Origin of the sequence: Moraxella sp. CTOTU46934 (assembly GCF_031979465.1) — a bacterium.
Lineage (GTDB): Bacteria > Pseudomonadota > Gammaproteobacteria > Pseudomonadales > Moraxellaceae > Faucicola > Faucicola tetraodonis.
On record NZ_DALZEG010000008.1, the window covers coordinates 57672 to 115342 of the forward strand.

Annotated in this window: 46 protein-coding genes and 1 pseudogene (2 of these 47 cut by a window edge); 30 read left to right on the plus strand and 17 right to left on the minus strand. The window is 44.9% G+C overall.

What is annotated here, in order from left to right:
- Positions 1-894 carry the 5' portion of a replication-associated recombination protein A gene (locus tag RTN07_RS07680; RefSeq protein WP_312177132.1) on the minus strand. It extends 390 nt beyond the left edge of the window, so the window shows 894 of its 1284 coding nt (coding positions 1-894); it begins with the start codon at positions 892-894; the stop codon falls past the left edge of the window.
- A 580-nt stretch (positions 895-1474) separates the two neighbouring features.
- Here RTN07_RS07680 and RTN07_RS07685 point away from each other — a divergent pair.
- The 5 genes from RTN07_RS07685 (at position 1475) to RTN07_RS07705 (ending at position 9009) form a co-directional block, all read left to right on the plus strand.
- Positions 1475-3469, plus strand: coding sequence for a TolC family protein (locus tag RTN07_RS07685; protein ID WP_312177134.1), 1995 nt, complete (start codon positions 1475-1477; stop codon positions 3467-3469).
- Positions 3470-3515: 46 nt separating this feature from the next.
- A complete protein-coding gene (locus RTN07_RS07690; RefSeq protein ID WP_312177137.1) occupies positions 3516-4739 on the plus strand; it encodes an HlyD family secretion protein in 1224 nt (407 codons plus the stop codon).
- 8 nt (positions 4740-4747) lie between these two features.
- On the plus strand, positions 4748-6196 hold the full coding sequence (locus RTN07_RS07695; protein WP_312177139.1) for an ABC transporter permease: 1449 nt from the start codon (positions 4748-4750) through the stop codon (positions 6194-6196).
- Positions 6196-7383 carry an ABC transporter permease gene (locus RTN07_RS07700; protein WP_312177141.1) on the plus strand — a complete coding sequence of 396 codons (1188 nt, stop codon included), beginning with the start codon at positions 6196-6198 and terminating at the stop codon, positions 7381-7383. Before RTN07_RS07695 ends, RTN07_RS07700 begins: the two co-directional genes overlap by 1 nt.
- Positions 7384-7563: 180 nt before the next feature.
- Positions 7564-9009 (plus strand): L-serine ammonia-lyase, encoded by a 1446-nt coding sequence (locus RTN07_RS07705; RefSeq protein ID WP_312177142.1) that lies wholly within the window; start codon positions 7564-7566, stop codon positions 9007-9009.
- Between the two features lie 50 nt (positions 9010-9059).
- Here the strand turns inward: RTN07_RS07705 and RTN07_RS07710 are convergent, their stop codons facing one another.
- The 3 genes from RTN07_RS07710 to RTN07_RS07720 form a co-directional block, all read right to left on the minus strand.
- Positions 9060-10619: a pyridoxal phosphate-dependent decarboxylase family protein gene (locus RTN07_RS07710; protein ID WP_312177144.1), complete on the minus strand. Its 1560-nt coding sequence runs from the start codon at positions 10617-10619 to the stop codon at positions 9060-9062.
- A gap of 77 nt (positions 10620-10696) precedes the next feature.
- Positions 10697-11266 (minus strand): nucleotidyltransferase family protein, encoded by a 570-nt coding sequence (locus RTN07_RS07715; RefSeq protein WP_312177146.1) that lies wholly within the window; start codon positions 11264-11266, stop codon positions 10697-10699.
- A gap of 92 nt (positions 11267-11358) precedes the next feature.
- A complete protein-coding gene (locus RTN07_RS07720) occupies positions 11359-12723 on the minus strand; it encodes a diaminobutyrate--2-oxoglutarate transaminase (RefSeq protein ID WP_312177149.1) in 1365 nt (454 codons plus the stop codon).
- 841 nt (positions 12724-13564) lie between these two features.
- On the opposite strand from RTN07_RS07720, the gene RTN07_RS07725 reads away from it, so the two are divergent.
- The 12 genes from RTN07_RS07725 to pgsA all read left to right on the plus strand — a co-directional run bounded on the left by RTN07_RS07725 (position 13565) and on the right by pgsA (position 25156).
- Positions 13565-14170: a 2Fe-2S iron-sulfur cluster-binding protein gene (locus tag RTN07_RS07725; RefSeq protein WP_312177151.1), complete on the plus strand. Its 606-nt coding sequence runs from the start codon at positions 13565-13567 to the stop codon at positions 14168-14170.
- Positions 14167-15210, plus strand: a complete 1044-nt coding sequence (locus tag RTN07_RS07730) for an FAD binding domain-containing protein (protein WP_312177152.1) — start codon at positions 14167-14169, stop codon at positions 15208-15210. Before RTN07_RS07725 ends, RTN07_RS07730 begins: the two co-directional genes overlap by 4 nt.
- Positions 15207-17630, plus strand: coding sequence for a xanthine dehydrogenase family protein molybdopterin-binding subunit (locus RTN07_RS07735; protein WP_312177154.1), 2424 nt, complete (start codon positions 15207-15209; stop codon positions 17628-17630). Before RTN07_RS07730 ends, RTN07_RS07735 begins: the two co-directional genes overlap by 4 nt.
- Positions 17631-17651: 21 nt before the next feature.
- Positions 17652-18746 (plus strand): XdhC family protein, encoded by a 1095-nt coding sequence (locus RTN07_RS07740; protein ID WP_312177156.1) that lies wholly within the window; start codon positions 17652-17654, stop codon positions 18744-18746.
- Positions 18730-19419 carry a nucleotidyltransferase family protein gene (locus tag RTN07_RS07745; protein ID WP_007117368.1) on the plus strand — a complete coding sequence of 230 codons (690 nt, stop codon included), beginning with the start codon at positions 18730-18732 and terminating at the stop codon, positions 19417-19419. The genes RTN07_RS07740 and RTN07_RS07745 overlap by 17 nt, the downstream gene beginning before the upstream one ends.
- A 7-nt stretch (positions 19420-19426) precedes the next feature.
- Positions 19427-20713, plus strand: coding sequence for a molybdopterin molybdotransferase MoeA (locus tag RTN07_RS07750; protein WP_312177224.1), 1287 nt, complete (start codon positions 19427-19429; stop codon positions 20711-20713).
- Between the two features lie 2 nt (positions 20714-20715).
- On the plus strand, positions 20716-21720 hold the full coding sequence (gene moaA, locus RTN07_RS07755) for a GTP 3',8-cyclase MoaA (RefSeq protein WP_312177160.1): 1005 nt from the start codon (positions 20716-20718) through the stop codon (positions 21718-21720).
- A gap of 118 nt (positions 21721-21838) precedes the next feature.
- On the plus strand, positions 21839-22336 hold the full coding sequence (moaC, locus tag RTN07_RS07760; RefSeq protein ID WP_040404340.1) for a cyclic pyranopterin monophosphate synthase MoaC: 498 nt from the start codon (positions 21839-21841) through the stop codon (positions 22334-22336).
- Complete coding sequence (moaD, locus tag RTN07_RS07765) at positions 22323-22586, plus strand: molybdopterin converting factor subunit 1 (RefSeq protein ID WP_007117364.1); 264 nt, start codon at positions 22323-22325, stop codon at positions 22584-22586. Before moaC ends, moaD begins: the two co-directional genes overlap by 14 nt.
- 39 nt (positions 22587-22625) lie before the next feature.
- Positions 22626-23117, plus strand: a complete 492-nt coding sequence (locus RTN07_RS07770; protein WP_312177165.1) for a molybdenum cofactor biosynthesis protein MoaE — start codon at positions 22626-22628, stop codon at positions 23115-23117.
- 24 nt (positions 23118-23141) lie between these two features.
- Complete coding sequence (locus tag RTN07_RS07775) at positions 23142-23879, plus strand: sulfite exporter TauE/SafE family protein (protein WP_076775362.1); 738 nt, start codon at positions 23142-23144, stop codon at positions 23877-23879.
- A 602-nt stretch (positions 23880-24481) separates the two neighbouring features.
- Positions 24482-25156: a CDP-diacylglycerol--glycerol-3-phosphate 3-phosphatidyltransferase gene (pgsA, locus tag RTN07_RS07780; RefSeq protein WP_312177169.1), complete on the plus strand. Its 675-nt coding sequence runs from the start codon at positions 24482-24484 to the stop codon at positions 25154-25156.
- A 141-nt stretch (positions 25157-25297) separates the two neighbouring features.
- On the opposite strand, the gene RTN07_RS07785 is transcribed toward pgsA, so the two are convergent.
- Positions 25298-25804 (minus strand): pyridoxamine 5'-phosphate oxidase family protein, encoded by a 507-nt coding sequence (locus tag RTN07_RS07785; RefSeq protein WP_050325211.1) that lies wholly within the window; start codon positions 25802-25804, stop codon positions 25298-25300.
- A 349-nt stretch (positions 25805-26153) separates the two neighbouring features.
- On the opposite strand from RTN07_RS07785, the gene purL reads away from it, so the two are divergent.
- The 8 genes from purL (at position 26154) to RTN07_RS07825 (ending at position 38883) form a co-directional block, all read left to right on the plus strand.
- Entirely contained in the window at positions 26154-30137 is a 3984-nt protein-coding gene (gene purL, locus RTN07_RS07790; RefSeq protein WP_312177170.1) for a phosphoribosylformylglycinamidine synthase, read from the plus strand.
- A 263-nt stretch (positions 30138-30400) separates the two neighbouring features.
- On the plus strand, positions 30401-31096 hold the full coding sequence (locus tag RTN07_RS07795) for a YceI family protein (protein ID WP_312177171.1): 696 nt from the start codon (positions 30401-30403) through the stop codon (positions 31094-31096).
- Between the two features lie 176 nt (positions 31097-31272).
- Positions 31273-31923 (plus strand): YceI family protein, encoded by a 651-nt coding sequence (locus tag RTN07_RS07800; RefSeq protein WP_312177172.1) that lies wholly within the window; start codon positions 31273-31275, stop codon positions 31921-31923.
- A 281-nt stretch (positions 31924-32204) separates the two neighbouring features.
- Positions 32205-32930, plus strand: a complete 726-nt coding sequence (locus RTN07_RS07805) for a LemA family protein (protein ID WP_312177173.1) — start codon at positions 32205-32207, stop codon at positions 32928-32930.
- A gap of 197 nt (positions 32931-33127) precedes the next feature.
- Positions 33128-34399, plus strand: a complete 1272-nt coding sequence (locus tag RTN07_RS07810) for a TPM domain-containing protein (protein ID WP_312177175.1) — start codon at positions 33128-33130, stop codon at positions 34397-34399.
- Positions 34400-34497: 98 nt separating this feature from the next.
- Positions 34498-35091 carry a TPM domain-containing protein gene (locus RTN07_RS07815; RefSeq protein ID WP_312177177.1) on the plus strand — a complete coding sequence of 198 codons (594 nt, stop codon included), beginning with the start codon at positions 34498-34500 and terminating at the stop codon, positions 35089-35091.
- 353 nt (positions 35092-35444) lie between these two features.
- Entirely contained in the window at positions 35445-37838 is a 2394-nt protein-coding gene (locus tag RTN07_RS07820; protein WP_312177179.1) for an ATP-binding protein, read from the plus strand.
- Positions 37839-38265: 427 nt separating this feature from the next.
- Positions 38266-38883, plus strand: a complete 618-nt coding sequence (locus RTN07_RS07825) for an LOG family protein (RefSeq protein WP_409455552.1) — start codon at positions 38266-38268, stop codon at positions 38881-38883.
- Positions 38884-38967: 84 nt separating this feature from the next.
- Here the strand turns inward: RTN07_RS07825 and RTN07_RS07830 are convergent, their stop codons facing one another.
- On the minus strand, positions 38968-40377 hold the full coding sequence (locus RTN07_RS07830; protein ID WP_282850652.1) for an FAD-binding oxidoreductase: 1410 nt from the start codon (positions 40375-40377) through the stop codon (positions 38968-38970).
- Between the two features lie 219 nt (positions 40378-40596).
- Here RTN07_RS07830 and serA point away from each other — a divergent pair, with 219 nt between their 5' ends.
- Positions 40597-41829, plus strand: coding sequence for a phosphoglycerate dehydrogenase (serA, locus tag RTN07_RS07835; protein WP_050325217.1), 1233 nt, complete (start codon positions 40597-40599; stop codon positions 41827-41829).
- A 63-nt stretch (positions 41830-41892) separates the two neighbouring features.
- Here serA and RTN07_RS07840 read toward each other — a convergent pair whose 3' ends face one another.
- The 3 genes from RTN07_RS07840 to ettA form a co-directional block, all read right to left on the minus strand.
- The gene (locus RTN07_RS07840) at positions 41893-42468 is read right to left on the minus strand and encodes a retron system putative HNH endonuclease (RefSeq protein WP_159675732.1); all 576 of its coding nucleotides are present in this window, start codon (positions 42466-42468) and stop codon (positions 41893-41895) included.
- 30 nt (positions 42469-42498) lie between these two features.
- On the minus strand, positions 42499-43974 hold the full coding sequence (locus RTN07_RS07845; RefSeq protein ID WP_312177188.1) for an AAA family ATPase: 1476 nt from the start codon (positions 43972-43974) through the stop codon (positions 42499-42501).
- 93 nt (positions 43975-44067) lie between these two features.
- Complete coding sequence (gene ettA, locus RTN07_RS07850; protein ID WP_007117348.1) at positions 44068-45729, minus strand: energy-dependent translational throttle protein EttA; 1662 nt, start codon at positions 45727-45729, stop codon at positions 44068-44070.
- Positions 45730-46014: 285 nt separating this feature from the next.
- On the opposite strand from ettA, the gene RTN07_RS07855 reads away from it, so the two are divergent.
- On the plus strand, positions 46015-46299 hold the full coding sequence (locus RTN07_RS07855) for a GNAT family N-acetyltransferase (RefSeq protein WP_312177191.1): 285 nt from the start codon (positions 46015-46017) through the stop codon (positions 46297-46299).
- An 80-nt stretch (positions 46300-46379) separates the two neighbouring features.
- Here RTN07_RS07855 and infC read toward each other — a convergent pair whose 3' ends face one another.
- Both infC and thrS read right to left on the minus strand, forming a co-directional pair.
- On the minus strand, positions 46380-46877 hold the full coding sequence (infC, locus tag RTN07_RS07860; RefSeq protein WP_312177226.1) for a translation initiation factor IF-3: 498 nt from the start codon (positions 46875-46877) through the stop codon (positions 46380-46382).
- A gap of 35 nt (positions 46878-46912) precedes the next feature.
- Positions 46913-48841 carry a threonine--tRNA ligase gene (gene thrS / locus RTN07_RS07865; RefSeq protein ID WP_312177193.1) on the minus strand — a complete coding sequence of 643 codons (1929 nt, stop codon included), beginning with the start codon at positions 48839-48841 and terminating at the stop codon, positions 46913-46915.
- A gap of 425 nt (positions 48842-49266) precedes the next feature.
- On the opposite strand from thrS, the gene RTN07_RS07870 reads away from it, so the two are divergent.
- Positions 49267-50286, plus strand: a complete 1020-nt coding sequence (locus tag RTN07_RS07870) for a 5'-nucleotidase (protein ID WP_065253996.1) — start codon at positions 49267-49269, stop codon at positions 50284-50286.
- 77 nt (positions 50287-50363) lie between these two features.
- Here RTN07_RS07870 and RTN07_RS07875 read toward each other — a convergent pair.
- From RTN07_RS07875 to RTN07_RS07895, 5 genes and pseudogenes are all read right to left on the minus strand, one after another.
- A pseudogene (locus RTN07_RS07875) lies at positions 50364-52003 on the minus strand (cation acetate symporter).
- 193 nt (positions 52004-52196) lie between these two features.
- A complete protein-coding gene (locus tag RTN07_RS07880; RefSeq protein ID WP_312177195.1) occupies positions 52197-52517 on the minus strand; it encodes a DUF485 domain-containing protein in 321 nt (106 codons plus the stop codon).
- Between the two features lie 496 nt (positions 52518-53013).
- Entirely contained in the window at positions 53014-53418 is a 405-nt protein-coding gene (locus RTN07_RS07885; protein WP_312177197.1) for a thiol-disulfide oxidoreductase DCC family protein, read from the minus strand.
- Positions 53419-53436: 18 nt separating this feature from the next.
- The gene (locus tag RTN07_RS07890) at positions 53437-54384 is read right to left on the minus strand and encodes a TIGR01777 family oxidoreductase (RefSeq protein ID WP_312177200.1); all 948 of its coding nucleotides are present in this window, start codon (positions 54382-54384) and stop codon (positions 53437-53439) included.
- A 164-nt stretch (positions 54385-54548) separates the two neighbouring features.
- Complete coding sequence (locus RTN07_RS07895; protein ID WP_036595635.1) at positions 54549-55067, minus strand: GbsR/MarR family transcriptional regulator; 519 nt, start codon at positions 55065-55067, stop codon at positions 54549-54551.
- A gap of 253 nt (positions 55068-55320) precedes the next feature.
- Here RTN07_RS07895 and RTN07_RS07900 point away from each other — a divergent pair, with 253 nt between their 5' ends.
- Positions 55321-56142, plus strand: a complete 822-nt coding sequence (locus RTN07_RS07900; RefSeq protein ID WP_007117335.1) for an enoyl-CoA hydratase/isomerase family protein — start codon at positions 55321-55323, stop codon at positions 56140-56142.
- Between the two features lie 52 nt (positions 56143-56194).
- Here RTN07_RS07900 and RTN07_RS07905 read toward each other — a convergent pair whose 3' ends face one another.
- Positions 56195-56929, minus strand: a complete 735-nt coding sequence (locus tag RTN07_RS07905; protein ID WP_312177207.1) for a glycosyltransferase — start codon at positions 56927-56929, stop codon at positions 56195-56197.
- 185 nt (positions 56930-57114) lie between these two features.
- On the opposite strand from RTN07_RS07905, the gene RTN07_RS07910 reads away from it, so the two are divergent.
- Positions 57115-57671: the 5' portion of an NRDE family protein gene (locus RTN07_RS07910; RefSeq protein WP_312177209.1), read on the plus strand. It continues 256 nt past the right edge of the window; 557 of the gene's 813 nt are visible here — the first part of the coding sequence; its start codon is at positions 57115-57117; its stop codon lies beyond the right edge, outside the window.

Genomic DNA, 57671 nt, shown 5'->3' on the forward strand with positions numbered 1-57671 from the left:
ATTGGCAAGTCCGATATCTTCACTTGCCAAAATCACCAACCGCCGCGCAATAAAGGCAGGGTCTTCGCCCGCTGTCAGCATCCGCGCCATCCAATACAATGCCGCATCAGCGTCACTGCCGCGGACTGATTTAATCATCGCTGATACTAGGTCATAATGGCCATCACCTGATTTGTCGTAGCGTACCAGGCTTGCACCTGCGACCGCGATGACACTGTCATCAGTCACCACAATCGGTGATTGGCTGCCTTGCTTAAAATTGGGGCTTGATTGAATGGCAAGTTCAAGTAAATTCAACGCCTTACGCGCATCGCCTTGCGATAGCGCAAAAATCGCTTGGCTTGATTGTATTTCAATCTTAAATTGTTTAAAAACTGCATCATCTTCAATGGCACGTTGTAGTACTTGGCTGATTTCATCTTCGCTCAAGGGGTTGAGCCGATACACTTGGCAACGAGACAATAGCGCATTGTTGACACTAAACGAGGGGTTTTCGGTGGTCGCACCAATTAAAGTAATGTCCCCTGACTCAACCGCGCCGAGGAGTGCATCTTGCTGGGCTTTGTTAAACCGATGAATCTCATCGACAAATACCACCGGCGGCTCGCCAAACAAGCCGTCATCTTTTGTCAGTACTTCACGCAGCTCTTTGACCCCTGCATTGATAGCCGAGAGCGGGCGAAAAGGACGACCTACTGCATCGGCTAATAGCATGGCTAGGGTGGTTTTGCCGATGCCTGCTTCCCCATGCAAAATAATCGATGGCAAGTAACCTTGCTCAACGATACGACGAATCGGTGCGTTGGCGCCGAGCAAATGGGTTTGTCCGATCACCTCGTCAAGCGACTTTGGGCGGACACGTTGGGCAAGGGGGATTTGAGCGAGTTGATTCATCATTAGGGTATAAGTTTAACTGGATTACTTAGTCGAAGGTCTTCAGCGATTTCACTATTTTTTAAATTGGGATTGTAGCTAAGTGCGGTACTTATTTGGTAAAAGTAATTTAGTGAAAGTAGCTTGGCAAAAATAACTTGGTAAAAGTAACTGCATTAAAAACAACGAGGGTTTTTTAAGAATTTTAGCATGCCTAAACGATAGCGGTAGGCTAACTTGTTTGATTTGTGTGACTACTTGGATTGAGAAATATTTTTACTTTGTTAAATAAAAATAAACAGTAATGATGTGAGGCTTAATGAGCCATATTATTAAAAAAACTACAATATTGTTAATATGACAAGTGTAGATTGACGGGTCATTTTTTTCTTTTTACAATCTTATACTTTAGTTAATATACAAAATGACAGTTAGTGCTCACTTTGGTATTTCATTATTATTTAATTAGGCATTATTTAATAAGACAGTTTTTTGGTAATACGGGCATCATAACGACGACCGCATCAATTACTAGGGTAATTGACGGCTTGCGGGGTTGTTATGTTGCGGCAAAGCCATAGGCAAGTTATTAGCGAGTCGTATGAAATTACATCAATCCATCAAACCATCGACTTACCCAGTAAGCCATCCTCTGCAGCCACTATCACGCGTGCTTACCCTGTCTGCGTTTACGGTGGCAATGGTTTCGTTGAATTTGTCCTTGTCTTTGGCCGCCGATGCTGCGACTGCCGCGACCACGGTCAACAAACCCAGCACTACCAAAACGACCCCGACAAAAACTACAACAAAAACCACGACCACGACAAAAACCACCAAAACGACCAGTAGTCCCACTAAAAATGCTAACAAGCCGCCTGTTAAAACATCAGCTAAAACATCGGCTAAAAATTCTGTTAAAACATCGGCTAAAACCACACCAGCAGCGGCAACTATAAAGCCCACTAGCAGATTGCAGCCCAGTACCAGTGGCGACATCGCAGAGTTTACGCCGGTAATCAATACCCCGCCCAATCCTGAGCCTGTACTCAATGCTAGCCCTGTCACGGACGCACCATCAGCAGACACGCCATCGAAAAAAACCGCGACCCGCGCCAATGAAGTCAAAGGTGGCAAAGTAGCTGGGCTCAGCTACGATCCTACTATCAATAATGGGGTGCCTTATCCGCCAAGTTATGGCCTAGATGTGCCCAGTAATTTGACACTGGCACAAGCGCAGCAGTACCTAGTTAAAGTATCACCCAAAGTCGCGGCAGACAATGCGGCAATCGTGAGTAATGAGCTACGAGCTGAGTCAACCAAAGGCTTAAACAAACCGATTGTGTATCTGGGTGCCAGTGCCACGCATTTACATGTGGATGACAATGTAGATACCACGGGCATTAAAAACAACCTAGCCATTGACAACGCAGTCAATAACAATATTGGCAATTTGCCCATCACTTTGCCACTGCCTACTACGGCAGTAGATATCGGTGGTTTAATCACCGACCCGATTCCCAATAGCATCCCTGCCAATGTCGACAAAAATAGAACAGGCGCAAATGTCACCGTGCTGTGGTCTGCTTATAACGGACATAAAACCGAAGCAGTGACCAGTTTGCTCAATGGTATGACGGATGAAAGCCGTGCCGATGCTGACTTGTCACTGGATGAACAATACACCACGCTTACCAAACGCTATTTTCAAACCCAGCTTGCCATCATGGCAGCGTATCTACGCGCCGATGCGCTCAATGCGATTCGTGCCACCGACCATGCCGCACAGCGCGCACTCGATGTGGGGCTGATTTCAAAAGTCGAGCGTTTGGAAGCCAAAAAAGCCTTAGCCGATGCTGAATACGAAAATAGCAAAGCGCTGAACGATGCTGAGCTTGCCATGACCGCGCTACAGCGGTTACTGCGCACGCCGTATTTTATCAAACCAACATCGCCTTTATTTGTATCCACCAAGCCGTTGCCGCCACTGAGTTATTTTCAGCAGCAGGCTAAAATGCATCACCCAGGTTTTGATAAGGTGGCCGCCAAATACAACCAAGCCAAAGCGCTACATGAATTTAGTGAATCCGCCTACAAACCCAATGTCACCGTCTTTGGTCGCTCGGAAATCGACGCTGACCCAAATTGGATTGCCGGGGTGTCTGCCAACTGGAAATTGTGGGGTGGGGTAGATCGCCGCATTAGCACCCAATCTAGCCTTGCCAAGCTGCACCAAGCCGAATTTAGCCAAGTGGATGTCAATGATAATATTATGTTATTGGTAGAAAAAAATTGGCAAACAGTCAACAATGCACGCGATAATTTTATTGCCTTAAATACCAATATTGAGCTTGCCAGTGAGATGCTGCGCTTTCGTCAGCTTGGTTTTAAAGAAGGCGTCAACACGGCCGTAGAAGTGATGCAAGCCGAAGCCAATTTGGAAAAAGCCAAAACCGAGCAAGCCAAAGCGGCAAATGATTATGTGCAGGCAATGGCAGACTTGATGCAAAGCTGCGGTACGCCGCTAGAGTTTAACCGTTATATGCAGGCAGCGGACGTCAAGCTACCCGCGATTTATTTTGAACATCGTAAGAACTAATCAATTATTTCAACCCGTGTCTTTATTTCACCAGTAGGCTTACCGTATGGCTGATCCACAAAACCCAACACCAGACAATGCGATGGACAACGCTAAAGACAACGCTAAAGACAACACTTTGGACAGCGCTGCGGATAATGCTAATGCAGCGATCAACGCTCAAGCTGCCGATGAGCCGCACGCAGAGGACAGCCTGTCAGCCGCTACGTCGGATAGCCATTACATGCCGCCTACCAAAAAACCCAGTAAAATTCGCACCATCATTATAGCCTTGATTATCCTTGGGCTGATTGGACTGGTCGCATGGGGGCTAATCAAAGACAAGCGCGAAACGCGCAGCGAGCCTGTGACCATCCAAGGGCATATGGAAGTAAAGCAAACGCCCGTCGCTGCCAAAGTTGCCGGTCGTATTGCCAATATTTATGTTAAAGAAGGCGATGAAATTAGCGTCGGCACACGCCTAATTGATATGGATAGCCCAGAGATTAATGCCAAGGTCGAAGAAGCACAAGCAGGCAAAGAGTTAGCCCAAAGCCAACTGGACAAAGCCAACAATGGCGCAAGACCGCAAGAGATTGAAATGGCAAAATATCAGTACGATGCTGCCCAATCCGCGGCTGACCTTGCTAAAGTCACCTATGAGCGTATCAACCGACTCGCAGCAGAAGGCTTGATGTCACGGCAAAAACGTGACGAAGCCTATACCAACTATGTCGCCAGTGTCGATAAAGCCAAAATTGCCAAAGCCCAATATGAGTTAGCCAAAACGGGCGCGCGCAGTGAAGATAAAACCGCCGCGCAAGCGCAAGTCAGCCAAGTAGAAGGCAAGCTTAAAGAAGCGATGGTTGCCAAAGAAGAAGCCAATCTTAAAAGCCCGATTGCCGGTATCGTGGACAACGTGATTGTCAAACCAGGTCAAGTGGTTGGACAGGGCGTACCACTGATGACCATTGTCGACCCCAAAGACCAATGGGTGGTGCTTAACGTTACCGAAAATAACCTAAACCATTTTGCAGTCGGTAGTGAATTTAGCGGTACGGTTCCTGCGTTATCGGTCAACAATCAGCCTTACCGCCAAGTGTTTAAAGTGTACGCAAGTTCCGTGCTATCAGATTTTGCCACGTGGCGCCCCACCAACAGCAAAGACGGCTTTGATATGCGTACCTTTGAGATTCGTGCGCGTCCGAGCCAGTCAGATACACGCCTAAGACAGGGCATGACCGTATTGGTTGATATACCGGCAAGCCAGCAGCCAACCCAGACACAATGAAGTCAACTATGGCATCAAAATCGACATCAAAACAGACATCAAAACTGACATCAAACAAGGGCTCTAAACCGTCACCGACATCGTCCGCTGTGCCAAATGCCAGTGACAGTAACCGTGCTAGTGCCAGCACTGGTGCTAGTGACCATGAGCGTCATGCGCAGTTTGATAACCGCTCAGGTTTTGTGCAATTCTTTGCGGCGTTTTGGTACAGTGCGCGCCGTGAATGGGATTTTTTGGTGCAAAATCGCTGGGATTTTTCCTTGATGTTTTGGATGCCCATCGTATTGATATTTTTGGTCTGGTGGATTTTTAGCAAAGGCATGGCAGTCGGGATTCCGATTGCGGTCATAGACAATGACCACTCCGCGCAATCTGCGACGATTATCCGTTATATTGATGCGACGCCTGAGGTTGCTGTGGTCAAAAGTCTTCACAGTGCCGCTGCCGCCCAGCAAGCTATCGAGACTACCGATGTCATGGCGGTGGTTGAAATCCCAGAGAATTTTTCAACCAATCTACTGGCTGGCAAAACCTCGCGCTTACTACTCAATGTCAATGCCCAGTATGGCACGCATTCAGGCATGATACAAAAAGCGGTACAGACAGCAGTCACTACCTTTTCGGCAGGGGCAGAGATGCAGCGGCGAGTTGCCATTGGCGAAGATGTCACCCTGACCAAAACCAGTTATGCACCGATACAATCGCAAAGTGTGGCACTGTTTAATACTGCCAATAATTATCAGCAATTTTTGGCGGTCACGGTGGTACCAGCCTTACTACATATTTTGTCGATGGTGATTGGCGCGTCAACTGTTGGGCGAGAGCTGGTCGACAAGACGCTAGGTGAATGGTACCAGTCGCTAACATCCCCCAAATTTGCCAGTAGCCATGCCAGTAACCACGCCTTTAACCGCCCCTTTAATCCTAACCATCCTGTGACACTGGGGCACGAAAAACCCAAACTATCGCTGATTATCGCAGGGCTCAATGGCAAACTAATTTGGGCGATGTTTGCCTATACGCTTTGGGCAGCGGTGGCGTTGACGTTGGTGATGCAAATTTTCCCCATACGTTTGGCGTCTGTGGCGATTACTTATCTGATATTTTTAATGTTTATGATGGTGTCGTTTTGGCTTGGGGTGATTGTCACAGTAGGCACGTTTTCGTATCGTCAAGGCTTGTCATTTACCGGATTTATCTCCGCGCCGTCATTTGCTTTTTCAGGGGTGACGTTTCCATTTTTGGCGATGAGTCCTGCCGCGCAGCATTGGGCAAATGCGCTGCCATTAACCCATTATCTCAACTTGCAAACCGCCCAATTACAAATGGGCGCACCGCCATCGTTTGCCTATAGCAGCTTTATCGGATTTTTTATTGCCGTCATGATTACCTTGTTGGTAGCCGCCTTGTTGACCAAAAAGGCCTTGTTGAAGCCTGAAAAATGGGGGCAACGCTGATGCCCACCCAGACAACGCCCAGCAAAGTCAACGTAAGCAAATCTGCAAACATTTGGGAGCGCGGTTTTTTGCTGCAAGTTTTGCATGTATGGCGCAGCGTATTTCAAGACAAAGGGGTGCTCAGTATGCTACTGATAGCCCCGATTATTTATGGCTTTTTTTATCCGTGGCCGTATTCAAAAGAAGTGGTGCGTCATGTCCCTGTGGCAGTGGTGGATTATGACCATTCAAGTCTATCGCAGACCATTATCAGCTACGCCCAAGCCAATCCACGCATCCAAAGCACCATTGTAAATGATGAAAACAGTGCCAAGCAGCTGATGTGGCAAGGCAAGATTGCAGGCTACATGGTGATACCCTCAGGGCTGTATCAAAAAGTGACCACAGGACAACCTGCCAAGGTGAGTATCCTTGCCAACGGTAACTATTTTTTGCTCAATAAACAAGTACAAACGGGGTTTTTAGAAGTCATCGGCACCGTGTCCGCCGGGGCGAAAGTCCAAAAAAATGTCGCCATCGGGCAAGATATCACCGTTGCCAAAAACAATATTTCCCCGGTTGCGCTGGCGATTAATCCGTTATACAACCGTACCGAAGGCTATGGCAGCTACATTGTCCCTGCGGTTGCGATATTGATTCTGCAGCAGATGTTTTTGATGGGCACAGCAATGCTAGTGGGTACTTGGGCAGAGCAAGACATGCACCGCGCTTCGATGAAAACGTGGCTTGCGCGAATATTGGGCTTAGCGTGTTTTGGTTTTGTGCTCGGCTGTTTTTATTATGGCTGGGTATTTTCCAACAATGATTATATCCGTAACCAAAATCTGACGGGTTCACTGGTACTGCTTGCCCTGTTTTTCCCCGCGGTAACGGCGCTGGGCTGTCTACTTGGGGTGTGGTTTGGGGCGCGAGAACGGGCGATGCAAATCTTGGTCGCAAGTTCAATGCCGATGCTGTTTGTCTCAGGGATTTCATGGCCGTATCAAATGCTACCTGAGCCCCTGCAGTATTTGCGCTGGGTGTTACCTAGCACCTCGGGGATGAATGCGTCGGTGATGCTGAACCAAATGGGCGTGCCACTGGCGTATGTCAACGTGTATCTTCTGGCGCTCATAATGATTTTCTTGGTTTGTTTATTGCTGCTACTTTTATTAGCGAGTAAAGAAAGTGAATCGTTAGCAGATTAATCCTTGCCAACGGTTATTTGCCAAATTTGCGATGCGTGTAGCAAGTATCTATCATCCATCATCTATCATTTGATAAACTTTTCGATAGCACATTGACACAGATGGGCAATCCGTGATTATCTAGCACAATGAATACAACATAATTGAATTTTTCAACTGATTGGCATATAGGATTTATCAGTGATCAGTATTTTTGATTTATTTAAAATTGGGATTGGACCTTCAAGTTCGCATACCGTCGGACCGATGAAAGCGGCGAATCTGTTCGTTAGCGCATTATCACAGCAGCAGCTACTGACGCAGGTGGATAGGGTGCAAGTCGAGCTGTTTGGTTCGCTTGGTGCGACCGGTAAAGGGCACGGTAGTGATATAGCGGTGATGCTAGGTTTGATGGGGGAGCAACCACAGACGACGGATGTCACCGCTATTTCACAAAAAATTGCCGATATCCAAGCGCAAAACACGCTGTCTCTAAATCAGCAGCATGAGATTAACTTTGTTGCTGACAAAGATTTAATCCTAAATGGTAGGGTATCGCTGCCCCATCATCCCAATGCTTTGACTATCACTGCTTTTACAGGCAATGAAATTGTTTACCAAAATACGTATTATTCAATCGGCGGCGGGTTCGTGCAGACTGAGCAAGAAGCCCAAGCAAAAGAACCGGTGATTGAAAGCGTCAAAAAACCGGTACCTTATCCCTTTAACAACGCCAAAGAATTATTACAAATTTGCCAACACAATCAACTGTCAATCGCCCAAGTCGTTCGAGCCAATGAACTGGCTAACTTGAGTGAAGATGAGCTGCTGGGTGGGCTTAACGACATTTGGCAAGTCATGCAAGACTGTGTCAATGATGGTTGTCGCCACGATGGTATTTTGCCAGGGGGCTTACAAGTACAGCGCCGCGCCAAGGCGATTTATCAGCAGTTATCCGCTGCCGATAGCCGAAAAGCGTTTAATGATGCCCTTGCCGTAATGGATTGGGTAAATCTTTATGCGTTGGCAGTTAATGAAGAAAACGCCAGTGGCGGACGTGTGGTGACTGCTCCCACCAATGGTGCGGCAGGCGTGATACCTGCGGTTATGCATTATTATCGAGATTTTTGTCCAAGTTATACGCTGCAAGGGTTACATGATTTTCTGCTAACTGCTGCGGCGATTGGCATCATTATCAAAGAAAATGCCAGCATCTCAGGCGCAGAAGTGGGCTGTCAAGGGGAAGTCGGGTCGGCGTGTGCGATGGCGGCGGCAGGGTTAACCTATGTGCTTGGTGGTAGTCCTGCACAATGTGCCAATGCTGCCGAAATTGGCATCGAACATCACCTTGGCATGACGTGTGACCCGATTGCAGGGTTGGTGCAAGTACCTTGTATTGAACGCAATGCCATGGCGGCAGTAAAAGCGATTAATGCCTCAAGGCTTGCGCTTAAAGGCAATGGGCAGCATGTGGTATCGCTTGATAAAGCCATCAAAACCATGAAAGAGACAGGCAGAGATATGATGTCAAAATATAAAGAAACCGCAATGGGCGGGCTTGCTATCAATGTCCTAGATGAGGATTTTGCCGCCCAGTCAAATCTGATTCCGACGCTGGATGTGACGGTCAATTACAGTCAGTGTTAGTGCTACAATAAAAAAACCGATTCGCCAAGGAATCGGTTTTTTTGTGCTTATCAATCAATCGCAGGCTGATAATCCCCTGTGATAATACGGTCTTTGATGTCATCGGCTTGCGCCAACACTTGAGCCAATAAGGCTTTGACATTGTCAAGCGTCGCGATGGGGCTTAACGTGGTCATTTTAAGCGATTGCACATCTTGGTGAGCATCCCCTTGCTTTTGGTAACTGACGCGCGTCACGCCGATATTGGCTTCACCTTTGGCAAATAGCTCATCGGCGACATTTTGGTTTAAGCTATCAATCAACTCAGCCGGGTAGTCTTTGGGTACCACGCGAAATAGCACGGAGGCAAACTGTGGCTCTACCAACAATTCAAGTCCATCAGTCGCCTTGATGTAATCAGCGACGTCGCGGGTCAAATCAACGCCATGGTCAATCATCGAGCCGTATAATTCTTCGCCCAAGGCTTCCACCGTGAGCCATAATTTTAGCGCATCAAAACGGCGCGTGGTTTGTAGCGACTTAGAGACTAGGTTGGGTACGCCATGTTCCTCGTCATATGCAGAGTTTAAATACTCAGCTTCATAATGCATGAAGCGATAGTTGGCTTCATCTTTGAGCAGAAATGCCCCGCAAGAGATACTTTGGAAGTAATGTTTGTGGAAGTCAAGGGTGATAGAGTCGGCTTGCTCAATGCCTGTAAGTTTATCGCGGTAGTTATTCGATAAAATCAGCGCACCGCCCCAAGCGGCATCAATATGAAGCCATGCACCGTACTCATGAGTAAGCTTACGAATCGCAGGGATTGGGTCAATCGCGCCCGCGTCGGTAGTGCCTGCGGTAGCGACCACACAGGCGATGATTTTGCCTTCGGCTTTCAATTGCGCCATGGTGTGTTCAAGTGCGGCAACATCCATCTGCGCTTGGTCATTGACTGGCACAGTGACCACCGATTGAAACCCCATGCCCATCATTGCCATGTTTTTTTGCACGCTAAAATGCGCGTTTTCTGAGCAGAGGACTTTCACTTTTTGCATGGCATCGGCTGGGATACCATCACGCTGTACGGACCATTCTGACCCATCGTCATTTTTATAGTTTTTAGCGATACACCAATCACGGGCGAGTAACACGCCCATCAAGTTGGATTGGGTACCACCTGAGGTGAATACGCCCGCTTGGCCGCTACCAAAACCGACTTTTTGACGTAGCCAATCAATCAGTTGCACTTCCATCAGTGACCCTGCTGGGCTTTGATCCCAAGAGTCCATCGATTGGTTGGTGGCATTTATCAGCACTTCGGCGATTTGACTGGTCACCATCGTTGGGCAGTGCAAGTGAGCGAGCGAATGTGGGTGATGCACTTTTAGGCTTTTATTAAGGAATAATTCGACTGAGCGTTTTAATGCTTCTTCTAAGCCTAAGCCTTCTTTAGAAGGTTGAAAAGCAATCTCAGCGCGCAGCTGCTTGATACTACCGCCGGTGTACATTTTGTCGTTTTTGAGCCAATCGGTGACGGCTTGCACCGCAGTGTTCATATTTTTTTGGTAATCGGCAATGGATTGGCTGTCATTACAAAATAACGCTTGGCGGTGCTGTGATAAGTTTGACATGGTAAGTCCTTGCATTTTTTAAGATAGAGTTAACTATAAATTGTCATTAAACAGAGTGATACGAGCAAATGGTTAATTTATTTTACAAAATTACGCTTATACAGTTGATGATTTACAATATTGGCTTTGGCATCGTTTTTATCCCAAATTTGCAGTTCCCACGGATAATAAAAATTGCTTGCATTTTTAAAATACACATGCACACCGATATACCCGTCGATATCACGTAAATACCAATTTTTTAGGCTGTAATCTGTTTTCCAATCATCCAGTTTTTCCATAATGTCTGTCACATCAGCCGATGGCAAAATTATCCGAGCACCAAAAATATCATTTAAAATATTATTGACCGGGTACTGGTTTTGTCGTGCCAAATAGCGATTGACTTTGTCATAGATACTTTCAGCCGTTTTAACGCGGTAAAAAAAATCGATATTTTGGGTATCGGCAAATGCCAAATAATCATTAATCGCTTCATGCAAATTAAGCCGATATGACAAGATAGGCTCAATAGGGACGGTTTTGAGCGTATGTGATAGATTGATTTTTGGTACCTTGCCTGTTTCGAAATAATCTTGTGAATACTCACCATGAATCCGATTGATTTCTCGAATCAGGCGTTCGGTCTTGGCGACATTGGTTTCCATATTTTACTCAAAATGAAATAAATGAAATAAACAGATAATAAAAACGGCAAAGCCACGTCAGTAACTTTACCGTCTTGATAGGCAATAATCAATTACCCACGTACTTTTTGCACGGCTTCAGCCACTGCCTTTTTAAAGCGTTCAAGCACCGCATCACATTCTTCTTGCGTGATGTTAATCGGGCAAAGCAAGCGAATCACTGTACCGCCACGACCGCCTTTTTCCAGCAGTAACTTGTTGTCAAAACACGCTCTTTGAATCGCGTTTGCCATGTCAATATCAGCAGGATACGAGCCGATACGGTCAGCAGGTTTACGCTCATCGACAATCTCAATACCGGTCATCAAGCCGCGACCGCGCACGTTACCGATACAAGGAAATTCTTGGGCGATTTTTCTGAGTTCATCACGCAAGAATTCACCACGGATGCGCGCATTTTCTGCCAAGTTTTTGCTGCGGATTTCATCCAATACTTGAATCGATGCTGCCATCGCTAGCTGATTGCCACGGAAAGTACCGGTATGACCGGCTGGCGCCCATGCGTCGAATTTTTTGTTGATGGCAAGTACGCATAGTGGCAAGCCACCCCCGACCGCTTTACTCATCACCACCACGTCAGGCACGATGTCGGCATGTTCAAAGGCAAACATTTTGCCTGAGCGCGCAAACCCAGCTTGCACTTCATCCAAAATCAATACGATATCATGCTTAGCGGTCACTTCACGGATTTTTTGTAGCCATTTTTTGGGCGCAGGGACAACACCGCCTTCCCCTTGAATCGCTTCTAGGATGACCGCTGCAGGTTTGACCACGCCGCTTTCAACATCCTCAATAAAGTTTTCAAAGTAGTAAGTCAGCGCATCAACACCCGCTTCACCCCCTAGACCAAGTGGGCAGCGGTATTCATGCGGATAGGGCATAAACTGTACCCCTGGCATCAAATTGCCAACTTTCTCTTTAGCAGACAGATTGCCAGTCATGGCAAGCGCGCCATGGGTCATACCGTGATAACCACCGCTAAATGCGATAACGTTGTCACGCCCTGTATAAGTTTTTGCTAATTTAATTGCCGCTTCTGTACCGTCAGCACCGGTCGGACCACAAAATTGCAATACAAAATCTTTTGGGAAAAAAGACAGTAAGGATTCGGTAAATGCATCTTTGACAGGTGTAGTGATATCTAGGGTGTGCAGTGGCAGACCACTTTCTAACACATCGTATAAGGCTTGTTTGACGGCTGGATGATTGTGACCCAAGGCTAATGTACCAGCACCGGCTAGGCAATCAAGGTAATCATTGCCTTCAACATCGGTGACCCAAATACCTTGGGCTTTAGCTATAGCTAGCGGTAGTTTGCGGGGATAACTACGAACATTAGATTCCATCGTGCTTTGACGAGTTAAGTAATATTCGTTAGTGGCATGAGAAATAGGGTGTACAGGGGTGTGAACGCTCATATCGGATTACCATCTCAGATAAGGGTTTAAGAAAATTTGCTTGTGGCTATCTTTCTCGAACTTGTGAATAAAATATCAGTCAGGATGACTAACACCAAAACAAAAACGTTATACCGCAAAACCCCAAAATGCCATGACACTGCACCCAAGACCTAACAATATAACGTTCAAAATTTATGGGGGCATAATACCCTTTTTTTTTGAAAAATACAGTCTTTTTTGCAAAAAATCGCATGAATCCTCCAAAGTGATAACACAGCGGCGTATTTTGCGATGACAGAGGCAAAAAATCATGGCAAGCGGTGAGCAATGAGCGGCACAAAACTAGGAAGTAGTGGGGAAGGTCTGACAATCGTTGACAGTCTATGCGGTATATAAAACTCTGCAGTCACAATTTTAGTCACGATAATGATAAAAAAATTACCTAGTTAATACCATGTTAATAAATTGTTTGGTACAAAATAGGCGAGTGTCAACAAGGCTAACAACATCCAAGCTTATACCATCAAAATTTTATAAAAGCTAAATTGCTTATTGAGACTTTTACACGGATAAACATACAAAAGCTGATTAAAAAAATAAAATAAAATAAAATCAATTACCTAGCAAAATAGACTGGCAAAAAAACTAGTAAAAAAATTAGCAAAAGAAACTACCAAAAAAAAATTGCCAAAAAAACGGGATGGCTACATACGCAAAAATAACAAACCCTTCTAATGTTAGTATCGTCCTTGCGTAGGCAAGGCGTAGCGAATTTTTAGAAATGAGTTTGATAACATGCGTTAATCTTAGATAAGACACTTAAAAATAAATCCATAACAACTAGACGAGAAGCAACTTTATGCCACAATCCTTAACACTTACTATCAATCAGCAACAACACACGTTGACGAATCTAGATGTACGCACCACGGTGCTGGATGTCTGTCGCAACCATCTTGGCTTGACTGGCAGCAAAAAAGGCTGTGACCACGGTCAGTGTGGCGCGTGTACCATGCTGATTAACGGTCAGCGGGTCAACAGCTGTCTGACCCTAGCGGTCATGCACGAAGGCGATAGCATCGAAACCATTGAAGGCATTGGCTCACCTGAAGCGCTTGACCCGATTCAACAAGCGTTTTTGGAACATGACGCCTTTCAATGTGGGTATTGTACCCCTGGGCAAATTTGCTCGACCAAAGCGATGATTGAAGAGCTCCGCCAAAACTGGGCAAGTCATGTGTCGGCGGATTTGATGCAGCCTTTATCAAACGATACAGCGCAATTTAAACAACAATTGGATAAGGAAATCTCTGAGCGTATGAGTGGCAATATTTGTCGCTGCTCGGCATATCCCAACATCGTGCGAGCGATTAAACAAGTATTACAAGAAACAGGTTTTTCGGCAGAAACAGATAACGTAGCCACTCAGACAGCAGCTGCTCAGGCTACAGGAGTGTCGCTATGAAAACTTTTGATTATCAGCGCGCCAACTCAGTGGATGACGCCATCAAAATAGCCACTTTAGCTGAGGGGGATTTGGCTGAGGCGCAGCGTCCGTTTTTTATCGCTGGGGGTACCAATTTACTTGACTTGATGAAACTCGAAATCGAACAGCCAACACAGCTGATTGATATTTCACGTTTGCCGCTTAATACAATTGAAGCCACGCCAGAAGGTGGGTTAAAAATCGGCGCTATGGTTAGTAATAGTGAATTAGCGGCTCACCCTGTTATTCGTCAAGATTATGCGGTGCTTGCCCGTGCCTTGTTGTCGGGTGCATCGCCGCAACTGCGTAACAAAGCCAGTACCGGTGGCAATCTACTACAGCGCACCCGTTGTTATTATTTTTATCAGCCTGATAGTCCGTGTAATAAGCGTGAGCCCAATTCTGGCTGCGGGGCAAAAGCAGGTCTTCATCAAAACTTAGCAATTTTAGGCACGAGCGAGCAGTGTATTGCCACCCATCCATCAGATATGGCGGTGGCAATGCGATTACTCGATGCCGTCATTGTTATCCAGCAAGCCGACGGGCAAACCCGCCAAGTGCCTATTTCTGAATTTTATCGCTTACCTGAGCAAACCCCCCATATTGAAACTTGTTTGAATTTAGGTGATTTAATTACCCATATCATTCTACCGCCACCTTTAAAAGGTGTGCATAGTTATGACAAAGTGCGTGACCGTGCCTCATATGCCTTTGCTTTAGTGTCCGTCGCTGCCGTGATTGAGCATGATAATGACACACTCACCAATGTGCGACTTGCATTTGGCGGTATTGGCAGTCAGCCGTGGCGAACTACCGACATTGAAAAAATATTGATCGGCAGCACGGGCGATGCCGTGAGTATTGAGCTTGCCGTGGCGACCCTATTCAAAGACGCAAAAACCGATGAACAAACCGAATACAAGACCGTGCTAGTACAGCGTCTTTTACACCATGTTGTGCAGCGGGCGTTACAACAACCCAATCAATCAAGTCCTTTAAGTAGTGGAGTGAGTGCATGAGCCTAACACAAATTTTTGGCGAATCGCCCCTTGAAAAAAAAATGACCATGGACAAGCCTGTCGAGTCACGGCTAGATACGACCGATAGTAAACTCGTTGGCAAACCACTGAGCCGTATCGAAGGACACCTAAAAGTCGCAGGCAAAGCCACATATACTGCTGAGCACCAATTTGACGACTTGTGTCATGGGGTGATGGTCGGCGCAACCATTGGTAAAGGCAAGGTAAAAAAAGTACATAAAGATACCGCCTTACAAGTTGCAGGTGTGATTGGGGTGTTTCATGACCCCCTGTTTTTACGCAACCCGCAACAAGGGGGTGTCAAAATGGCACCTGTGCAAGGGGCAAGTGAGGTTTTTTATCATGGACAGCCCATTGCCTTGGTGGTCGCAGAAACCCTAGAAGCGGCTCAAGAAGGCGCGAAGGCGTTACAGATTGACTATGAAAATGATGAAAAACATGGGCATTTTGACTTTAACAAGCAAAAAAAGCACACCCAATTTATCGATTGGGTAACCGATAAAAGTGACGACATTGGCAAACCTGAAAAAGCGCTTGAGCAAGCAGAAGTCAAAGTCGATGTGACTTATACCACACCAAGCCAAAGTAATATGCCGATGGAACCACACAGTTCGTTGGCGCGTTGGTTTGAGGGTAAGCTAACCCTTCATACCTCTAACCAAATGCTTGCCTCTTCCAAAATACAACTTGCCAAAGCCTTAGATATGCCCGAAGACGATGTCCGTTTGCTATCGCCATATGTTGGTGGCGGGTTTGGCTCAAAACTGGGTATTTCACCCGAGTCGGTGATGGCAGCCATTGCGGCTAAAGACTTAAAACGCCCCGTACTTGTGAACATGACCCGACCGCAAGTCATGGAAACTACCGTGAGACGCACCAACACCGAACAACGAGTAGCATTGGGGGCGGATAAAGATGGTAAAATCCATACCATTATTCATAATAGCATTGTCACCAATTTACCTTCAGAAACGTTTTTTGAGCCAGTGGCGGTTTCTACCCACTTTTTGTATGGCGGTGACAATCGCCAAATCAAATACGAAATGGCGCGCATGAATTTTACCTTAACAGGTTCTATGCGTGCCCCTGGCGAAGCGGTGGGTCAGTTGGCACTCGAATGTGCCATGGACGAACTGGCGCATGCACTGAAGCTGTGCCCAATCGAACTGCGAAAACGCAATGAACCGAGCGAAGACCCAAGCAAAAAAATTCCCTACAGCACCCGAAAATTGCTAGCGTGTATGGAGCAAGGAGCAAAAGACTTTGGATGGGATAAACGCCCACAAACGCCCGCGAGTCGCCTCGATGGCGATTGGCTGATTGGCTATGGGATGGCGTGTGCCGCCCGTAGCAACGAATTAAAACCCTCGCAAGCCCGTGTGAGCCTGTTGCCCTCTGACAAACCGCTTGGGGTCTTGGCTCGTATCGAAACTGACATGACTGATATCGGTACAGGTAGCTATACTATTTTTGCGCAAGTGGTTGCCGATATGCTGGGCTTACCGATTGACCATGTCGAGGTCAAACTTGGCGATACCGATTTGCCCCCTGCTTCAGGCTCAGGCGGTAGCTGGGGAGCATCAAGCGCTGGTAGTTCTATTTATCTGGCGTGTGAAGCGCTACGAGAAAAGATTGCCCAGAGTGTGGGACTGCATGCCGATAGCATTGGCTTTAAACAAGGCAATGTATATAGACAATTTGAGCATGACCCTAGCCTAGCTGAAAAAATTGGCGAAAAAATTAACCATACGTTAACCGATACGTTGGATAAACTAGCGGAAAAAACAGGGCTTAATTCTGAGGTCTCTGTGGACCACCAAGATAATGTACTCGATTGGGAACAAGTCGATACCCAGTTACCGCTGAGCAGTTTTTTGCAGCAATATGCCCCTCATGGCTTGGTAGCTAATGGTGAAATCGAACCTGGTAAAACCAAAAAAGAATACCGTCATGCAGGCTATGGCGCACAGTTCGCTGAAGTCGGGGTACACCGGGTAACCGGTGAAATTCGGGTTCGCCGTATGCTAGGCACATTTGCCGCAGGGCGTATCTTAAACGAAAAAACAGCGCGCTCGCAGTGTTTTGGTGGTATGGTGTTTGGTATAGGGGCTGCCTTGATGGAGCAAATTCACCATGACAAACGTGACGGTCGTCTATGTAATCACGATTTAGCCGAGTATCAGGTGTGTGTGAATGCTGATGTGCCTGACTTAGAGGTAATAATGTTACCCGAAACTGACCCCTATGCCAATCCGCTCCATAGCAAGGGTATAGGCGAATTGGCATTATCAGGGGCAGGGGCAGCCATTGCCAATGCGATCTTTAATGCCACAGGCGTTAGAGTACGAGACTATCCCATTACCTTGGATAAACTGCTGTACCAGTTGCCATTACTGTAATCGGGTACACTGTCATTTGCTATGAACCACTTGTTTGATATTTTTGCTACCCTTGAGCAGTTACCGCCCAACAGTGAAGCGGTACTAGCCACCGTGGTGAGTGTCGAAGGGTCAGCCTATCGGCAACCTGGCGCCAGAATGTTGATTTTAGCCGATGGTCAATCCATAGGCATGGTGAGTGGCGGTTGTCTTGAAAAGCACTTGGTTCAGCGAGCCTTTTGGCTAACGCGAGATGGGGCAACGCTCAAAACCTATCATACCGCAACCGATAGCCAGCTATCACAAGATGAGGTAGCTGATGCCAATGATGAGCAAGAAGGCTTTGGGCTCGGCTGTCAAGGCGTCATTCAAGTATTATTTGAACGTCTGGTTTTGAATGAACAATCTGTATTATTCGCCTGTTTTCAGCAATTAAAACAGACAAAACAGCCACAAACACTGGGTACAGTTATCACCTCAAACTCAGATGAGTTTATAGTTGGGCAACATCTGCCCTTGACGCAGTTGTCGCAATTGGGTCAACAAGATTGGCAATTGATTAATCAAAGCGCTGCCAGCCGTAAGAGTCGCTTTATGCTGCATGTTTATCAAAAACAAGCACAACAACTGAGCATCTTTGTAGAAACGCTACAACCACCGCTACAATTATTAATTTTTGGCGCGGGGCAAGATTGTTTACCTTTGATGACCATGGCAAATTTGCAAGGCTGGCAGGTGACGGTGATTGATAGTCGTTTGGATGTGATTACCCGTTGTCGCGGGCAGGCTCACGCCAATTTTGTACAGATTGCCCTTGAAAAAGCCGAGTCTGTACAGACTTTTTTTGAGTCACCGCAGCCGACCGCTGTGGTGATAATGACCCATAGTCTGAGTCAAGACAGAGTATGGCTCAGCCAAGCCTTTAAAGCCCAAAACTCGCCTTTTTTTATTGGGCAATTAGGGCCCACATATCGTACTGAGCAGTTGCTTAGTGAGATTGACGATGGTTATCAACTGGTGAAATCTGCTAATTTGTTCTATCCTGTGGGTTTAGCGCTCGGTGGTGATACGCCCGAAGCGGTGGCTTTATCTATCACTGCCCAAATTCAACAGGTATATCATGAGCGTCACGCCTAGTAATTTAATCGTGGTGATTTTGGCGGCAGGATTGAGCCAGCGTCTTGGTTTTGCCAAACAGCTGATTGTAAAAAATCATCAAACCTTGCTGGCTGAAAAAATTCAATTGGCACGCCAATTGCAGCCTTATCAAGTGTTGGTGGTTTTGCCAAAACTTGATAACCCAATATCTAAAGCGTTATACAATGAAGTTGCACCATTTGCCGTCACAGTCGTCGATAATCCAACGCCGCAAACAGGGATGGCGCAATCGATTCAGTATGCAATGACAATATTACAACAACAGTCAGTAAGTGCTGCAATGCGGATTTTGTTTTTGACCGTTGACCAAGTGGCGGTAACCCTCGATGATTTGAGGCTATTAAGCCAAAATGTTGAGGACAATCAGCTGATTGTGAGTGAGTATGGTGATAACAATCAACCAATTTGGGGGATTCCCGTCAATTTACCTTGGGGTTTTTTGCAAGCATTTGGGCATCAGTTGCAAGGCGATAAAGGTTTTCGGGCGTTATGGCAACATCAAACCGCTATCGTTTCGCCTACCGACCGCACGGTTTATCAGTTTTATCCGATACTGCTGCCACATTTAAGCCAAGATATTGATACCTTAGAACAATTTGAACAGCTAAAAACAGCCTATCACCTTTTAGCGCCGACCCAACATTTTAATTGAGATAATGATGATTTCTGTCAATGAACTAAAACAAGCGATTAATGAGCGCCTAGAGAACTATTTAACGTCGCGTCTGGGCGAAGTAAAGACAATAACAGTGGGTTTGTTAGACGCGCAAAACCAAATTTTAGCCCAAGATATTGCTGCATCCTTTGATATTCCCCGTCAAAATCTATCATCCATGGATGGTTTTGCGATAGCTATGGGTAGCTATCTTGACCACGATAGCCAACTTGAAATCATCGGTGAATCGGGGGCAGGTAAACCTTTTAACGGTCGTTTGCGACCCAATCAAGGCGTGCGAATTTTTACCGGCGCGGTGGTGCCAAATGACTGCGACACGGTAGTGATGCAGGAAGACACTAACCTTAGCGACATTCAGCCCAGTTTGGATAACAGCCAAGCCTATCACATTCGCTTGACCCAAACCGCTAAGGTAGGCGCAAATATTCGCCGCCAAGGCGAGGAAGTGCAAGCAGGCGAAACTGTTTTAACGATTGGTAAACGCCTAAACCCCAGTGATATCAGCTTACTTGCCAATTTGGGCGTGGATAGCGTTCCGGTATTTCAGCCACTCACGGTTGGTATTATTGCCACCGGCGATGAGCTGGCTGATGTGGGGCAACCGCTGGCAACGCTCGCCCAAATTTATAATTCCAACACGCCCACGCTAAAAGCGTTATTAAAGCAGTTGCCGATTGCGATTCAAGATTATGGCATTGTCCCTGACAACCTTGAGACCACTCGCTGTACTGTTCAGCAAGCGATAGCCGAATGTGATGTGATTATTTCTACGGCGGGTGTATCGGTGGGCGATTATGATTTTTTAACCCAAGTTATTCAGGCGCTTGGTAAAATTCACCATTACAAAGTGGCAATGAAACCAGGTAAACCCTTTATATTTGGGGAATTTGCGCAAGATAAAAAAACGGTCATGTATTTTGGGTTGCCCGGTAATCCGCTATCTACCGTGGTATGCTGCCTTAATTTTGTCCAACCTGCGCTGTGGCAACTATCGGGCGTGATACAATCAGACATCCCAAAACCGCTGCAATTGTTTGCTAAAACCACCCACGACATCAAAAAGCGAGCAGGACGCCAAGATTATCAGCGAGCGGTTTTTTGCCAACATGAAGACGGCAGTTTTAGCGTAACCCCTTTATCTGCCCAAGACTCCCACCGTGTAAAACAGCTTAGCCACGCCAATTGCTTGCTTGTATTACCCCAAGACAATGCAGGGGTAAAAGCAGGCGAAATAGTGACGGTGCAGCCGTTTAGTTGGAATTTTAGCTAACGATGACTCCGCAGCATTCTTCATTAAATTTGGTGGACAATTTTCATCGCCAGTTAAGTTATTTACGCCTGTCGATTACCGATTTCTGCAACTTTCGCTGTCATTACTGTCTGCCCGATGGCTATACTGCCAACGCGGGTAAACGCCCTGACAACGAGCTTTCTGTATCCGAAATCGATGTTTTAATACAAGCCTTTGCCAAACTAGGTACCACCAAAGTGCGGCTGACGGGGGGTGAGCCATCGATTCGACAAGATTTACCGCGCATCATCGAACTTGCCAAGCAGACCCAAGGCATCCAAACAGTGGCGGTTAGCTCCAACGGCTATCGGCTTGCCAAGCATTTATCCGCCTGGCAAACAGCAGGGCTAAATCAGCTTAACATCAGTATCGACAGCTTTGACCCCACCATTTTTAAACAAATCACCGGCTTTGATATATTGCCAACGCTGTTACAAGACATCGATACATTGCTAGCAACCACCGATATTAAGCTAAAACTCAACGGTATTTTGATGGCAGACACCGCCTTTGATAACTTGCAATCTGTGTTAAGTTTTGTCAAAAATCGTCCTGTCACTTACCGTTTTATTGAGTTTATGCAAACCTCGGATAATAAAGCTTTGTTTTTTGCCCAACATAGCAGTGGTCAGCGTATCAAAGATTTTTTATTACAAAATGGTTGGCAATCCCAACGTCGAGCGAGCGATGCAGGCCCTGCGATTGAATATCGCCATGCTGATTATGTCGGTGGCATTGGGCTGATTGAGCCTTATGCACCGCAGTTCTGCGACAGTTGTAATCGCCTGCGAGTGAGTAGCCAAGGCAAAGTACATTTGTGTTTGTTTGATAATGGCAGTTATGATGTGCGAGCGTTTTTGGCAAATGGCGATGTCGATGGATTGGTTCATGCCTTGCAAAGCTTAATGCCGATTAAGCCCGAGCATCATTTACTCAAGCAAAACGACAGTGGTATCATGGCGAATTTGTCGATGATTGGCGGTTAATCGATGACGAGTGATTTTTAAAATATAAAATAGGCAAATTTAATCATTCAAACGCAGCTTGATAAGCGTACACGTCGCTATAATGTTGTGCCACATTTGAGGGGTGAAAATCCAAAACATGACAACACAATTAACGCCCTTAGACCTGACACATTTAGACGCACACGGCGATATCGCCATGGTCGATGTGTCGGGCAAAGCGATAACCCAACGCACCGCCACCGCTGTAGGGCAAGTCATTTTCCCTAGCGACAGTTACCAAGTGATAAAATCCGCCGACGGTATCACCAAAAAAGGCTCAATCACCCAGACCGCGCATATCGCAGGGGTCATGGCAAGCAAACGCACCCACGAGCTGATTCCGCTTTGCCACCAGCTGCCACTCGACGGGGTAAAAATCGGCTTTGAGTATGATGATAACAACTGCTCAATCCACGTCACTGCCACCGTCAAAGTTACCCACAAAACAGGCGTGGAAATGGAAGCCTTAACTGCTGTGTCGGTGGCTTGCCTAACGATTTATGACATGACCAAAGCATTATCTCACGACATTACCATCAGCGATATCAAGTTACTCACCAAAACAGGAGGCAAATCCGACTATGCCAACACCTAGCGCGTCTGAGAAAAATTTAGCCATCTTATACTTTGCAAGCCTTGCTGAACAAGCAGGGAAAGACGAAGAAACAATCCGCTTTGACGGTGATAACTTGACCGAGCTTTACCAAACGTTAAGCGCACAATACGGTTTTAAACTCGCCCCAACCAAACTTGCCGTGGCAATCAATCACCACATTGCCAACTGGCAAACGCCGCTCCAAGATGGCGATATCATCGCCTTTATTCCGCCTGTGGCGGGCGGTTAAATATCGCATACGTCCTTTAAAAAATATACAGAGAAAACCATGAACGCATTGCATAAAGGCTCAGCCACCATTAGCATCAGTGAAGACCAAGCCTACCAAATCGTGATTACTAGCGGCTTTGCATTGACTGACCGAGCCATTGACGACAGACGGCTTAAACACGCTTTAATGAGCGATACTTGCGGGGCGTTAGCGACATTTGAAGGCTGGGTACGTAATCACAATAACGCTCGCCCTGTTAGCAAACTCACTTATTACGGCTACGAGCAACTGGCACTCAATCAAGGCAAAAAACTGGTTGAACAAGCCAAAGCCCAGTTTGATATCGAAAACGCCATTGCCATACACCGTGTTGGCGACCTTGCGATTGGTGAGATGGCGGTGTGGATTGGGGTGGTGGCTGCCCACCGTTATCCTGCATTTGATGCGTGTCGTTGGCTACTAGATGCGATTAAAGCGGATATCCCTGTGTGGAAACAAGAATTTTATGCCGACAGCACTGAGAGTCTGTGGCTTTCTAATAATGGTTAATACTCTAGTAATGGTTAACAAGCAATGACAACTACCCTATTAAGCGTGCTGTTTTTTATTTCTGCCTTGCTCTATTCATCAGTCGGGCATGGCGGTGCATCGGGCTATCTTGCGATGATGGGGTTAGTCGGCGTTGCGCCAAGTATGATGAAACCTACTGCGCTATGTCTTAATATTTTGGTGTCCATCATTGCATTTTGGCGATTTTATTCCGCAAAAAACTTTTCTTGGCAAATTTTTATTCCCCTTGCTATAACTGCGATACCGATGGCGTTTATCGGGGGGATGACCCATTTGCCCAGTCATTTATATAAGCCGATTGTTGGGATGGTACTGATTTTTTCGGCCATTTATTCATTTATTTTTGCCAAAAAACTCACCAGCGAGCAACCATTAAAACAGGTGTCAAAATGGTTTTTGGCAATCGTGGGGGCGGTTTTAGGGTTGCTGTCGGGATTGACGGGGGTGGGCGGTGGTGTGTTTTTAAGTCCAATTTTATTATTTAACCGTTGGGCAAGCCCTAAAGTTGTCGCAGGCGTAGCGTCGGGGTTTATTTTGGTGAATTCAATTTCAGGCTTGTTTGGTGTGTTATCGACAGGGGCGAAACTGCCAAATCAACTACCAATCTGGCTTGTAGCGGTGTGTGTAGGGGGTTTTATTGGCGCAACTTATGGTAGCAAACGCCTTGCCGACCCCATGCTCAATAAATTATTATCTCTTGTATTAGTCATTGCAGGGCTGAAAATGCTGGCAAATTTTTGACGCTTAGGTAGACCCCAACCGCTGGCTCTAGCACCAACTTAAAAAATGCGATAAATTGCAACATCCAATCATTTTAAAGCTTAAGCTATAAAAAAAACCCATTGCAGGAGGTGAGCAATGGGCTGAGGAAAAGCACAAGTAAGTGTTAAAGGTCTGAAAATTTTTGACAATGAACGCGGTTTATCAAAATTGTCCAAGTACTATATTAATAAAAAATTGATAAAAAAATACGCAAGTTGATACGCTATGATTAATAAATTGGGTGCAAAATAATCAACTTTCAAGAAACCTAACAATAGCAAAATTTGCTAATAGTGAAATAATTCTTATTATTGTTGTCGGACGTTATGATAACAATAAAGGTCTAAATTTTTGACTAGCTAATTACACCCTGTTACTTTTGAAGTGTTTTTTATACAATGACATATTTAGTAAAAAATACCATAAAATCAATACGGTAAAGTGGCTTAATTGTTGAAAAATATGACAAAAACAAGCACTATTGGCAAAAAATAATGACATTGCTTTGAGAACCGTTATAATTATTTCAACTAAAATTAGCGTTACGCCGCGCCCTACAACAAGAATGAATGAAAAATCCCATGACTGATAAGCCAGTGACTGACGAGACAGCCCATCCCCCTGTTGCCTCGGGCAGTATTTTTAACTTGCCCAACAACTTGACCATTGCGCGCATCGTGATGATTCCACTGTTTGTGGCGATTGCTTATTGGCCGCCTGCGATGGGGATTGGACAGAGCGCCATTAGTGACAATGCAATTGCCAATATAGGCATGTATCAGTTTAGTGATAGCCTACTACGCCACTTTTTATTGACGGCTGTATTTATTTTGGCGGCAATTACCGATTGGTTAGATGGCTACTTTGCCCGCAAGCTCAATATGACATCGGCATTTGGGCGGTTTCTTGACCCTGTGGCGGATAAGTTGATGGTTGCTGCCGCGCTAATTATTTTGGTGCAGTGGCATCCTGACATTGTCATGGCGATTTCAGCAATTGTTATCATCTCACGGGAGATTGCCGTCTCTGCCTTGCGTGAGTGGATGGCAGAACTGGGCAATCGTACCAGCGTTGCAGTGTCATATGTGGGCAAGATGAAAACCACTTTTCAAATGGTGGCGATTACGGTGTTACTATTCAATTGGGAATCGCTTGAGATGACGGGGTATTTACTATTGGTCATTTCAGTGGTGTTGACGTTATGGTCAATGTTTATTTATCTAAAAGCAGCATGGCCCTATCTAAAACAGCCTTAATTGATAACTTTAAAAAAAGCTAATGACTTTAAAAAGCTGATGATGTTAAAAAAATGGATTATTCTAAAAAATTGTTAGTTCAAAATTTACCATAAAAAACCCCAGTTAAAAACTGGGGTTGTATTTTTTTAAAGCCAATAATTAAAAAGTCACAGAATGGTTTTCACCCAGATTTTCTGCGGTTTTACCTTCTTGGACAGCCGCTGATACCATCTTAAACATATCCACCACCGTGTTACCGCTTAGCCAATACTGCGCACCGTTACATTCAATGCAAATCACTTGCACGTTAGGATCTTCTTTACCTTTTTCATAGAACGCCGCATAAATTGGGCTCCAAAGCTCATCTAGTTTGGCTTTGTCATTAACCAGTTTAGCCGTACCATTGATAGATACAAAGTCTTTTTGGTCGCTTGAGGTATAAGATAAGTTGACTTGTGGGTTTTTTTCCAAGTCTTTGACAGTTTCTGATTTGCGATCGCCGATGAACCAAATTTTACCATTTTCTAATTCATTTTTATTGGTGGTCATTGGGCACGCATGTAAATGTTTTTCGTCGGCAGTAATGGTGGTCATCATTGCATATTTGACGCCTTCAATCACTTTATTAATATTTTCAATATGTTGCTCTTTGGTGAGATCTGCCATGAGAATGTCCTTGTTATTATATGGTTATTATACGTCTCGAATTTAATGCTAAAAAATTTATTACTAACTTGCAAAAAAGTTACGTTAAAACTGGGTTAAAGTCGTTAACTTGGACGATAATATCGGCTTTTATTGTTCAAGTCTGTCGAAAAGCTGCAAATAAATGGTATAAAACCGTTAACCATGTTATCGCAAGGTAACGCAATTGAAAGGCACTTTAGAAAAAACACATCGTGAAATGACAGTCTATCACCATCAAGACAAGTGATACGCCCGTGGGTTTAATGCTATAATAGCCGCAAATTTTCTGTTATTTTCCCAACTTTTCCCGAAGCAAGCGGAACTTTCTATGACTATCATCGCTGGACACCCATTTTTAACCGATTTTCAAACCACCAAACTGCTAAATTCCCTTAGCCAAAAAACCAATCTCAAAATCACTCACTTAAAAAGCCAGCAAGTTTATATTTTTTCTAAGGATTTGGCAGAACACGACTATAAAAAAGCGATAGATTTGCTCAATCACGGTGACGAAATCGCGCTTAATCAAGCAAGCCAAGATGACAATAAAGAGGCGCTGCAAATCATCGTCAGCCCACGTTTTGGTACGATTAGCCCTTGGGCAAGTAAAGCGACGGATATTTTTAACAATTGTGAGATAGCTATTGAGCGTGTTGAGCGCTTGGTGGTGTATACGCTCATCGGCGAAAATTTGCCTGAAAAGCTACCGCATGATATCGAGATGATGTTGTACGACCGCATGACCCAAAGCCTATTTTATGACTTGGCAAAGGCTCAGCACTTATTCGATGACCACGAGCCAGCACCGCTCAACCATGTCGATGTGATGGGCAAAGGGCGTGAAGCGTTAGAGTCGGCGAACCGTGAGTTTGGGTTTGCGTTATCGAGCCAAGATATTGACTACTTGATGAATGCCTACGTCAATGAACTCAAACGCAATCCCACCGATGTTGAGCTCATGATGTTTGCCCAAGCCAACTCGGAGCATTGCCGCCACAAGATTTTTAATGCGCAATGGACGATTGATGGCGAAGTACAGCCAAAATCCCTGTTTGGCATGATTAAAAATACCTTCGAGCAAAATCCCAACGACATTTTATCCGCCTATAAAGACAATGCCGCGGTGGTAAAAGGGCATGAAGGACAGCGTTTTTATCCGCTACTAAACAGCGACAACAATCATTTAGCATACGATTTTCACCAAGAGCCGATTGATATCTTGATGAAAGTCGAAACCCACAATCACCCAACGGCGATTGCACCGTATGCAGGCGCGGCAACAGGTTCTGGCGGGGAAATCCGTGACGAGGGCGCGACAGGTCGTGGTGGTAAACCCAAAGCAGGCTTGGCAGGATTTCATGTGTCGCATTTGCAGCTGCCTGATATGCCAGAAAAATGGGAGCACAGCGGGAAAATCTCCACGGCTGACTACGGCAAGCCAGCGCGTATGGCGTCCGCATTAGAAATCATGACCCAAGCGCCGCTTGGTAGTGCGGCGTTTTCCAATGAATTTGGTCGTCCAAATCTGGTCGGTTATTTTCGCTCATTTCAATTGGATACCTCAAAAGACCAAGATGGCAGCCAAATGCGGGGCTATCACAAACCCATTATGATTGCCGGTGGTTACGGTAATATCAAACGCAATTTGGTCGAAAAAAATTCGATTCAGCAAGGCGATTTGCTGATTGTGCTAGGGGGCCCTGCCATGCAAATCGGCTTAGGCGGTGGCGCGGCAAGTTCGGTGGATAGTGGTGAGCTTGATGAAGGCTTGGACTTTGCATCAGTGCAACGTGACAATGCCGAGATGGAACGCCGCTGTCAAGAAGTCATTGACCGCTGTTGGGCGATGGCAGGAAACCAGCCAGATGAAGATAACAATCCGATTGTGTCGATTCATGACGTGGGGGCAGGTGGTTTGTCAAACGCCATGCCCGAGCTTGTGAATGACCACGAACTTGGGGCGGTGTTAAACTTGCGTAAAGTGCCGTCGCTTGAGCATGGTATGTCGCCAATGGCGATTTGGTCAAATGAAGCTCAAGAGCGCTATGTGTTGGCAATCCGTCCACAAAGCCGTGAACTATTTGATAGTATCTGTGAGCGCGAGCGTTGCCCGTATGCGATTTTGGGTGAAGCGACGGACGTGCGTGAGTTGGTAGTCAATGACCCACTACTCAACACCAAAGGCGACCAACAACCGGTCGATATGCCCCTACAAGTGCTACTCGGTGGCACGCCAAAAATGCAGCGTAGCTTTAGCCGTAGCACGCCAGATTTGACAGCGTTAAATCTTGATAAAGTCGATTTGGCTGAAGCGGTCAAAGACGTCCTGCGTCATCCAACGGTTGCCAGTAAATCTTTCTTAATTAGCATTGGCGATCGTTCCATCACGGGTATGGTAGTACGTGACCAATATGTTGGACGTTACCAAGTGCCAGTGGCGGACTGTGCTGTTACTGCTTCTGCTCTCATCCCTGTCGATGGCAATCCGATGACAGGCGAGGCCATGAGTATGGGCGAGCGTACCCCAGTTGCCTTGATTAATCCTGCTGCATCTGCGCGCCTTGCTGTTGCCGAAGCCATTACCAATATCGCAGGGGCGAATATCGCCAAGCTATCAGACATTACCTTGTCGGCGAACTGGATGGCAGCCTGTGGTGAAGACAAAGAAGACCAAGCGTTATTTGATGCGGTGTATGCCGTGGGCGAAGCACTTTGTCCGGCACTTGGCATTGCCATTCCTGTGGGTAAAGACAGCTTGTCGATGCGGGCGAATTGGTCAGAGGAGCAAGCAAACAAGTCTGTGGTGTCACCCATGTCGCTCATTATCACTGCCTTTGCCCCTGTGCAAGATGTCACCAAGACCTTAACCCCAGAATTGCTAACCAGCTCAGCGCTTGGCGAAACCGCTTTTTATCGTTTAGACTTATCAAAAGGTCAGTTCCGCTTGGGTGGCTCAATCCTTGCCCAAACCCTAAGCCAACTCGGTGATACTTGCCCAGATTTGGATAATCCGCAAGATTTAATCAACTTTTTTGACTTTATCCAGCAAGCCAACAACCAAGGCTTAATCACCGCATATCATGACATTGGTGATGGCGGTTTGCTTGCCACCATCACTGAGATGCAATTCACCAGTCGTCAAGGCGTGAAATTGGTGTTATCTGATGACAATTTACTCGGTCAATTGTTTGCTGAGGAACTCGGTGCGGTGATTCAAGTCAAGTCCGATAAGGTTGCCCAATTGCTTGAATTAGCCGAAACCACAGGCGTCAGCGAATTGTTAAGCCTAGTCGGTCAAAGCACCGATGAAGACAGTTTACTCATCCAAACGGCTACGCAAAATTTACGTTTTGAGCGTAGCGAGCTTGAGCAAGAATGGAGCAAAGTGGGCTACCATATCGCCAAAAACCGTGACAACCCCGAATGCGTACAACAGGCCTTTGATTTGATTGGTGATAAATCCCATCAAGGCTTAATCGCCCAAGCCAATTATGATCTCAACCAAGCGATTGAAGCCCCGTATATCAATAGCCGCAGCATACAGCCCAAAGTCGCTATTTTGCGTGAGCAAGGCGTGAATGGTCAGCTAGAAATGGCGGCAGGCTTTAAACGCGCAGGGCTAGAAGCCGTCGATGTGCATATGAGTGACTTGCTTAAAGGGCGTGTCAACTTGCGTGACTTTGATGGGCTAGTGGCTTGCGGCGGCTTTAGTTATGGCGATGTGCTTGGCGCTGGCGCTGGCTGGGCAAAATCGGTACTGTTCCATGATGAACTACGCATGCAATTTGTGCGATTCTTTAACCGACCAGAAACCTTCTCGCTTGGCGTTTGTAACGGCTGTCAGATGATGAGCCAGCTTAAAGACTTGATACCAGGCGCAGAGAATTTCCCCCGTTTTATCGCCAATAAATCGGCACGGTTTGAAGCGCGCACGGTGAATGTGAAAATTGAACGTACCAAGTCGGTGCTGTTAAAAGGCATGCAAGAGAGCATTCTACCGATTGCGGTGGCACATGGCGAAGGCTTTGCAACGTTGAGCCATACCGATATCGCAGGGATGAGCGCACATGGGCAAATTGTGATGCGTTATGTGGACAGTCTCGGCACACCAACCGAGCATTATCCGCTCAATCCAAATGGCTCACCGCAAGGGGTGACAGGGATTTGTAGTACCGATGGGCGTGTGACCTTGATGATGCCACACCCAGAGCGCAATTTGATGGCATATAACCACAGCTGGAAGCCTGAAGCTTGGGAGAATGACGGGGCGTGGATGCGGATGTTTAGAAATGCTCGGGCATTCTTAAGATAAAAGTTAATGTAGATGATTTTTTTATAAAAGGATGGCAAAAGCTGTCCTTTTTTAATGACCCAATCTAACCCGCCTAAGGCAATAAAGGCTGTCACGGTGAAAGTCTTGGCTCGGTCAAAAACTAGCAACAATTTACAAACAATACACGATAACAAAGGAAAGGTATATGTTATAATAACTTAATCCTACATAGACTAAGTTAAGTTTCATTAACAATGTTTTGTAAGCCCACACAGCTCTTATAATATATCGAGGAAAATCCCATGAATAACAAAATTTTAGTCACTACCGCTATCGCAGCGTTATTAGCCACACAATTTGCCAATGCAGAATTGGTTATCTCGCAAAACGGTGAAACGCAAAAAGTTGGTGAAACTGCGGCTCAACCTGCAGCGGTCACAAAAGCGCCTAAAACCGCCAAAGTAGAAAAAGTTAAGCCAAGCAACAGCACCAGCTACAAACTAGACCCAAACCACGCCAATGTACGTTTTGCGATTGACCACTTCGGTACAACGACCAACCAAGGTGGTTTCTACGGCGTAACGGGTGACTTGAACTATAACCCAGCCAAAAATACAGGCAGCATCAACGTTGACATTCCTGTTAATAACCTTGACACGGGTAACGAACATTTTACCAACCATTTAAAATCAGCTGAATTCTTTAACGCTGAAAAATACCCAACGGCTAATTTTAAATCAACCAAATTCCATTTCAAAAATGGCAAAGTAACGAAAGTTGACGGTAACTTGACGCTATTGGGCAAAACCAACCCAGTTAGCTTAAAAGCCACTAAATTTAACTGCTATAACAGCCCAATGCTGAAAAATGCGCAAGTATGTGGCGGTGATTTTGAGACTACCATTGACCGCACCAAATGGGGCATGGATACCTATGTCAAAATGGGTTTTGCTAAAGACGTTAAACTCAACATCCAAGTTGAAGCCGTACAACAATAAGCTTGCTTAGCGTTACCCAAAAGCCAATGTTAACGCATTGGCTTTTTTACGTTTTTACGATAGATACTTTCACAAATACTGAACTTTGCCAACACTCTTTGCACAGCTTGATGCAATTGATAAGTTAAAATGTTCAAACCAATACAATTTTTAACGACTAATAATAAGGAAAGTTCATGACAGATAAAACTAACAACTTAGGGACACTTGCCAAACTTGCAGGCGTGGCAACCACTGCCATTTTGACCAAAAAAGCCTTGGCTAAAACTTTCAGCTTAGGCGCAAAAGCAGTAAGCAAAGAAATCGTCAAATCTGATTCAATCAACTATAAACTCGACCCGATGCATACCAATGTGCGATTTAGCATTGACCATTTTGGTACCTCGACCAATCATGGTGGGTTTTATGGATTGGAAGGTGACATGGTATTTGACCCCGACAATCAAACAGGACAAATTGACCTTGATATTCCGTTGGAAAAATTGCAAACAGGTCATAAAGCGTTTGATGAACACTTAAAAAGTAAAGACTTTTTTAATGCTGATAAATATCCAACTGCCCACTTTACCTCTACCAAATTTATCTTTAAAAAGGGTAAATTACACCAAATTAAAGGCAATTTAACTTTGCTCAAAAAAACTCGCCCTATTACGTTGACAGCAAGCAAATTTAACAGCTATCCAAGTCCGTTACTCATGGCATATGTGTACGGCGGTGATTTTGAAACCACGATTGACCGTACCGATTGGGGGATTGATGGTTATGTCAAAATGGGTGTGAGTAAAAAGGTGAAATTAGTCATTCAAATTGAAGCCGCTCAACAATGATTTTTTGGTAGATAATAAAGGTAATCAAAAAGATCAGCGTTGGCTGGTCTTTTTTTGCTAAGCTGATTGCAAATTTTTAACTATTCAATTTTTAGCTATTCGTTTTTTAACTATTCGATATTTAACTATTCTAAGCCGCTAAGTTGGCTTTAATAAGTCTGCGGTTTGATACAAAACCATACAGCACTATACAAAACGTAAATTTACAGTATCCGCACATAGCTTCATAATTTTCAAAAACCTAGATATCGATTTATTTAATTTATCTTTGAGGAAAACTTATGAAACCATTCAATACCACAGTAAAAAACACCTTATTGGCCGCAGCCTTGGTGGTGGGTTCTGCCAATCTGACCGGTTGTGGTTATAACTCTATGCAAGCGCAAGATGAACAAATCAACGCGTCATGGTCAGAAGTAGTCAACCAATACCAGCGCCGTGCTGACTTGATTCCAAACTTGGTGAAAGTCGTTGAGCGTTATGCCCAGCACGAACAAGCGACCTTAACCCAAGTCACACAAGCGCGCTCACAAGCAACGACTATCAATGTGAGTGCCGATGTACTTAATGACCCAGCGGCTTTTCAACGCTATCAACAAGCGCAAGATCAATTGGGCGGTGCATTGTCGCGCCTAATGGCAGTGTCAGAACGCTATCCCGACCTAAAAGCGGACAAACAATTCCAAGAGTTACAAGCACAGCTTGAAGGCACCGAAAACCGCATTACCGTGGCACGGGGTCGTTATATCCAAGACGTTCAAACTTATAACACTACCGTACGCCAATTCCCAACCAATGTCACTGCAAAAGTGTTTGGTATGCATACCCGTCCAAATTTTACCGTGGCTAATGAGGCGCAAATCTCCACTGCACCAACCGTTGATTTTGGCAATAACAATACCAATACCGCAAATGCGGGCGGTCAGCCAGTGCAAAACAATGGGAATACAGCCAATGCCGGTGGTCAGCCTGTCAATAATTCGGCTACCGCAACAGCGAAACCTTAATTCACCATTGTTAATGTTAACTGTATAGTTAAAGTTTGAGAGTTAAGAAGATTTTTTTAAATAGTCTGCCATCAGTCGGTGGCAGGCTCATTAGATAAGATTTGCATCAATTGTCAGACTAATTTTTTAATTTTTTAAAATAGTTGTTGAATTGACGACATCATAATAAAAAAATTGCCTACTTTAAGGAAACACAGGTGTCATTGAATATTGTACAGACACAGCCCAATTTACAGCGCTCCCATAAACAGCCGCAAAAATTGTCGTCTCGTTTGTTAGCCAAGCGGTTGCTATTAAGTACCTTTACTGCACTGACCATGGGCATTGGGCTTGCAATGCCTATGGCTGCCGTTGCAGAAACCGCCACAGCGACAGCCAATTCCGCAACCGTTACCGCTAAGCCCACATTACAAGATCATAGTGTTGAGGACATGGTTGCGATTGCCAAAACCGCACAAACCAATGAAGCGCTCAATGATGCTGTACTCAATAATGATGCAATTAAAGAGACGTTAGGCAATGATGCGCTGCCGATACCAGGTAGCACCCAAGCAACTGGCAATCAGACAAATAACAATCAGGCAACAGCTACCGCCAATGCTCAGACAACTACCACATCCAAGCAATCAACCCAAGCCCCTGTTGCCGCTGATAAACTAATCCTCAATAACCCTGTCATTGATGAAGCAAAAATTCTATCTGCCAGTGATAAACAAGCGATTGAAACCAAACTGCGTAGTCTTAATGACCGCGGCTTGGCGCAAGCAGCCGTGGTCATTGTACCAACCACCAATGGCGAGGATATTTTTGACTATTCAATGAAGGTCGCCGATCGTTGGAAACTGGGCAAAAAAGACACCGATCAGGGGCTGTTGATGGTTGTTGCCGTCAATGACCGTAAAATGTACATTTTAACAGGCTATGGTCTTGAAGGTACCATTCCTGATGCCGTCGCCAAACGCATTATTAGCGATGACATAACCCCAAGATTTAAACAAGGCGATTATGCCGGGGGCATCACAGCGGGAATTAATCGCATTGAAGAACGCTTGACGACCGATCCTGCTATTTTAAAGCAAGCCGATACCAATCGAGTCAATACCAATAGCAATGCCCAGTCAAATCAAGAGGGCGGCATACCGCTTATCTTCCTAGGCTTTTTTGGCTTTGTCGCTGGCATGATTTTGACCAGTATATTAGGGCGGTTTTTTGGTTCGATTGCTACGGCAGGTGGCATTGTAACGCTTGGTACAATCTTTGGCGCAGGCTTACTGGGCAGTATATTTGTGGCATTTATTGTCTTTTTATTCTTGCTCTTTCGTGGTGGCGGTGGTGGTCGCGGGGGCAGAGGCGGTGGCGGGGTTGTTTTCTTACCGGGTGGCGGCTTTGGCGGCGGTGGATTTGGTGGTGGCGGATTTAGTGGCGGCGGTGGCGGCTTTGGCGGCGGTGGCGCTGGTGGTGACTGGTAGTCAGTAATCGGCTAGTTATTAAAAAATTATTGAAAAAATTATTTTGAATTTACCCCTTATCATCAACTATATACTTCATTATTTTTTATGGAATTTTCATGAGCACAAATGACCCAATAACTGCAACGAATGGTGCCAACGAAGAAACCATTGCTTACACCTCACCGATGGCGACAGTGACTTCCACTGTGCCAAGTTGGGCTAGATGGTGGCGTCAAGTTGCGTTTATACCTAGCCTGCACAATCGCTGGTTAACGCCCAGCGCCCAACAGCAGTTAAATCAAGCAATTACCGAAGCTGAGCAAGGGCATCGCGGTGAAGTGGTGCTAGTGATTGAGAATCATTTGCCCATTTCGTCCGCACGGCTACAAAACAGCCGAGACAGAGCGATCGAAGTTTTTGGAGATTATCGCGTCTGGGATACGCAGGATAATACCGGGGTGTTGGTGTATCTTAATATCTGTGAGCGGCGTCTGGAGATTGTCGCGGATAGAGGCATCAATAGCCATGTGATGCCAACCATGTGGCAAGCGATGTGCGACAAGGCTATCGAAGGTATTAAAGCTAATCGACACATTGATAGCTTGGTTGCGCTATTGGGTGATGTGGGGCAATTGCTTCGTCAATATTACCAATTAGACAATGACCCAAGCGGCAACGAAATCGCTGACAAAATGATTTTTATAAAGTAGTTTTAAACTTAATTAGCATAGTGCGATGATGCAATCCCACCAAAAGCGATGTCACCCATCGCTTTTTTTATTGCTCAGCTTTTATTGCTAAATTTTTATTAACAAACAGTAAGCGGGTAAACTTCAAAATTTGGTATCAAAAATTATTAAGGATTATCTTTGCGGCGCTAAAAAATTGCGTTAAGGCTAGATAAAAGAATCGACAAATTTTGCTAGGCGAAACGATAAAATTTTACATATAATGAAACCGACATACCGCCACTCAGCTTGTTAGACAATTAGACAATTAGACAATTAGACCAGTCGTCATGTTAGCGATAAATCATTACTTATAAAAATTTTGAGGGAATTCCATGCCAACGCTCACCAATGATATTGCTGATAGTATCGGTCAATTTTATCTCGGTCAAGACGTGTACCCAGAGCCTACACAAGGTCAAGCAACCCTATATGACGCAGCTAACTTAACAACCCATGCGGTGATTATTGGGATGACGGGCTCGGGTAAGACGGGTTTGGGGATTAGCTTACTGGAAGAAGCTGCGCTGGATAATATTCCGGTGATTGCGATTGACCCCAAAGGTGACTTGGGCAATTTGGCATTGACGTTTCCAAATTTGGCAGCCAGTGACTTTGAGCCGTGGATTGATAGCGGCATGGCAAGTCAAGCGGGTATGAGTGTGGCAGAGTTTGCCAAGCAAACCGCAGAAAACTGGCAACAAGGGCTTGGCAAAAGTTTTCAAACCCCGGAGCGTGTGCAAGCACTCAAAGCCGCCAATCGTGTCAGTGTCTATACCCCAGGTAGCGAGAATGGCTTACCCATTGCCCTACTTGGCAATCTTGTCCCGCCGCCCGATAGTGTCAAAAATGATGGCGAAAGCTATGCGGAGTATATCGATGCGACAGTGTCGGCACTGTTGGTGCTATTAAAAGTCGATGGGGATAACCTTGCACCCGAGCATGTGTTTTTGGCACAGCTACTTAAAAATGCCTGGGACAATAACCAAACTTTAACCTTGGTGGATTTGATTACCCAAATCCAAACGCCAGCGTTTGACAAAATCGGCATCCTGCCGCTGTCACAAGTATTTGCGGATAAAGACCGTAGCGCACTGGCGATGAAGCTCAATAGGCTTTTGGCATCACCGAGTTTTGCCAGCTGGCTTAAAGGCATGCCGCTGGATGCTGGCGCACTGTTTTATGATAAAAATGGCAAAGCACAAACCAGTGTGCTCAATATTGCCCATCTATCCGATGATGAGCGTTTATTTTTTGTCACCTTGTTGCTCACCAATTTATTGGGCTGGATGCGCCGTCAGCAAGGCACCTCAACCTTGCGGGCAATTTTGTACATGGATGAAGTATTTGGCTATCTACCGCCGATTGGCAATCCACCGACCAAAGTATTGCTATTGACCCTACTAAAACAAGCGCGTGCATTTGGTTTGGGGATTGTGTTATCGACCCAAAACCCAGTGGACTTGGACTACAAAGCCTTATCCAACGCAGGTACTTGGTTTATCGGACGGTTACAGACTGCCCAAGACCGTGAACGGGTGATGGATGGCTTGCTCTCTGCCAGCGGCAGCAGTGGACTGGACAAAGCGGCGCTTAATGCGTGGTTTGATAAACTCGGTAAACGCCAATTTTTGCTGCACAATGTGCATGACGCCAGCCCTGTGATTTTTAGTACCCGCTTCACGCTCAACTACTTATCAGGACCGCTTAGCAAACAGGCCATAGCACAGCTCAAAGCCAATAGCCAAGCGGCTGCCCCTACCGACCCAGCGCAAGCGCAAGCCACCACGCCTGCCATCAATCCATTAGCAAGCCCCATGAGTCAGCCGCCGGCCTTGCCCAAAGATGTGGGCTTGTATTATGCCCCCAAAGACATGGCGGGCGATGGGCAAACCTTCTATGAGCCTACTGCCTTTGCCTATGCGCGGGTATTTTTTAATGACAAAAAATCAGGCGCCCAAAGTCAGCAGCAGCTATTATTAACCACAGCATTTGGTGAGCCGCCGTTGGTGGTAGATTGGCATCAAGCGATTTTAAGTGACTTGACCTTTGAGCAGTTACAATCGGCTCCGCACCAACCCGCTGTGCTCAAACAACTGCCTACCCAAGCGCTCGACAAGGCATCATGGAAAACTTGGGAAAAAGCGGTGAAAGAAGCCATCCGTCAGCAGCAAGTGTTAAACCTGTGGTATGTCGATAGTTTAAAGCTGTATAGCGAAGTGGCAGAGAGCGAAGAAGCCTTCCGCAATCGGCTCATCGTACCGCTGCATGAACAGCGTGATATCGCCATTGCCCAGCTGCGTGATAGCTTTGCTAAAAAACAAGACGCGCTAGTCAAAAAACTGCAAGCCGCCAATGAAAAATACCAACAACAAGCCGCTGAGTCGAGCAAAGGCTGGCTGGATGCAGGGGTTAGTATTGGCTCTGCGGTCTTAGGCGCATTTATGGGTCGCAAAGCGTTGTCACAGACCAATATCAATAACGTCAGACGCGCCATGAACTCGGTGGGTGATATCAATGCCAACAAACAAACCGTCGCAGAGCTTGATGCGATTCGTCAGCAGCTGCAGCAGGAGTTAGACAGCATCGGGCAGCAGTTACAAAGCCAAATCGACAGCTTGGCAACCACGTATGATGCTCAATCAATAGCACTTGATACGGTACAGATTGCCCCGGCAGCGAAGGATATCACGGTGTTGTTGGTCGGCGTGTTGTATCAGCCGCTATAAACAGACGCAATATAAACCTTTTGACCCTATTAAATTTCGCGGAATGCGGTATGCCCCCAACGTCTGAATATGAACAGCAAGCCCAATATTTTCTTGCCAATATCTATGCCAGTGGCAATGGAATCGCTGCCGATGCCCATCATACTTAGGATATCTACTTGATGGTTTTTGATAGCCTATTGTTCTTATCGAGGCTATCTATCTTATCTAGGCTATTTTATTCAGCCTTTCATTGATGGCTTTTTAACAGCCATTGCTTTATTTTTCGCCAACTGCACCAATTATAATGCCTATGCGCCAAATGTAGCCAAAATGAGATACGCTGCGCCTAGGATGCGTTCACGAATTTGTAGGATGATTGAGCTATAATGACAACACATTAAAAGGAAAAAGCATGACACCCGTAGATATTATTACTAGTAAAGAAATGAGCGATATTGCACAAATTGTCAAACTTCATGATATTGATGTTCCCTTAGTCGCTGTGTATTGCGGCTCTCGCAAAGGCAATGACCCCGTCTATGTCCAATCGGCGTATGAATTGGGTAGGGCATTGGTTGAAGCAGGATTAGGTCTGGTATATGGCGGTGCGGTGATTGGCTGTATGGGCGCGGTTGCCGATGGTGTAATTGAAAAAAACGGCATTGCCGTGGGCGTGATTCCTGAGTTTATGATGGATCGAGAAGTGGCGCATGGTGGGCTGACGCGTCTGCATTTGACCGATACCATGCATACCCGTAAAGCCATCATGGCAGAGTACGCCAGTGCCTTTATCACCTTGCCAGGTGGGCTTGGCACGCTTGAGGAAATCATGGAAATTGCCACTTGGCGACAGCTATATCAACATGAAAAACCGATGATTATTCTCAATATCAATGGTTTTTATGACAAATTGATTGAACATCTACAGTTTACCGCTGAGCAAGGTTTTATGAAACCAGAAGATTTACAGCGATTAATCGTTTGTAATACTGTCGCAGAAGCCATTGAACTACTCAAACCAATTGTTAACATGCCAGACACGCTGAATGTGAATAAAATCTAACCTTGTTAGCGACAAAAAAAAGACCTTAGTTAAAGGTCTTTTTTTGTATCCCTTTTTTGTAACGATTTTTTGTATCAATGTTATCTAGTCGAAAATCTTACCACGATTCATAATCCCATTGGGGTCAAAGACTTGCTTGATGGCGCGTAAATAATCAATTTCTTCATCAGGACGGGTGTAATTAAGATACGGCTTTTTGGTCATGCCCACGCCATGCTCCGCTGAGATAGAGCCGTTGTATTTTTGCACCGTTTCAAACACATACTTGTTGACCACTTGGCATTTTTCAAAAAATTCGTCTTTGCTAAGGTTTTCTGGTTTTAAAATATTTAAGTGTAAATTACCATCGCCGATATGCCCAAACCAGCACACTTGAAAATCCGGATAGTTTTGGCTAACAATGGCATCGATATCCGCGATAAACTCTGGCACGCGGCTGATGAGCACGGAGATGTCATTTTTGTACGGGGTAAATACCGAGATGGTCTCGGAGATATACTCGCGCAGTTTCCATAGCTCTTGGGCTTGGTGAATCGATTGGCTCATCACCCCATCAAGCACCCAGCCTTCGCTCATACAGTCTTCAAAAATCTGCATCGCCATGTCCATAATCGGCTCGTAAGGCGCTTCAAATTCGAGTAGCGCATAAAATGGCGCATCGGTTTCAAACGGTTTTTGCACATGCCCTGTGGCAAGTAATTTATCAACGGCGACATCATCAAAAAATTCAAACGCGGTCAAATCCATTTTACTTTGAAAGGCTGACAAGATTTGCATAATATTGGCAAACTCTGGCACGCCAAGCACCATGACAGTTAGGTTTTTGGGCTGGCGCTCTAGCTTGACTTGCACTTCGGTGACAATCCCAAGCGTACCTTCTGCACCGATAAGCAAATGACGCAAGTCATAACCGGTGGCATTTTTTATCATGCCTTTATTGAGGTGCAAAATATCGCCTTTACCTGTCACCACGGTCATACCCAAAATCCAGTTGCGGGTCATGCCGTATTTGATGACCTTGATACCGCCGGCATTGGTGCCAATATTGCCGCCAAGCTGGCTTGAACCGGCTGATGCAAAGTCCACGGGATAGTATAACCCTTGCTGCTGGGCAAAGTCTTGCAGCGCTTTGGTGACGATACCCGCTTCCACTTCCACCATACGGTCGGCAGGGTAGAAGCCCAATATTTGGTGCATTTTATCCAGGCTAATTACCACCTCGCCATTGGCGGCAACGGCACCTGCGGATAACCCCGTCCGTCCACCGCTTGGGGTAATGACGATGTTAAGCTCATTACATAGCTTGACGATGGCTTGCACTTGCTGGGTGGATTTTGGGAAGACAATGGCGCTGGCGTTGGGCTCAAAATGCTTGGTCCAATCTTTGCCCCAAAAGCCCAAACTGTCCGCATCGGTTTTGATTTGGTGTTCGTCAAATCCTTGCTGGCGTAGTTGTTCAATGAGCGTATTGATGGCGGTCTGATTAGCAGTCATGGCGTGGCTTTTACCCATTTTTTTATACAGATTGAAAAGGTTTTTGAGGCTCTATCATAGCATAACTAACGGCATAAATTTTGACAAAAACGCTGGCGATTGATGAAGAATTTTTTACCCATAAGACAAAAAAATCATGCCATTTTGCCGGAATTTCGCCACAAAAAACCCAGCAAGTGTGATAGGATAATTGACTAAAAATACTGACTAGGGGTTGTTATGGCACAAAATCTATCACTTGAGAAAGACAAAATCCGCTTTTTGATGCTTGAAGGCTTGCATGATAATGCCTTTAAAGTGCTGTCAGAGGCGGGCTATCACAATGTTGAGAACATCAAAACCGCCTTAGACCCCGAAGAGCTTATCGAGAAAATCAAAGACGCCCATTTTATCGGCATTCGTTCTCGCACCCATTTGACCCGCGATATTTTAGAAAAAGCCGAAAAGCTCATCGCCATTGGCTGTTTTTGTATTGGCACCAACCAAGTGGACTTGGAAGCTGCCCGTGAGCTGGGTATCCCTGTCTTTAACGCCCCTTATTCTAACACCCGCTCTGTCGCGGAGCTTGTCCTTGCCGAAATCATCATGCTGATGCGCGGTATCCCTGAAAAAAATGCGGTGGTACATCGTGGCGGCTGGAATAAATCTGCCAAAGATAGCTATGAAGTGCGGGGCAAAACTTTGGGTATCGTGGGTTATGGCTCTATTGGTACTCAGTTATCAGTACTCGCTGAAAGCCTTGGGATGAAAGTCATCTATCATGATGTGGTCACCAAATTGCCACTGGGCAACGCCACCCAAGTGGGAAGCCTAGAAGAACTGCTTGGTAAAGCCGATGTGGTCACCTTGCATGTACCAGATTTGCCAAGTACGCGTAATATGATTACCGCTACAGAATTGGCGGCCATGAAGCCAGGCGCACATCTTATTAATGCGGCGCGTGGTAAATGTGTGGATATTGATGCGCTAGCAGCAGCCCTGCAAAGCGGTCATATCTTGGGCGCGGCGATTGACGTGTTCCCCAAAGAGCCAAAATCAGCGGATGAAGAATTTGAATCACCACTGCGCGCGTTTGACAATGTGATTTTGACACCGCATATCGGTGGCTCAACCCAAGAAGCCCAAGCCAATATCGGTCTTGAAGTGGCAGAAAAATTTGTGCGTTATTCTGATATGGGTGATACCGCAACCTCAGTGAATTTCCCAAATGTTAGTATGCCGCAAAAAGAAGGCACGCATCGTCTGCTACATATTCACCAAAACGTGCCTGGCGTGTTGTCACAGATTAACAAATCCTTTGCCGATGCCAATATCAATATCTTTGCCCAAAGTCTGATGACTGAAGAAGATGTGGGCTATTTGGTGATGGATGTGGGTAGCGGCGATTCTGCGCAAGCGGTTGAAGCACTCAAAAATATCCCAGAAACCATTCGTGTGCGGGTATTGTTTTAATTGAAAATGCTTAAATTTTTTGAAATAGAGAAACCAGCTAATTAAGCTGGTTTTCAATATTTATTATGCTAACTTTCTAAGAATATATTGGAATTCTTGATATTCTACGGTATCACTAAAAGCTTGTAAAATCGTGTCTAGGTTTTCCCTGTCCATAATTTTAATTGGAATATCCGCTGAGCTTGGGTCAAAAGTAAAGCTTATCATATCAATTTTAGCTTTGCGTTTATTGCATAGCGTTGGATTGTTTAAATTAAGAATAGTAATTGCCTGTTCGGCTCTAGTAGATTTACTTTCAAGCTCGCCTGCAAGATTAATTTTAATTTCAATATCACATTCAATCATCAAGGGGTTTAAATCTAATTCTTGATTTCCTTTTGCATTGTCGCATTGCTTGGGTGTTTTACAAGAAAGTAGCAGATTATTATAGTCGTAAGTGAGTGCGGGATATAAATTCCTACTTTTTACATGCTCAATAGTTACTTGAGTTTCCAATGCTTGACAACAATAACAACATAAATTCTTCTGCTCAGGTCTTAATTGTTCCCGTAGTATTTCATAGCCATCTTTATAATCTTTCCCTAAAGTCCAACCGTTAGGTTTTTCATTTTTGACCCAATCTTCAACTTGAACAGGCATAGAAAGTTTTTTACTAATGAATTGCATTGCTTAACTCACTTTATTTTGAGCAAGTTTTGCTTGGGCAAGCATCAATCTCACTTTTAGCAATTCGGTATTACTGGATGATACCTTTTTCGCTATGTTATTGATTTGGCTTTCCGCACTTTCCAGTTCTTTATGGCTAATCGCTCGGCGAATACCATTAAAAGCTTTATCAATTTCTGGCGTGCGATAGGGAACGTGAAAGACATCGTTTAAAACGGTATTGGCATCTTCCCCATAGACATTGCCAATGGTTTGCAGTTGTCCATTATCAAGTGAGTAAACCAAAATATCTTGGCGGTCACTGACGATATGCGGTGAGTGTGTGGTTAGAATAAATTGGACTTTGGGAAAGGTGCGAACAAGTTTGTCGATAAGGTCGTGTTGCCATTTTGGGTGCAGGTGCAAATCAACTTCGTCAATCATGACAACGCCTTCGCCTTGGAGTGGGTCGTCAAGGCTTGGGTTAAGAATCGCTAAACGTCTAGCGATGTCGCCAACTAATGCAAGCAATGATTTTTCACCTTGGGAAAGTTGATTGACGTCTAGTTCTTCACCATCTTTCTCAACTATCATGGTGGGCGTGCCTTGACGTTCAATATGAATATTTTTAAAATCAGTAAAATATTCAATAGCTTTCTTAGTAGATAAAAGGCTTAATAAATGTAATTGTCCATATTCTGACATATTTTTAATTTTTTCAGAATCTTTTATAATGACTTCATATTTCTCACGTTGCTTTTTTAGGTTCTCTAATCTAGTTTGAATTTCGGTTATATTTTCTGTATTTTCTCCAAGATTTAACATTAAGTTATCATACTCTTTAAAAATTTTATCAATCTCTTGAGTTGCTTCGTAGTGTTTATATAATTGCTTATCAATATTATTAGCGGTAAGTCTTAACATCTCATTTTCAATATCTTCTTGTTGTCTAAACCATTGTAGGAAATTTGAAAATTGAATACTTATACCTTCTAAAGCATTATGATAACCACTTAAAGGGTTATTATCTACTTCTAAAACTAAAGCTTCATTGTTACCTAAAATTGCCCGTTCAACAGGATAAAATACAATTAATGGTAACGATATATTTGATTTATTTTTATAATTTTCTATAAAAGTATCAAAAAATGACCTGTCATATGAAAATGCTCCTATACTATTATCTTTATCAGTATAGACCTTCCATGAAGTTTCAATAGCGTAATTACCAACTTTCAGAGCAATTTCGCTGTCATTTTTACCATTTAAAATTGATTTCCTATCAATTTCAAGACCATTGTTTTTAACTAAATTTTTTCCCAACGCCACTATAAATCGGCTTAAAGAAACAGCTAACGCTTGCAAAATTTGCGATTTACCCGCTCCATTATTTCCCACAATCACCGTGACATTACTTGCTCGTTCATCCGTTGGAGCAAAATTAATCGTCAAATCCTCAAATCTGCCATAATTTCGTAACTGTAATTGTTTGATTTTCATCATGTTTTCCAATATTGATAAGCGTTAAAAAACCCCACTCAAATCGCTTGAGTAGGGTTAATATAGCATAAATTATTAGGCAGAAATCGCTAACTATTTCGCAATTTTTTTATATTTCATGCGTTTTGGCTCGGCATCTGCGCCCAACTGTTTTTTGCGGTATGCCTCAAACTCCGAGTAGTTACCATCAAACCAAATCGGACCTTCATCCTCAAACGCCAAAATATGCGTGGCAATACGGTCTAAGAACCAGCGGTCATGCGACACCACCATCACCGTACCAGGGAACACTTCCACCGCATCTTCAAGCGCGCGCAATGTCTCAACATCAAGGTCGTTTGATGGCTCATCGAGTAGCAGCACGTTTGCCCCTTGTTTTAAGGTTTTGGCAAGTTGCAGACGGTTACGCTCACCACCCGACAGGCTACCGACCAGTTTTTGTTGGTCTTGACCTTTAAAGTTAAAGCGTCCGATATAGGCACGGCTAGGTGTGGTGTATTCGCCCACGGTAATCATATCAAGACCGTCGGAGACTTCTTCCCACACGGTTTTTTTGTCGTCAAGCTCATCGCGTACCTGTCCCACATACGCCACTTTCACTGATTCACCGACTTCAACTGTGCCCGTGTCTGGCTTGTCTTTGCCTGTAATCATGTTAAATAGGGTAGTTTTACCTGCACCATTGGGTCCGATAATCCCCACAATTGCCATCGGTGGCACAGTGAAGGATAGGTTTTCGTATAGCAAACGGTCACCAAATGATTTTGAGATATTGTTGACTTCAATCACTTTGTTGCCAAGGCGTGGTCCTGGTGGAATGTAGATTTCGGCGGTTTCGTTACGCTGTTGGAATTCTTTGGAGTTTAATTCCTCAAAACGTTGCAAGCGAGATTTGGACTTGGCTTGCTGACCTTTTTGGTTTTTACGCACCCATTCAAGCTCTTGTTTGAGCGCTTTGGCAAAGGCTTCTTCTTGTTTTTGCTCTTGTTCTAGGCGTTTATTTTTTTGCTCAAGCCACTCAGTGTAGTTACCTTGGTAAGGGTAGCCATAGCCACGGTCAAGCTCCAAAATCCACTCTGCCACATTATCAAGGAAATAGCGGTCATGGGTAATCGCTACAATAGTGCCGCTATAGTCTTTTAAGAAATGCTCAAGCCAAGCGACTGATTCAGCGTCCAAGTGGTTGGTAGGTTCGTCAAGGAGCAGCATATCAGGCTTTGATAGTAATAGACGGCATAAGGCGACACGGCGTTTTTCACCACCCGATAATTTGCTCACGTCAGCATCCCACGCGGGTAGGCGCAGCGCATCGGCGGCTTTTTCTAACTGGTTGTTGAGGTTATGAGCATCCCATGCTTGGATGATGTCTTCCATTTTGCCTTGTTCGGCGGCAAGTTTGTCAAAGTCGGCATCGGGTAGCGCATATTCACCGTAAATTTCATCAAGGCGCGCCAATGCGTCTAGGGCTTCACGCACACCGTCTTCCACGTTGCCACGCACATCTTTGGCAGGGTCTAACTGCGGTTCTTGGGCAAGGTAGCCAATCTTGATACCCGCTTGCGCACGCGCTTCACCGTTATACTCGGTGTCCACGCCTGCCATGATTTTAAGCAAGGTTGATTTACCGGCGCCGTTGAGACCCAGCACACCGATTTTTGCACCGGGGAAAAAAGACAGGCTGATGTCTTTTAGGATTTCCCGTTTGGGTGGAACAATTTTTGATACCTTGTTCATGGTATAAATATATTGAGCCATGTTTTTCCTGTTTAAGTTAGCTAATAGCAAGTGAATATAAGGCGTATCATCCACGCCAAAAAATTTGAAAATGGTAAGATTTAACCGCTTATTATCGCATTGTTAACAGGGTGGGGCAAGGCAAAAGCCTAGCGAAAAATCATTTGCAAAGCCCATACCGAATAGGCAAGAACTTTTACAAGTCATTGACAGTGGTTGTGCTACTATCAAACGGCAGATAACCAAGCGACAAATAACCAAGTCACAGATAGCATAGTAAATAAAAGAATATACAAGGAGACAACCATGTCGGATTTACAATTATCGATTCACCATAACGAACAATCACAACGCTTTGAAACCACCGTTGACGGCACCACTGCCTATATCAGCTATGTGGATAATGGTGATGTCATCGTATATGACCATACCATTGTGCCAGACGCGATTGGCGGGCGCGGCATTGCAGGGGCGTTGACCAAGCATGCGTTAGACTATGCGCGTGAACAAGGTAAAAAAGTAGTCCCAGCCTGCTCTTACGTGGCAAGCTATCTGCAAAAGCACCCCGAATACAATGATTTAAAAGCTTAAAATTTTATCAATGCGTCATTACGCCAATAAAAAAACCACATAGGTTGATGTGGTTTTTTTTATAGATTAGGGTTTGCTGATTATTTTTTCTTGGTAGGTCCAAGTAGCATACCCATTTGACGACCTTCAACTTTTGGTTGTTGTTCAACATTGGCAATATCGGTTGTATCGGCAATGACTTTTTCAAGCTGCTGCAAGCCAATTTGTTGGTGAGCCATCTCACGACCACGGAAGCGAATGGTGACTTTGACTTTGTCTTGGTCTTCCAAAAACTCACGGATTTTACGAAGTTTGACTTGATAGTCGGCTTCTTCCGTACCAGGACGCAATTTGATTTCTTTAAGCTGCGTTTGTTTTTGGTTCTTTTTGGCTTCTTTGGCTTTTTGTTTTTGGTCGTACAGATATTTTCTGTAGTCCATCACTTTGGCAACAGGAGGCTGAGCGTCTGGTACTATCTCGACCAAATCCAACTCAGCATCACGGGCGGCCTGCAAAGCCGTTTTTATATCCACAACACCAACTTGTTCGCCGTCTTCTTTGACTAAGCGTACCTCTTTGGCACGAATTTCCTCGTTGATGTCTAATCGGTTTGAACTCTTAATAATACTTACTCCTACGCTGTTTTTGATTTGACACGCCCTTTTTGGGCGGTCGCTTGATTAACCAAGTCGATAAAGGCATCGATACTCATCACGCCAAGGTTGTCACCTTCGCGAGTACGGACGTTAACTTGGTTGCTTTCTACTTCTTTATCACCCATGACAATCATATAAGGAATACGTTCAAGGGTGCGTTCTCTAATTTTAAAGCCAATTTTCTCATTACGCAAATCGGTGATCACACGAAGTCCGGCTTGATTCAATTGTTCGGCGACCTTTTGACAGGCTAGCGCTTGGTTGTCGGTAATATTCATCACCACAACTTGCTGCGGTGCAAGCCAGACTGGCATCCAGCCCGCGTAATGCTCAATGAGCATACCGATAAAGCGTTCAAATGACCCCAAAATCGCACGGTGTAGCATTACAGGGCGCTCACGTTCGCCTTGCTCATTGACAAACTCCGCACCTAGTCGCTCTGGCAGGTTAAAGTCAAGCTGCAGTGTACCGCATTGCCATACGCGGCCAAGACAGTCTTTAAGGCTAAACTCGATTTTAGGTCCATAAAATGCGCCTTCACCTGGCAGATACTGCCAGTCAAGCCCTGCATTATCCAATGCGTCCGCTAAGTCTTTTTCTGCCAAGTCCCACAGTTCGTCAGCACCGACCCGTTTTTCTGGGCGAGTCGAGAGTTTCATTTGCACGTCATCAAAACCAAAGTCTTTATACACATCAAGGGTAAGCTTGATAAAGTCTTGGGCTTCTTGTTTGATTTGCTCATTACTACAAAAAATATGGGCGTCATCTTGGGTAAAGCCACGCACCCGCATGATGCCATGGAGCGAACCTGACGGCTCATTACGGTGGCATGAGCCAAACTCAGCAAGACGCAATGGCAAGTCACGGTAAGATTTTAACCCTTGATTGAACACTTGCACGTGACACGGGCAGTTCATCGGCTTAATCGCATAGTCACGTTTTTCACTATGGGTGGTGAACATCATGTCGCCATAATTTTCCCAGTGACCTGATTTTTCCCATAGGCTTCTATCGACGATTTGCGGGGTTTTGATTTCAAGATAGCCGTTATCTTTTTGTACTTTGCGCATATACTGCTCAAGCACTTGCCACATCGTCCAGCCATTGGGATGCCAAAACACCATGCCAGGCGCTTCTTCTTGCATGTGAAATAAATCAAGCGCCTTACCTATTTTACGATGGTCGCGTTTTTCCGCTTCTTCGATACGCTGAATATAAGCTTTTAGGTCTTTTTTATCTGCCCAAGCGGTACCGTAGATACGTTGAAGTTGCTCGTTTTTGGCATCACCGCGCCAGTAGGCACCACTCATTTTGGTGAGTTTAAAGGCTTTTAGGAAACGGGTGTTGGGCACGTGTGGTCCACGGCACATATCGACGTATTCTTGGTGATAGTATAAACCCATTTGAGTTTCATTCGGCATATCTTCGATAAGACGTAATTTATAAGTCTCGCCACGGTCTTGGAATACTTTGATAACCTCGTCACGCGGTGTCATTTTTTTGATGACATCGTAATCTTGGTTAATCAATTGCGTCATGCGCGCTTCGATTTTTTCCATGTCTTCTGGCGTAAACGGGCGCTCGCTGTAGATATCGTAATAAAAACCCTCTTCAATCACAGGACCGATAACCATCTTCACCTCAGGATACAGCTGTTTGACAGCATGACCCAGTAAGTGAGCGGTCGAGTGGCGAATGATTTCCACACCTTCCTCGTCTTTTGGCGTGATGATTTGAACGCTGGCGTCTTCAGTAATCGGGTCACACGCATCAACTAATTTACCGTTGACACGTCCTGCAACGGTGGCTTTGGCAAGCCCTGCGCCGATGCTTTGCGCCACTTCCATGACTGACGTTTGTCCATCAAATTGTTTAATATCGCCGTTTGGTAAGGTAATGGCTACCATAATTGCTCCTGTTGTCCTTTGGCAGTGATGACCGTTACTATCGGTCATGTAACCGTGAGAGATGGGAATAAAAAAAGGGAAAAACTCTGCCCTTCCAAACTTACCGTGTCTAGATAGGCATTACAATCCCATGAATTCGTCGCTTTGCAAAAAGCGTAAACAAGATATTATAGCAAATTGCGGTGATGAAACCAACTTGCTGATTGAATTGCTTGCAGTTATGGTTGAAACTGAGGCAGCTCATGATAGCCGCGTAAAAAACACTGCAATAGACGACAGCCAATGCTTGGTATCTACAATTTGACTGTGTATCTTTACACCAACAAGTTACAGGAATAATCTAGATTACCCGTGGCAAAACTTATATAACTACAGCATAGTGAGTGCTATGCTTCATAACAACACGATTGATTAAGGGCATTTTTATGTCAGTTGATTTTTCCAATACATTAATTGTGGCGGTCTCTGCCACGGCATTGTTTGACCTATCGGAGTCTGAGCGGTTTTTTCAACAAGCGTTAACCGAAGATCCAGAAACGGCGATTGATAAATTTCGCAGCTATATGATTGAACGTGAAAATGATCCCTTGCAAACTGGGACGGGTTATCCGCTTATCAAAGCCTTACTCAATCTCAATCACCATTGTGTAGCCGATGACAAGGGCGAGGGCATCGCTGCGCCCATGGTTGAAGTGGTGATTATGTCAAAAAACAGCCCAGATACCGGTATTCAAGTATTAAATGCGCTGCGTAGTCATGGACTACCGATTAGTCGCTCGGCATTTACCTCAGGCGAAGGGGTGGCAGATTATGTGGCAGATTTTAAGGTGGATTTGTTTTTGACCACCAATCATGAAGATGCCCAGCAAGTCACCGATGCAGGCGTGTGTGCCTGCGCGATTTTGGATGCGCCGCCCATTGATATGAAAGAGCTAGACACCAATCAGCTACGCATTGCATTTGATGGCGATGCTGTGTTATTTGATGAAGCAGGGGAACTATTGTCGCGCCAGCAAGGACTCAAAGCGTTTCATGATTATGAAGCCAAAATGAGTGATGTGCCGATGAATAAAGGCCCGTATGCGGATTTTTTAATTAAACTCTCTAAACTACAAAAACGCCTGCCTGCTAAAATCAAGCATCCACCGATTCAAATTGCACTGGTGACCGCGCGCAATGCGCCTGCTGATTTGCGCGCGATTAAGACATTGCGTGATTGGGGCGTCAATGTGGATTTGGCGTTTTTTTTAGGTGGCTTAGATAAACGCCATGTACTGCAAACCTTTGCCCCACATATTTTCTTCGATGACTCCATTCATAATTACGAATCTGCTAAAGGCGTAGTACCCTCAGGGCTAGTGCCTTATAGCTCAAAATCAAAATTGTTTGTCAAACAAGCGGATGCCGCGGCAACCCAAAACCTTGTTGAGATTCATCAAGGATAAAATTAGTAGCTTTTATAAAAAATCCCATATAAAAAAATACCGCTTATGGTAAGCGGTATTTGTTATTGAACATTGGATTAGTGGTCAGATGCACCTGACGCACCGATACCGGTTAATGAACGTACATACTGTGCATCAAAGCCTTTTCTATCTAGCTGAGCGCGTGGTGAGTTGTCAGTGATAGATGCAATCCACGCTAGAATGAAGGTCACAGGCATACTAAATAACGCCACGTTTTTGTATGGGAAAGCCGGTGATTCGTGTTTCATGATATCTACCCAAACCGCAGGTCCTAAGATAATCAGTAACACTGCGACTGCTAAGCCTGCAAACCCACCGATTACCGCACCACGAGTGGTTAGACCACGCCAGAACATCGCTAAGAAAAGAATCGGGAAGTTGGCGGATGCCGCGACCGCAAATACCAAACTTGCAATGAACGCAAGGTTTTGGTTTTCAAAGATAATACCGGTCACGATTGACAATAAACTTAACGCAACCACGGTAATTTTTGATGCACGCATCTCTTCTTCAGGTCTCGCTTGACCTTTTCTGATAACACTAGCATACAAGTCATGGCTAACCGCTGAGGCGCCTGATAACGTTAAACCTGCCACCACCGCTAGGATAGTCGCAAAAGCTACCGCCGAGATAAAGCCTAAGAATAAGTTACCACCCACGGCATGCGACAAGTGAATCGCTGCCATGTTGGCACCACCGATAAGTGCTTGTGAGCTTACGCCATCTTTAACCACTGTCGTGAAATAATCTGGATGTTCAGCTAGGATAACGATGGCACCCAAGCCAATAAGAACAATTAAGAAGAATACGTATGAAATACAGCTTGCAGCTACCAACACTGATTTACGCGCAGCTTTGGCATCTGGCACCGTAAAGAAACGCATCAATACGTGTGGTAAACCTGCTGTACCAAACAATAGACCCAAACCTAATGAGATAGATTCAATGGGGTTATTAACCAACTTACCAGGCGACAAAATTGATTCGTGTTTGCTATGGGCAGCGACGGCTGACTTAAATAAATTGTCAAAGCTAAAGCCTACATGATTCATGACCATAAATGCCATGAAAGTCGCACCCGACATCAGCAAAATAGCTTTGATGATCTGTACCCAAGTGGTGGCTAGCATACCGCCAAATAGTACGTAAATCATCATCAAAATACCCACGACTAGTACAGCATAGATATAGTCCAAACCAAATAATAACTCAATTAGTTTACCCGCGCCCACCATCTGCGCAACCAAATATAGTGCAACGACGACCAAGGTACCAGATGCAGCAAAAATACGTACTGGGGTTTGGGAAAAACGATAAGATGCCACATCTGCGAAGGTAAATTTACCCAAGTTACGTAGCCGCTCAGCGATTAAGAATAAAATAATCGGCCAACCAATCAAGAAGGCTAGCGTATAAATCATGCCATCATAACCGACGGTAAAAACCATACTCGATAACCCCAAAAAGGTTACCGCTGACATATAGTCCCCGGCAATGGCTATCCCGTTTTTGGTACCTGAGATACCGCCGCCCGCGGTATAAAAGTCGCTAGCGGTTTTGTTTTGTTTTGTTTTGACGCCCAGTAAGTAATACCGAGTGTTGCAAAAACGAAAATCAAGAACATGATAATGGCTGAGATATTCAACGGTTGTTTTTGTACTTCGCCTTCTAGGGCGCCCGCTGCCCATGCTGGCATCTGTGCAATCAGACCCACTAGCGTCAAGCTTACGGCAGTTGAAACCTTGCCGATACGCTTGCTAAGGCCTTTAACAGCCACGCCATTATATTGTTGTTGTAACATGCCACCCTCCATGGTGTCAAAAATGATGTCAAAATTGTTATAAAAAGCACAATTTTAAAATTGAAAACCCAACACAATCCCTGTGTAGTTAAACTTTACCACTGTTGATATCATCGATGACTTTACGAGTCATCGTATCAAATTCACCGTTTGCTTTTTTGACATATATCCAAGTGATGAGTGGCACAAAAATGATGAAAGCTACGACAATATAAAAACCTACAGGCGTCATCGAACCTGCGAAAACTGGTTTTGCAAACATGCTTGGGTTAAATCCCACGATTAGCAGATAACCGAACCAAAAAACTAGCGTGATAATGGTAAAAATAAGACCTAGGCTAGTTTTTCTCTTTGCCATGCTTTGGAATTCAGGATGACTCATGACGCGCTGAATTTGTGCCTCATCCATGGTAACGCTCCTTGTAAATGAATGAAAAAGACAACTCATTGATGATTGATTCAACAATCAGTGTCAAAACCGACAAGGAAGATAGCGATTGGGTGACAATAACAATAGACAAAAATCTGATGAAGCAAGTCCGCTATGCTAAACGTGATAGATTGTCTTAAATGATACAAACAATCTCATCTTCCTGATTAGTTGCTATTATTAAATGAAAATTGTTAAAAAATCTAGCTATTTTTTCTCAAACTGTAAAAAAATTGTAGAATGTTAGTTGAAAATTAGTGAAGACCCTATCAAACAAAGCGCCCAAAATTATTATTAGACATAACTTGATACTCATAATCGTGACTAATAATCATTGTACCTAATCATGATTGCACCTAATCAGGACTGTAACGCCCAATGGCCACTAAAAATTATCAAGCTATCCATGATGGATAAATCATAAAGGATAGATGAATCATTGAGCGTACATACCACTATTGAAACCAAACGGCATTTATTTGTTTCGAGTTTTACACATACCGTCTTTGCAGTCTTCTGCGACTTTACCATAGGCAAGTTGGGTCATCCAGTTGGGTACACGGTTGCGATGTCGCGCAAAAATAGGGTAAATCATATCACTGGCTTGTTTCACTACAGGCCATTCAAAAACGGTTGCAAATGGCAGTTGTGCGGTTTTGTATAGCAGTCTTACAGCATCCATGCCTTTTTGCATGTTCCCCTGTTTATCTTGCACACACAGATAAGTCATCGCCTCATCTTCGCTAATACCAAATTTGGCAAGTTCATCCCGTGCGTCATCAATCGGAACGATGCAAATGGCGTCAGGTTTTTTTTCTACCATATGCAAGGCTTCGGTACGGCAGACAGGGCAGGTATCATCATAGTACATGGTAATCATATTAACAGTCTCCGAAGATTAGCTTTTTAGGGCATCTAATACGGTCAAGTCGTTGAATTCAAAACCTTGATCCATTAACGCTGTGGGCACAACGCGCTGCCCATCCAACAGTAACGTCGACATTTCACCAAACATGGTCTTGACCACAAAGGCGGGCAGGGTCATCACAGTAGGGCGGTGCAACCAAGTGCCCATCGCATCGGTAAATGCAGCATTGCTAATAGGCGTTGGATGGGTCAAATTATAAATTTGCTGAGTGGGCAGGGTGTGAGTCAGGTTTTGTTCAATGATAAAAATTACCGCACGCACCCAATCACTACGGCTAATCCAGCTCATGATTTGCTGACCATTGCCAAGCTTACCACCTGTGCCCATTTTAAATGGGGTAATCAGTCGCCCAACCATACCCCCCTCGGGCGCAATCACCACCCCTGTGCGCACAATTGCAACTGGCACAGCGTCTGTTACGGCATCTGTGACAGCATCTTGGGCAGTCAAAGCTAGCTGCTCCCATGCCTGACAAATTTCGTGAGCGAAGTCGGTTTTTGTGACGGGGCTGGTTTCATCAAGCGCGGTTGGGTTGTTTTCCTTTTGGATACCATACCAACCGATGGCTGAGCCGCTAATCAATAGTTTTGGTTTGTTGCCGATTCGCTCAATATAGTCAATTACCGCTTGTGTGGGTTTTAGTCGGCTATCAAACAATTCTTGCTTACGGGCATCCGTCCAACGGCTGTCGGCAATACCCGCACCCGCCAGATTGATGATGACATCATACGTCTGATCGGTGCTGGCAAGATCATCATAGCTAATAACGTCGTCTGCGATATTTCTGGTTTTCTCTTTTTCTACAGAACGAGATACCCAAGTGACTGACGCAGTATCACCTTGTACGCCATGGGTTTTTAACGATTGTGTTAATGCTGTGCCTAAAAATCCTGAACCGCCTGTAATAAGTATTTTCATCATTTCTTTCCTTTTTTCTGTCAAAACTGAAATTTATGGGTAAAATTTTTAGCTTTTTGGTAAAACCAATTTGCCAACGATTACACTACTTAAACCGCCAGCTATAAAGCATAATAGGTTAAAACTTTGCCAGTCGGATATGTTGCAGTCATTATCCCAATCCATCATTTCAAAAACTTCTGAATCGTCGCCCCAAGCTTTAGGATACGATTGAGCGTAGTGGACGAAAGTTTTAGCATCTCGTTCGCCCAACTCGTCAGCGTATCGACAAATTGGTGGGTGTCTTTGATACGTTGTTGTACGTCTTCGCTTTCTGTGGCAAACTCTGGCTCATTGATTAAATCCGCCAAGAATCCAACCGTCGGCGCAAGCTCTCGGCGATAGCGTTCTTCGACAATCACCTTAGCCAATTCCCACACATCCGTGCCCGTGGTGAAATAATCGCGTCTATCACCGAGCGTATGTACCATTTGTACCAGATTTAGACTCTGTAATTCCTTGATACTATTGCTCACATTTGAACGCGCCACGCCTAAGGTCTCTTGGATTTCTTCGGCATTCATCGGCTTGCCTGCCAAAAACAACAAGGCATGAATCTGGGCAACGGTACGGTTTACGCCCCATTTATTGCCCATTTCGCCCCAGTGTAAGACAAATTTTTCCATGGTGTGAGTGAGTTGCACTTTTTAGCCCTGTGTGTAAGTCAATGGATATAAATCAATCAATTTTTAATTAGTTTGAGCTTTTTATATATTTCTGTCAATACAGAAATTTTGAAAATTATAAAAATTTTGTGGTTGGGTTTGGATTGTTGACCTTACAAGTCGCGTTTTATTTCCCAAAAAAAAATAATTTAGGTAAGATGAAGTGGTTCATTGTATCTTTTTTTTGATATTTAGTTTTTTGGTATTTATTTCTTTGGTAAAAGGATGACCCATGACGGCAACCCAAACACAACAACCCACCTTTCAAAAAGTCACGTATGATGTTGCAGATAGTGTGGCGACGATTACCCTCAATGATCCAGCATCGCTCAATGCGCTCAATAGCGTGATGAAATCCGAGCTTTATCAAGCCCTTGATTACGCACAATATGACACAGCCGCCAAAGTGATTGTCATCACAGGCGCGGGCAAGGGATTTTCTAGCGGTGGTGATATTCGCGAGATGCTATCCGGCGCAGATAACCGCGAAAATTTACTGAAAATGTCGCACAGCCTGACCATTGGGATTGCGGACATTACGCGCCGTATCCGCAAAATCAGCAAGCCGATTATCGCACGTATCAATGGCGCGTGTGCAGGCGCTGGCATGAATATCGCGTTAGCGTGTGATTTTCGCGTCGCCAGTGACAATGCTAAATTTTTACAAGCCTTTGTCAATATCGGGCTAGTGCCTGATGGTGGTGGTATTTATCTGTTATCGCAGTTGATTGGTGCCGCCAAAACCACTGAGCTTGTGATGTTGGGTGAGCAAATCACCGCGCAAAAGGCAGAAGATTTGGGACTGGTGAATGCGCTGGTGAGTCAAGATGCGCTTGATGCGGCAGTGAAAAAACTGACTGATCGCCTCACAAGCTTGCCAACCTTAGCGCTGGCAGCAATGAAGCAATCGATTAATCAAGTGGCATTTGCAGGACTAGATATCGCGCTAGACCAAGAGGTAATTTACCAAATGCAAATGGCGACCAGTGAAGACTTTAAAGAAGGGATTACCGCCTTTATGCAAAAGCGTCCTGCTGAGTTTAAAGGACGATAAAGCACAGGGCAAGCTCCTAAAAACCTTGCAAAAAATAGCGTTGACACCGACGCTATTTTTTTTGGGTATAGTAATGCCCAAACTGGTAGCGGATTTTGTTATCACGGATTTCACCAATAAAAAAACGATATAAATTGGCATGCAGGTATTTCCAGCCCGTATTAAAATAGCCATCTTGCTGCAAGCGGCGTGGGTCAAAGCGAAAGGTGAGCGGTAGCATCTGATAGCGGGTGATTTTTTTGGCGCGATTGACATAGTCACAATCTTCACACAAGGTGATAGATTCATCAAAACCACCCAATTGCTCATGCACAGATTTACTGGAAAAAATACACGCACCCACCGCCGTTGGCGATAAAAATTGGCTAGCAAAAATACCTATGTTAAACAGCAGATAACCCACTGTAAACCAAGGTTTTAGGTGGTCAGCATTCATGTACACGCCGGCTACTTTCAAGGATTTTTTATCCAATAATTGACTGGCTTTTTGCAAAAAGTCTGCATCCAACCGCACATCGGCATCTAAAAACAGTATCCGTTCATTTTTGGCTAGGCTTGCCCCTGTATTACGACCCAAGCTGACGCCACGCTTTGGCATTTTATGTACGCTTATCGCGGGCAACTGGTGGCGAAAACTTGCTGCAATTTGACAGGTGTCATCTTCGCTGTTGGAATCCACCACGATGACTTCAAAATTTTGGTAGCTTTGCTGGGCTAAGTCACGCAAAATATTACCGATACGTTCGGCTTCGTTTAGGGTAATAATCACAATGCTAATTGGCGTCATAAGCTCATTCACAAGGGCAACAATCGTTTAAAACGGCAGTTTTTTAGATTTTTTATCATAAATGAACAATATGACGATTTGGTGATTGCTAAAAAAGTTTTGGCTGCTAACCTATGGAATGAGTAATCGAGCTGATGCAGGGTGCAATGGGCGATGGCATGGTAACCAGTTAGAAGGAATAAAGTATGTGCATTGTGGCGTTGGCTTGGCAGCTGTTTGAGGATAAGCCCTTGGTGCTATTATCCAATCGGGATGAATTTTTGCAGCGTCCTACACGCGCACTGCATGAATGGCAATTGCCGAATGGACAAAAAATCATCGCGGGGCAAGATGCGCAAGCAGGGGGCACTTGGTTGGGTATCGATCCTGTGCATGGGCGCTGGGGGGTGATTTTAAACTACCGAGAGATTATCAAAGATAAGCCTGTCTTTGCCACGTCCCGCGGTCAGTTAATCCTTGATTATTTAAGTGGTGAGTGGTCGCCGCTAGCTTTTGCAAGGCAAATTGATTTGCCCTGCTACGATGGGTTTAATCTAGTCATCGGCGATCGGCAGCAAGCGGTGCTACTTAATAATAAAGGGTATGGCATCGAGGTATTGGCAAAAGGCTTATACGTGTTATCCAATGGTCAACCAAATAAGGCATGGTTTAAAACGGAAAAACTGCGCAGGCGAGTACGACAAGAGTTATTGCCGCTGCTTGCTGGGCATGAGAATTGGCAAACAGCCAATTGGAAAAACGT

What these genes read in the sequence shown, in the direction of transcription:
- RTN07_RS07685 (WP_312177134.1), top strand. Translation starts at nt 1,475, where the DNA reads ATGAAATTACATCAATCCATCAAACCATCGACTTACCCAGTAAGCCAT.
- RTN07_RS07690 (WP_312177137.1), top strand. Translation starts at nt 3,516, where the DNA reads ATGGCTGATCCACAAAACCCAACACCAGACAATGCGATGGACAACGCT.
- RTN07_RS07695 (WP_312177139.1), top strand. Translation starts at nt 4,748, where the DNA reads ATGGCATCAAAATCGACATCAAAACAGACATCAAAACTGACATCAAAC.
- RTN07_RS07700 (WP_312177141.1), top strand. Translation starts at nt 6,196, where the DNA reads ATGCCCACCCAGACAACGCCCAGCAAAGTCAACGTAAGCAAATCTGCA.
- RTN07_RS07710 (WP_312177144.1), bottom strand. Translation starts at nt 10,619, where the DNA reads ATGTCAAACTTATCACAGCACCGCCAAGCGTTATTTTGTAATGACAGC.
- RTN07_RS07715 (WP_312177146.1), bottom strand. Translation starts at nt 11,266, where the DNA reads ATGGAAACCAATGTCGCCAAGACCGAACGCCTGATTCGAGAAATCAAT.
- RTN07_RS07720 (WP_312177149.1), bottom strand. Translation starts at nt 12,723, where the DNA reads ATGAGCGTTCACACCCCTGTACACCCTATTTCTCATGCCACTAACGAA.
- RTN07_RS07725 (WP_312177151.1), top strand. Translation starts at nt 13,565, where the DNA reads ATGCCACAATCCTTAACACTTACTATCAATCAGCAACAACACACGTTG.
- RTN07_RS07730 (WP_312177152.1), top strand. Translation starts at nt 14,167, where the DNA reads ATGAAAACTTTTGATTATCAGCGCGCCAACTCAGTGGATGACGCCATC.
- RTN07_RS07735 (WP_312177154.1), top strand. Translation starts at nt 15,207, where the DNA reads ATGAGCCTAACACAAATTTTTGGCGAATCGCCCCTTGAAAAAAAAATG.
- RTN07_RS07740 (WP_312177156.1), top strand. Translation starts at nt 17,652, where the DNA reads ATGAACCACTTGTTTGATATTTTTGCTACCCTTGAGCAGTTACCGCCC.
- RTN07_RS07745 (WP_007117368.1), top strand. Translation starts at nt 18,730, where the DNA reads ATGAGCGTCACGCCTAGTAATTTAATCGTGGTGATTTTGGCGGCAGGA.
- RTN07_RS07750 (WP_312177224.1), top strand. Translation starts at nt 19,427, where the DNA reads ATGATTTCTGTCAATGAACTAAAACAAGCGATTAATGAGCGCCTAGAG.
- moaA (WP_312177160.1), top strand. Translation starts at nt 20,716, where the DNA reads ATGACTCCGCAGCATTCTTCATTAAATTTGGTGGACAATTTTCATCGC.
- moaC (WP_040404340.1), top strand. Translation starts at nt 21,839, where the DNA reads ATGACAACACAATTAACGCCCTTAGACCTGACACATTTAGACGCACAC.
- moaD (WP_007117364.1), top strand. Translation starts at nt 22,323, where the DNA reads ATGCCAACACCTAGCGCGTCTGAGAAAAATTTAGCCATCTTATACTTT.
- RTN07_RS07770 (WP_312177165.1), top strand. Translation starts at nt 22,626, where the DNA reads ATGAACGCATTGCATAAAGGCTCAGCCACCATTAGCATCAGTGAAGAC.
- RTN07_RS07775 (WP_076775362.1), top strand. Translation starts at nt 23,142, where the DNA reads ATGACAACTACCCTATTAAGCGTGCTGTTTTTTATTTCTGCCTTGCTC.
- pgsA (WP_312177169.1), top strand. Translation starts at nt 24,482, where the DNA reads ATGACTGATAAGCCAGTGACTGACGAGACAGCCCATCCCCCTGTTGCC.
- RTN07_RS07785 (WP_050325211.1), bottom strand. Translation starts at nt 25,804, where the DNA reads ATGGCAGATCTCACCAAAGAGCAACATATTGAAAATATTAATAAAGTG.
- purL (WP_312177170.1), top strand. Translation starts at nt 26,154, where the DNA reads ATGACTATCATCGCTGGACACCCATTTTTAACCGATTTTCAAACCACC.
- RTN07_RS07795 (WP_312177171.1), top strand. Translation starts at nt 30,401, where the DNA reads ATGAATAACAAAATTTTAGTCACTACCGCTATCGCAGCGTTATTAGCC.
- RTN07_RS07800 (WP_312177172.1), top strand. Translation starts at nt 31,273, where the DNA reads ATGACAGATAAAACTAACAACTTAGGGACACTTGCCAAACTTGCAGGC.
- RTN07_RS07805 (WP_312177173.1), top strand. Translation starts at nt 32,205, where the DNA reads ATGAAACCATTCAATACCACAGTAAAAAACACCTTATTGGCCGCAGCC.
- RTN07_RS07815 (WP_312177177.1), top strand. Translation starts at nt 34,498, where the DNA reads ATGAGCACAAATGACCCAATAACTGCAACGAATGGTGCCAACGAAGAA.
- RTN07_RS07820 (WP_312177179.1), top strand. Translation starts at nt 35,445, where the DNA reads ATGCCAACGCTCACCAATGATATTGCTGATAGTATCGGTCAATTTTAT.
- RTN07_RS07825 (WP_409455552.1), top strand. Translation starts at nt 38,266, where the DNA reads ATGAGCGATATTGCACAAATTGTCAAACTTCATGATATTGATGTTCCC.
- RTN07_RS07830 (WP_282850652.1), bottom strand. Translation starts at nt 40,377, where the DNA reads ATGACTGCTAATCAGACCGCCATCAATACGCTCATTGAACAACTACGC.
- serA (WP_050325217.1), top strand. Translation starts at nt 40,597, where the DNA reads ATGGCACAAAATCTATCACTTGAGAAAGACAAAATCCGCTTTTTGATG.
- RTN07_RS07840 (WP_159675732.1), bottom strand. Translation starts at nt 42,468, where the DNA reads ATGCCTGTTCAAGTTGAAGATTGGGTCAAAAATGAAAAACCTAACGGT.
- RTN07_RS07845 (WP_312177188.1), bottom strand. Translation starts at nt 43,974, where the DNA reads ATGAAAATCAAACAATTACAGTTACGAAATTATGGCAGATTTGAGGAT.
- ettA (WP_007117348.1), bottom strand. Translation starts at nt 45,729, where the DNA reads ATGGCTCAATATATTTATACCATGAACAAGGTATCAAAAATTGTTCCA.
- RTN07_RS07855 (WP_312177191.1), top strand. Translation starts at nt 46,015, where the DNA reads ATGTCGGATTTACAATTATCGATTCACCATAACGAACAATCACAACGC.
- thrS (WP_312177193.1), bottom strand. Translation starts at nt 48,841, where the DNA reads ATGGTAGCCATTACCTTACCAAACGGCGATATTAAACAATTTGATGGA.
- RTN07_RS07870 (WP_065253996.1), top strand. Translation starts at nt 49,267, where the DNA reads ATGTCAGTTGATTTTTCCAATACATTAATTGTGGCGGTCTCTGCCACG.
- RTN07_RS07880 (WP_312177195.1), bottom strand. Translation starts at nt 52,517, where the DNA reads ATGGATGAGGCACAAATTCAGCGCGTCATGAGTCATCCTGAATTCCAA.
- RTN07_RS07885 (WP_312177197.1), bottom strand. Translation starts at nt 53,418, where the DNA reads ATGATTACCATGTACTATGATGATACCTGCCCTGTCTGCCGTACCGAA.
- RTN07_RS07890 (WP_312177200.1), bottom strand. Translation starts at nt 54,384, where the DNA reads ATGAAAATACTTATTACAGGCGGTTCAGGATTTTTAGGCACAGCATTA.
- RTN07_RS07900 (WP_007117335.1), top strand. Translation starts at nt 55,321, where the DNA reads ATGACGGCAACCCAAACACAACAACCCACCTTTCAAAAAGTCACGTAT.
- RTN07_RS07905 (WP_312177207.1), bottom strand. Translation starts at nt 56,929, where the DNA reads ATGACGCCAATTAGCATTGTGATTATTACCCTAAACGAAGCCGAACGT.